We start from the raw sequence: 57,671 nt of genomic DNA on the forward strand, positions 1-57,671 counted from the left end.
ACAGTGGTTAAATCGTGTAGAGTCGTATCATTTCGACAAATATGCCTATTTTGAGGATGCACTAAAACTGAGAATAGGCGATCGCATTGAAGTTTCCAATGCCCTATGGGAGTGGGTACAGAATGATGGACCATGTAAAAGAGAATGGTTTCTTTCCATTGTGATTCAGATTGATAAAATGAATGATGATGGTGACGATTCCTCTACGAACTGCGTTGTTCGCTTCTATAACGGTACTGAGTACGAAATTCAAGGCATTTACGAGTGGAATCGATTTAATTGGCGTTGGCCGAAAAAGTAATGAGTGCTGAGTAATGAGTGGTGAGTGCTGAGTGCTGAGTGCTGAGTAATGAGTAATGAGTAATGAGTGGTGAGTGGTGAGTGGTGAGTAATGAGTGCTGAGTGCTGAGTAATGAGTGGTGAGTGGTGAGTGGTGAGTGGTGAGTGGTGAGTGCTGAGTAATGAGTAATGAGTGGTGAGTGCTGAGTAATGAGTGGTGAGTGTTAACTAATTAATGATTAGTTTTCTCCCCTGTCACCTGTCCCCTGTCACCTGTCCCCTATCCCCAGTCACCTTCTTCAATGCTAAAGTTAAGCCGTCGCCTATGGGAACAAGACTTAAACTTACTCGCTGGTCTTGTAGTAGTTTTTCATTGAAGGCGCGGATTTTTTTGGTGCGATTATCTTGGATTTGGGGGTCTGCGACTCTTCCTGACCAGAGTACATTATCAATGGCTATCAGTCCTCCTTTTCGCACTAGTTGCAGCGATCGCTCATAATAGTTGTCATAATTACTCTTGTCAGCATCAATAAAGGCAAAGTCAAAAGTTTCTGCTTCACCTGTTGCTAGCAATTGGTCTAAAGTTTCCAACGCTGGGGCGATGTGTAGGTGAATTTTATGGGCTACTCCAGCTTGTTGCCAATAACGACGCGCGATCGCTGTAAACTCTTCACTATGATCACAAGCTACTATCTGTCCTTCTGGGGGTAAAGCTAGTGCCACCACTAGGGAACTATAGCCTGTAAATACCCCCACTTCTAAGGTTTTCTTTGCGCCCAATAACTGCACCAGCAACGCCATAAATTGTCCTTGTTCTGGTGCAATTTGCATCCTACCCATTGGATGTTGGGCTGTTTCTTGCCGTAATTGGGTTAATATTTCTGCCTCTCGCAAAGAAACAGATAGTAAATAATCAGATAGATTTGGTTCGAGTCCCAGAGTCTTAATTGCCATTGAATGCTAATTTTGGTACTAGTAATATTGCTTAATTTGTAATAGTTAACGCTGAGGTAATGCGTAACTATAGGAATTTTAGATGATATATGAGAATGTCTCAATCTAGAGGGGGATAAGAGTTTAGTTTTGTTTCCACCTCCAGGGCGATAAAGCACAGCCATTTAATAGTTAACTTTAAAGCAGATGAATGGACTAAATCCTTCATCAAAAGCAAGAGAGTTGTGTACTTGTTTTCGTGGTCAGATTAATAGTGTGTGTTTGGTGTGAGGAGAAATTCAGTCGCGTACATTGACTACAATTAGTACGCTTGGCTAAATATCCGGGGTAAAATGCCTACACTTGCTAAGAGCAAGTGAGAGGACAAAAAATTAAACCTTGGGTTATATAATCCAAGGTTTAATTTTTTTTGTAAAATCAAATATAAAAAACCAATATGGTTTGATTATTCGATTTTTCATTTAAAGATGTTTTTAAGCAACGGGTTTAATTTGTATGGTAGAAAAACAAACATTACAACCACCACAGCAGCAAGAACCACCTGGTGTTGAGTCCAAAATGCAACCAAAACCCAAGGCAGAAGATGCCCACTATCGGGGTAGTGGTAAGTTACAAGATAAAGTTGCCTTAATTACAGGTGGAGATAGTGGAATTGGTCGCGCTGTAGCTATTGCATTTGCTAAAGAAGGAGCAGATGTAGCATTTATTTACCTGAAAGAACACGGTGATGCTGAAGAAACCAAAAATTTGGTAGAAGAACATGGACGCACTGCATTATCGATTGCAGGTGACATTACTGATGAAGCTTTTTGTCAGCGCGTTGTCCAACAAACAGTAGATGAGTTTGGTAAACTCGATATTATTATCAATAATGCTGCTGAACAACATCCCCAACAAAGCATTGAAGATATTAGTCAAGAACAATTAGAACGTACTTTTCGTACTAATATTTTTTCGATGTTTTACATTACTAAAGCTGCCATGAAGCATTTGAAAGAAGGCAGTTGCATTATCAATACTACATCTGTAACAGCCTATAAGGGCAATCAGCAACTGCTAGATTACTCATCTACAAAAGGTGCAATTGTTGCCTTCACTCGTTCATTATCACAAAATTTGGTGAGTAAGGGAATTAGAGTAAATGCAGTTGCACCCGGTCCGATTTGGACACCTTTAATTCCTTCAACTTTCCCCGCAGATAAGGTGGCAGATTTTGGCAAACAAGTACCAATGGGAAGACCTGGACAACCGGAAGAAGTTGCACCGAGTTACGTTTTTTTAGCTTCTGATGATTCTTCTTATATGTCTGGTCAAGTATTGCATCCCAATGGTGGGGAAATAGTCAATGGCTAGACCTAGATGAGTAATTAAATTTTGTTAAAGACGCGATTAATCGCGTCTTTATTTGGAAATTTTGAATTTTTTTGTCTGCCAACAGAGGGATGATTTCATTAACAAGCATTGCTAATCTAACTGGAGAAAAACATTGAAAAATAACAGAAAAAGTATATGGCATCTGCAAAACAACTGCATGGAACTGACCTAGTAGATTGTGCTAGGGCAAATGCCAAGCAGGGAATTGAAACTGCTGCTTATCAATGTGGTTATGGTGATGATATTAATACGTTTGCACAAGAACTCAGACAAGCTTGTAAGCAGATGAATTTACAAGTTAATGAACTGAGTGAATTGGTGACTGACCAGGACATGATACTAGAAATGGGTACTGGTGAAATCATTGCTCCAGATACATCTTCACAACTGTAGCAATGGGAGGCTAGTACTGCTACGCGGAAGTCAAAAGTCATAGACGCGAAAGCGGCTACTCTACGAGTTCTCCGCAGGAGTACCCGGAGGGTAAGCCAAAGATTATTTAAAACAAGCAAAGCAAAAGCCTAGGTGTAGCCTAGGCTGTTTTTAACCTACCTTTTATAAAGTTGCGATCGCTCGGCTATATTGGGGGTCGTTTGGAGTACCAATCAGACTGGGGTTGGACGTTAGCTGGCGTTCCTGTGCCTCTGTCAACTCTAACTTGATATCTGGCGTAATCCCTTTTTTGTTGATATCTGTGCCATTGGGGGTGTAGTAGTGGGCAATGGTCACGGCTATACCAGAACCATCTGATAATTCATGGACTGACTGCACTAAGGCTTTACCAAAAGTTTGACTACCAACGACTACTGCACGCTTATTATCCTTAAGCGCACCTGTCAGAATTTCACTAGCACTGGCTGAATTACCGTCTACTAATACTGCCAAGGGAAGCTTTGTTAAAGCGGTGCGATTGGCTTTAGTGTCTTCATTGACTCCCTTACGGTTAACTGTGCGAACAATGCCGCCATCATCTAACCACATCCGAGCAATTTCGATGCTGGACTGCAATAAACCGCCAGGATTACCGCGCAAATCTAACACAAAGGCATCCACTTTTTTACCGTTCAAATCTCGAATTGCCCGGTGCATCTGTTCGGCAGCATGGCCGCTAAACTCGCGTAAGCGAATGTAACCAATCCGGCGATTTCCTTCTTGCCTGACGCTGGAATACACTGTTGGTACTTCGATAGTTGCCCGTGTTAACTTCACATCAAAGGCATTGCGCCCACTGCGTCCTAAGCGGAGTGTAATGTTACTACCTGCTTTGCCGCGAATTAATTTGGAAGCATCATCTATTTTCATCAACTGAGTCGGCTTGCCATCAATAGCCAAAATCTCATCGCCGGCTTTAATTCCAGCTTTGAGGGCTGGGGAGTTTTCTATGGCTTCTACAATAGTCAGTCGCTTGGTTGTTTCATTCACTTCCATGCGAATACCAATCCCAGAGACTTCCCCAGAAGTCTGACTGGTTAAAGCTTCAAACTGTTTGGGATCCATGAATCTTGTATATGGATCGTTGAGCAGTTGTAAAGCTTCACGAATAGCTACATAAGCTTCTTCTTTCGATGAGTAGTCTTTGCTTAATAGACTTTGCCTTGTTGCTAGCCAGTTTTTTTGATTAAAGTTGCCGTCAACATATTCACTATTGACTATTTGCCATGCTTGGTCAACTAATGCTTTGGGGCTGTCCTGTAGAGCAGCGCGAACGCTCCGAGTCCAAGCGGGGCCAAATACGGATATAGTGGCAGTTGTGGCGATCGCTCCTCCAATCAGGGCTACTTGGAGCGGCGAGTAACGTTTCGCAGATTGGTTCATGTATATCAGCAGGAATTTACGGTGGTGTTGACAGTTTAGCAATCAGGATTTTAGGCGTTTCTTAAGTTTTTATACGCAATTTTTAGCTACGCTTCCCTCATAATTTTCCCCTTTGAATTATGTTAGGATCTTGCCTTAATTTGTGAAAAATTGTTACCCAAATTTTGAACTTTGTTTGTTAGTCTAATCTAGCACTGTGACAATAATGTGACAGTTATGCAACTGTCTTATTTACACCCTATATTAATTCTCTAAGATAGCATTTCATTGCTAAAAATGTGGGTCTTTTACAACTAAGTTAATCAGCTTTTTTGTCCTAACTCATGAGACACAACTTTACCAAAAATTCATCGATTCCTGGTAGTAAAAAATTTCGCAGATGGTTGCATTTGTTACAAAAGCTCAGTTGGGGTTTATGCTTCTTGTTTGGGAGTTGGCTAATTCTCATCACTATAAACCTATTTCTAGCCGCTTCCCAGCCAGTAGATGCCTTTTTTGTCCTTGGTGGTAGTATTCGCCGCGAAATTTATATTGCCCAAACAGCTAAAAAAAATCCACAAATTCCCATTTTAATTTCTCAGGGTTCTCAAGACCCCTGTATATGGCTAATTTTTCAACGCGAAGCCGCAGATTTGCAAAACGTTTGGCTAGAAAAGTGTGCTAAATCTACCTTTGAAAACTTCTACTACGGAATTCCAATTTTAAAACAATGGGGAGTTCATAAAGTCAAATTAATTACTTCTCTTACCCACTTACCGCGAGCTAAATTAATGTCACAGATTCTTTTCGGGGCGCATGGTATATGGGTGGAGGTTGCGGTTGTTCAGGAAACAGGTATTCCAGGTAATCAAGAGTCTGTGTTAAAAACTACACTAGATGTCACACGTAGTCTTTTGTGGGCAGTTTTGAGCCAAATCATTCAGCCGCAATGCTCAAACGTCACTAAACTCAGTGATGTGGATATGCAGGCTTGGGAAAGTCAAGGTTTTAAGTGTGAACGGCAGGGGAATGTGGGTGATAGGTGACAGGTGACAGGGGACAGGGGACAGGGGACAGGGGACAGGGGACAGGGGACAGGGGACAGGGGACAGGGGACAGGGGACAGGGGACAGGGGACAGGGGACAGGGGACAGGGGGAGCAGAGGGAGAAAATACAAAAATACAATACCAATGCCCATTTCCATTTAGCTTAAAATCTCATCCCACTCGGATAGACAAAGGGGTTGTGCTGCAATCTCGATATCAAAACAATCCCTCGCCGCATGAGTCAAGGCTGTCATAATCGTGTCTATACTCAAGGTTGGAGACAATTGCACAGGCTGAAAAGATTCTCCACCAAATACTTGAGCAAATAATTCTGCATCTGGTTGCAAACGCATAGAACCATGTTGCAAGATTGCTCCGCCTCGTCTTAATTGCGCGCTACCAATCAATTTTGCCCCATCTGGTAAAACTAAATCTGCACCTGTAGCAGTCCCAAAACAGTTGGGGTTATGAATGTAGCCGCGTCCAGCTGTACCATAGTCTAATTGAATGCCGATCGCTCTCCATCCGGTAATCAAAAATTCGCAAATTTGCTGATAGTTCTGGAGTCGATTCCCAACTAATCCAGAGGTGACAACAGTATAAGTTAAATCCCCTTGGTGTAACACTGCTCTACCACCTGTAGGACGGCGGACTAAATCTAAGGTCTGTCCCTTCCAAGTCAGATTTTGCCAGTGTTCAGGATATTGGTGTTGATGATAACCAAGGGAAATAGCGGGTGGCGACCAAGTATAAAATCGCAGAGTTGAAGGATTTTTTCCTGATAGATGTTGCTGTAATAACCATCGGTCAATTGCCATCTGCACACTACCAGAAGCTGCTAAAAAAGGAATTAGTCGCCAAACCTGCTTGTTACCCATTGCAAATTCCCAACTATCTAAGCTGCACCAAATTCAGATTGTAAGGCTTCATCATTGTCATCTGCGATCGTCGCCACAACAGTAATTAGCCGTGAAACTTCCCCTGGAGACAACTCTGCTAAGGTGCGGGTAGAGATGACTACGACTCGGTTATCAATAATACCAAAACGAGCTTCAAAGGTACTGGAGCAGTTCATTTCTAATAGTTGACGCATCAACTTAGGCTCATCTTTAGCAGGTAGGTGAAGCACCGCCGACCAAACTGTGATTGTGTCTTCATCAGTTGTTCCAGTCAGTTGGACGAATACTTCCACACTGCCATATTTAAATTTCCACAGATAACCACCACCTTCTGGGGAGTGGCTAACCATTGCGCTATCATCTTGCTCTAAGGAGTCAATGACGTTTTCAATGACTTCCACATGGTTAATGCTGTTTGTTTCCACTAGTTCCTCTAGAGCATCTTTGCTAGTTAAGGTTTCTTGGTAGCTTGTCATACAGATTTTTCTCTCAATATACTCATTGTTTTCTCTACACATACTTTATAGCCTGTAAGCCAAATTAGGTTGAATTCCTGAAGGGCGAGTCTGAACTGTACATAATTTGGCATCAGGCGATCGCCGAAGGCGGGTCTAAGACTATCGCACTTTATTTCTGTTGCTGTCACAGAGACCTAACGATCGCGCACAATAGAAAGAAAACCCAACATGAACCAGGTAGACTACCTCCGCATTAGTTTAATAGATCGCTGCAATTTTCGTTGTCAGTATTGTATGCCAGAGGGGTCGGAGCTAGACTATATCCTCAAGCAACAGCTACTTACTGATGAGGAATTGCTCACTTTAGTTCAAGAAGTTTTTATTCCTGTCGGTTTTACTCGTTTTCGATTGACAGGGGGTGAACCGTTACTGCGTCCTCGTGTGGCGGATTTGGTCAGAGCGATCGCGTCTTTACCCCAAACTCAAGACCTCGCCATGACTACCAATGGCTTTTTACTAGCTTCCTTAGCGCAAAATCTTTATGATGCTGGTTTGCGACGCATCAATATTAGCTTAGATTCCCTTGATCCCGATACTTTTGACCAAATTATCGGCTCTCGCGGCCGTTCGCGTTGGCAAGAGGTTTGGGATGGGATTCAAGCTGCTTATCGTGTCGGTTTTGACCCCTTGAAGTTAAATGTAGTGGTAATTCCAGGGGTTAACGATCGCGAAATTTTGGATTTAGCGGCTTTAACCATTGATAAACAGTGGCACGTCCGCTTTATTGAGTTTATGCCCATTGGTAACGGCGATTTATTTAGCGATCGCGGTTGGATATCTTCAGCCGAATTGCGGCAACAAATCCGCGATCGTTGGGGCTTGACAGAATCTCAAGTTCGTGGTGCAGGTCCTGCGGATGTATTTCAAATTCCCGGCGCGAAGGGAACGCTAGGATTTATCAGTCAAATGTCAGAATGTTTTTGCGATCGGTGTAACCGAATGCGTTTGAGTGCTGATGGTTGGCTCAGACCGTGTTTATTAAATGAAACTGGACAAATGGACTTAAAAACTGCTCTCCGGTCTGGTGTCAGCACCCAGAAATTACAAGAACAAGTTAGAAACTTGTTGACAATTAAACCAGAAATTAACTTTAAAGGACGCGACTCTGGTACTACAGGTAATTACAGTCGTACCATGTCACAAATTGGAGGGTAAGTCAGTCTTGAGCAATGAGTTCTGAGTTGTGAGTGATAGGACTTTCATGAGTCAGCACTCAGCACTCAGCACTCAGCACTCAGCACTATCCTAAGCTTGACGTGAGTAGTATTCCACAACTAGCAGTTCGTTAACTTGGAGTGCTACCCATTCCCGTTCAATGACGCTGTTGACCTTACCAACTAATTTGTTTTTATCAAACTCTAAGTGGTTAGGAAGGTTTGCCAAACCGGGATATTGCAAGTTAGCTTCCACCAACTTACGTGATTGCGCTCTGTCTCTGACAGCAACAACTTCTCCAGGACGAGTTTGGTAGCTGGCGATATTCACTACACGACCATTAACGGTGACGTGACCGTGATTTACCAACTGACGAGCGGCTGGGATGGTGGGGGCCATACCCAAGCGGAAAACTGTATTATCCAAGCGCATTTCTAGCAGTTGCAATAGCACTTGTCCAGTAGAACCAGTTACTCGTCTAGCTTTACGGACATAACGTAGTAGCTGCTTTTCAGTTACACCGTAGTTACAACGCAGCTTTTGCTTTTCTTCTAAACGGATGGCATATTCAGAACGCTTTTTGCGATTCTGACCATGCTGACCTGGTGGATAGGCGCGTCTTGCGCTCTTACGAGTTAATCCTGGCAATTCGCCTAAGCGACGTACAATTCTAAGGCGTGGCCCTCTGTATCGGGACATGAGTTTCCTTAATCTAATCCTGTTTAAATTTTACTCAGACATACTATTATAAATACCAGCTATTCAGAAATGCAAAATGATTTCATTGAATCGCTAAAAATTTATCTTATTGTTGGGGACTGGGGGTTGTGGATTGGGGATTAGTGGTTCTCATTTATTTCCCTGCACCTCTAAACTTTTTGTCTTTTTCAAAGATTTTTCTTCCTGTTCTTTGGTTTTGCCTGATTTGCAAAAGATTTGTTGCACATTTGAGTTAGCATAACTTTGGGTGTTTGAAGAACGGTAATGTGCATAACAAAGGTTAGTGGGGAGAAAATCAAAAATGACCTTTAAAACTCGTCTAATTCGGTTGATAGCACCAGTTGTGGCTGTAGGTAGCTGTGTGGTGGGGATGAGTGTCCCTAGTATGGCTGCTGGCAATGATTATCGTGCTTGTGCAGGTAGACTCTTACGTGTGGGAGTGAGTGAACAAGCGGCATCAGAGGCTTGTGCTACGGCGTTACGTCCAACAGATTTATCGGCCTGTGCTGTTTTTATTGACAAGCGCACGGATATTAGTGCTACTGATGCTCTGGCTGGCTGTAGACAAGCAAGACGGCCCAAAGAATTAGCTACCTGTGTAGTTTCGGTGAGCAAGAATACTCAGGAAACCATTAATCCAGACGTGTTAAATTACTGTGGTCGCAGTTTATTACCAGTGCGCTTTGCTGAGTGTGTGATAGGTTTGCGTAGTCAGATTAAGATTGAGCCTAATCAAGCATTAAATACTTGTATTGATGGTAGCGATCGCGTTAGTGGTTTTGCACCTACATCGAAGTCACCACTCCAACCACCCACAATATTTAATCCTACCTTGGAGAGTGAACCTATTCCTGAAAGTCCTACTAATCAATAAGCTCAGGACTTACACTGCTCAATGATCAAAAAAGCTTGATTTTTGATCATTGAGCATTGATTCGCGTAGCATCCCATAAAGAAGTCCACCTCCGTGGACTGATGCAAAATCAAGAGTTTTCTAAGCTGCGGAGGTAGGTTTTGTTTATGTAGCCGCGACTTCTAGTTGCCAATGCAAGTAATGAAGTTTACAAACTACTTAAACTATCTCTGACAATTGTCTTTCTTTTTTTGGTACTTCCATTACTTTAGAATAGAAAAAGCCTGCTAATACTCCTCCTAGAATTGGTGCTATCCAGAATAGCCACAACTGCTGTATTGCCCAGCCACCAACAAAGATTGCTGGACCCAAGCTACGAGCGGGATTAACAGATGTATTAGTTACCGGAATACTAATCAGGTGAATTAGTGTTAAACTCAACCCGATCGCAATTGGAGCAAAACCTTGAGGCGCACGGCTATCGGTTGCACCTAAGATAATCACCAAAAAGACAAAGGTCAATACTAACTCAGCGACAAAACAAGCTATGAGAGAATAACCACCTGGAGAGTGTACGCCAAAGCCATTGGCAGCAAAACCACTTTTAACCAGGTTAAATTCAGGTTTACCAGTAGCAATCAAAGCCAGAATCCCTGCACCTGCGATCGCCCCAAAGACCTGAGAACCAATGTAGACCAATAGTTCAGAACCAGGAAACCGCTTGGCTGCCCACAAACCGAAAGAAACAGCTGGATTAAGATGACAGCCAGAAATGTGGCCGATTGCATAAGCCATTGTCAATACGGTCAGACCAAAGGCTAGAGAAACACCTACCAACCCAATACCTAAAGGGAATGCTGTATTTTCACCAAGCTTTGCACCATCTGCTGTAAACGCTGCGGCTAATACTGCGCTACCACAACCGCCAAAAACTAGCCAAAAAGTTCCTACAAACTCAGCTATACAACGTTTAATTAGTGACATTCTTCGATTACTCCAAAAAACAAATGACCCAAAAGTTGGGATGGGATCTAAGATAAATTCCCCTGACGGTCTCATCAGCATATTTAAGCGTGGAATGCTTTAATGGCGGGTCTCAATGCCCCACCTGTTAATGAGCCTTTCGTAAAGCCTGCGGCATAGCTAGAGCCTCCGGCACGCTACCGCGAACGCTTAAGACGCAGTCTTCTCGTAGAGAAGTATACGCCGTCAGGACTGATCACTGGTTTAAGGTATGCCTTTTTACTGTGCATCGCACAGATACTAAGCAGACTCATAACGCAAATATTTATGCTCATGAAAAGATTACTGCTTTACTGTGTAAAGACCTAAGTTATAAAGGTTTTTACTCAGTTGACACAACTCGCGTAGAGGCAAAAACTAAGACTTATTTATCTCTCGGATTTGCTTCTTTTGCGCCACCTACATAAATATAATTTCGCTACAGTTAAGAATATACAGCGAAAGTATACTTTAAACAAGATTATGTACACAGCAGGAAAACAGCCCGCCAATTCGGTTTTTCTCTCAAGTCTAAAGCTACTGTGTTTCCAAAATCCTACGAGGTTTTTTATCGAAAAATTGGGTCTAAAACCCCGTCCACTTCGGCAAGCTCAGTGCGCCGCTTCCAGGACGGCTTTTGGTACAATATGAGATGTGGAAGGGTAATCAACCACTCAAAAAACCCTATTGCTACCTAACACGTAGACGCTGCACCTTCTCCCAAGAGGAGACGCTAACGCGTTGGCGTAGCCTCTCGTAGAGAAGACAACTGAATCTATAGGGTTCTACTTCGTAGTTCTAGTATTACCTGGAAGTAGGTAAAAGATTCATAGGTACTAGACGAACAGCACTAAACTGCAAACAAATTTTGCAATATGAGCAAATATGGTCGGGCAGACCAAAAGTTAACGCTTCTCTTCGAGACGCTACCGCGAAGGGGAGAGAACCACCTCTGGTTTAGATACCGCAAGGGGTCTAGACTAAGTGGACTCGTTGAACCAAGAATCCTCATGCCTTTAGCCTGAGGAGTGTCAATAAATTGCAGCCCTTCCTTCAAAGAGGATTTAGTGGATTTGGGCTAATATTTTTTTATGTCTAAACCATAAAATGCTAGTACGGCACAGCGAACATAATTCACAATTTGTATCCAGGCTGTTTATTTTGCCTTCTCGGACTAGTTTCCCTAACCACATGATACTGAAAACCCAGTATAAACACAGACGATAGCCATCTGCTAGTCAGCAAATATACCTTACTCAGATGTTGCTTTTTGGGTAAGAGCCAGTACAATCTGCTCATAGCTGCTATGCAGATGCTCGTTTGTGATTTTTGGGACTGTTGTTTGTTGTGTTACTGATTGTTGGGTTGGGAAAGAAAATCACTTGCGTTGGTTTGTGCCTAGTACAGCACGGTGTAAATAAAGCTACCATTTTACATGGCGCAAAAGCCCGAAATAAACTTCTTTTGAATTTTAACTTACCCTCCGGGAAGCCGCTTTTGCGTCTATGACTTTTGACTTCCGCGTAGCGGTACTAGTCCTCTTTTCTGCCAAACACCATCTGTAAAATCATGGGGATACCACCAGCTTGATGATATTTGTCTGCCCAAGCTCGGATGGTTTCATCTAATTCTTCCATAGCTTCATCCCATCTTTCAGGCGGCACATCTAGCTCTTCTAAAGCACGCATAGCGTTTGGTCGTCTTTCTGCCCAATCTTTCATCATGCGGAAATATCGAGCGGTATCTTCTACCATGATGTAGGTACGCTCTTGGTCATCTGCTGGAGCATAGAAGGGGCGAGTTAGAGCGTAGAAAGGCATTCCCCAAGGTGAATCAATTCGTGTCACCGTGCCTGAGTAGAGCAGACGACGCTTGATATGCTCTCCTAAGGCCTCACTCAAAGGCATCTGGTGTTCTAATGGTAAGTCCTCTTGCGATCGCTTGTGGAGAAACTCAATTAGTTCCAGAAACTCAAATGATGTGACTAACTGAGCATCGGGAAGATTGCTAGGTAGTTTTTGCTCAATTTGTTTCTTTTCTTCGCTTGTTAAACTTGTTCCAGGAATGCGCGATCTGCCTGGTTGCCAAGGAAACTGTTCCATCCAAACATAAGGAAACTGAATCAGGTAGCGAGGCTCTTGAGAACCCAACATCTTTAACAGTTTGCCTTCCATTAAGGCTTGTCTGACTTCCTCAACGATAATTTTGACTCGTTTTGGCTCTAGATGGTGCAAGTGGCCAGTCATCCGTAGATTTTGACCTTGCTCTAGATATGTCATGTAAATCGCACACTTAGCGGCGGTGGCTGCTGCATCTAAGAATGCTCCATGTCTATGCCCACTTGTCCTCATGGCACTAAAGGCCAGGTATAGCATGATCTGATCCATCGCACTGGGGCCAAGACGTTTGATCAGATCGATGTCGTTACTCATATTACAAATAGTTGAATAGCACGTATTAGTCTAAAAAAGTAATTGAAATACACCTAATGGCAGGTTTTTTCGCCACGCCAGATGTATATTATGGGTTTTGTAAGTAAGAATTTGTATTCAAATTATCTATTCCTCCATACTGTAATTGGATCTGAGTAGCAATCGTACTGCTACTAGAGTTATTTCTGTATCTTACCGAAAAATCGCTGATTAACTGCCTGAATTTACCCATGATACCTTTGTAAGCCACTAAAGAACTATATATATGGCTCTAATAAGTAACCTACAGGGACTTTCTTCAGTATCCGGATTTTCTCTGCCCTTTATCTAGTAACACTCAGCAATGCTAATCTCAAACGGTTTTGGCTATCTACCAGATTTGGGAGATAGCATGACCTGAATATATTTACTAGAGTTTTTGATTCAGAAGGTCTTTGGTATTAAGTGACTTTAGAACTCTAGAAAAACTTGCGCCTAGGCAAATTCTCAGAGAACACAGACAGCAATTTCTGTAAAAATGTCACGTTGCAACCCACTCAACGCCTATGGAATCAGTAGGGCGTTTTTAAATATCATGCTACTTGCAGCATCTCTGAATCTTTATTGCAAGATAGTTAGTTGCCGAGAGGGAGAATCACATGATGTTAAATCAGGCAGATAATTCAAATTTCGCCATATGTTTTATTTGCTCACAACATAATATTCTATATTTAGCTGTCCTTGCATTAAATTTAGATGAATTAGTTTATTCTTAATCTTTTGCTTCTTAATCTTTAAACTAGGCGATTAACAGCCCATAATTTGTAAGGAGAAATTATCAAAGTTTAATGACATTTGCATCTACAAGCAGACGAAAAATCCAAAGGGTTAGTACCTAGTCATAAATTCTTTGGTTAAACTGATACGTCAAACATTTATCTTAATTTTGCTATGTTGATATTTCTTGCTAATTTTATGTATATGTCATTAGGTTCAATTTTCACTATTGGATGATGAGTTAGGATTTCTAATTTGGCCAAAGCTGAAAGCTGCTGCGCCAAAAGTAACGAATAACACTCCCAAAATCTGGACAATGTTTAAAGTTTCTTGCAGAACTAAGCCAGCAAAAATCACCGTTAAAATAGGTACACCTGCGCCAATAATTGCCGATCGCGGCGCACCTAACTTGCTAACTCCCAAGTGATTGCATACATACCCTACAAGGGTCAAGACACCCAAAATTGCAGCACTTAAAACAATTTCTAGTACCTTAGATGGGTCAACTGTCAAACTCCAATTGTTGGGTAAAGGTAACATCAAAAAGATAAAACTTAAAGCCAACATGGTGGCGAAGTTCACGAAGGTCAAAGAGACTGGATGTATTTTAGTGGCAGAAGCTCGCGTTAAAAGTAAGTAACAGGCAAAAGATACTCCCGCGAGAATTGCAGTGATCCCACCTAATGAATTATTTCCAATCACACCAGTAGTGATGAGAGTACCACCAAAAACTAGCAATTCACCGCCAAAAATTGCGGCGAGGGCGGTGGCGCGAAATCCACTAGGGCGATCGCGCAACAAGAACCAAGATAAAATGCTAACAACAACGGGGTAAATAAAGAATAGGGCGATCGCTGTACCGGTAGCAACTTGACCAATAGCAAAGTAAATCAAGACTTGCGATAAAAACAGAAAGCAGCCACTAGCGATAATTAACTGCACACCAGTTTGTCGCTGCTTACCGCGAGTAGCACCAGATTTCTTCCCTAGGGACTCCTTCAGACTTTGTAAGTCTTGCCATACTTGGGGGTGCATCATGGGAGCTAAAAGCATCATTAGCGGTACTACCACCATCAACCGCAAAGTGAGAATTAACATAATATTTCCCACAGTCGGGGATATTAAACCTGCTATTTCCAACACAGCCGAGGTTTGAGAAGTTTTATAAAACATCCCCTTGATGGCTACGTTGTACAGCGATGACATGACAGCAGACGCAACTATCAACAAGAAGCCAATCTGGACTGGTGATAAGTTAGAGAAACTGCGGGATTTATTGGTGGGAGATGGTGATCCCCGCTTTGATGCTGACGCAGATGGTGGGGAAGGATTGTCATTTTGGATTACAGAGATTGGCTCTTTGGCTGTTCCTTTACTTGAGGAAGATTCAGGTTTGGGTGGAGAAATCGGCTCAGTCAGTTTTTCTGGTGGTGGTGATGTGATTTTAGTGTCTGGGATCACCGGACGCAAAACAGAAATTGGTTCAGGTGGTGATTTAATTTCCTTTGAGGTTGTCTCAGTCTCAGATATTTCCGGCTGTAAAACAGAAATTGGTTCAGGTGGTGATTTAATTTCCTTTGAGGTTGTCTCAGTCTCAGATATTTCCGGCTGTAAAACAGAAATCGGTTCAGGCGGTGGTGATTTAATTTCGTTAACTGGTGAGGCTGTTGATTCAGGAGTTTTTGGTGCTGCTGGCGTGGGTACAGGCGGTTTTTCTACAATGGGAGGAACTGATTGAGCCTGAGTTTGAGTGATTGGTTCTACAGATGGAGATGTTTGGAAGGAAGCGGGAGATTGTAACTCTGGCGGTTGTAATACTGTAGGGGGAGATAAATTCACCACTTTGGCAACATTAGGAGGTTGAATTTCGGGAGGCTGTATTACTGTAGGTGGTGATGATTTAGCTGCTAATTGAGAGGTTTCTTGGATGGTTTTTGTCAGATCCCCGCGCAGTTGACTGATGAAATCTTCTAAAATGGCTTCACCTTGCTGCTGTTGGCTGTACATCCGAGACAGCTGTTGGGAAAGATTAGTTTGATAGTTTTTGAGTTCTTGTTGAAGGGAATTAAAGGCGATCGTTAGGTTATCATCCAGACTACCAAGCATTTTTTCTGCTGGCTCTAGGTTTCCACTGACAATATTGCTACTTTGGGCTGACTTGAGTGCAGCAATTTGACTCTCTGTTTGGTTAGCTATCTTCGCTAGTGATGATTGCAGTTGTGAACATATGTGCTTGGCTAAAGCTTCTGACAGCTGACGGATTAATACTTGTTGTTCAGTAATCCGCCTAACTTCTTGTAAATGTTCTTTTTCTTCGACTAATTGATGAATTTCATCTGCTAAACGCTCTTTCTCGCTTTGTAGCCGTTTAACATCTTCTTGTAATGATTTAAGTACATTTTGTTGGAGGTTTTCTAAATCCTCGACAACAGCCCATAGAGCTGATTCTGCTGCTCTGGATATGTCGCCTCGGACTCCTGGGTTGTCTGGTCGCTTCTCAAGTCGCCCCATTAGTTTCTAACCTCTATACACCTTGACAATAAAGCTGCTTCCTGCAAAACTTGTGGCGTTCATACTAAGTTTCTTGCATTTTGTCAGATAAAATATAAAATCTTCACAGGACTTACGGATATCAACGCCATTGTGTCATGCTTCCACCAGTATTGGCAAAGCATATTATGTAACTCACAGATGACTATACTGTGTTTTTTTCATATCACAGACCTATCGGCACTCCATCCGTCTGATTTTCATAATTCTCTAACTCAATGAGATATTTTATAGTGAAAAAATCTCACCTAAATATAAATACTTGTTATTTTTGTAGCAATAGCAATTAATCGCTGGTTGCAAGTATATAGCTGATTTATAAAAAACTGCTAGTAGGTTTTAAAGTTAACTGTAATTTTTACAGAATGTAGCTTTTATAACAATTTATAACTTCGATTGAGGGAGAAATTTACATCAGCCCTTAAGAAGCATTTTAATTAATTAAATGCCATTCTGCCAAAATAAATTCTAGTTTTTGCGTTATTTAGTAGATCGGGAAAAATATCCATAAAATTAAAAAAAAGCAATCCGAGCAACGCTAAAGATGGTAGCACTGAGAACAGCACTGATAGGAACAGTTACTAGCCAAGCGGTGGCTATACCCTGGAGGGTTTGAAATTTCACCGACTTGATATCTTGTACCAGACCAATACCGACTACACCACCAACAAGAGCGTGAGAGGTGGAGACGGGTAAACCCAGACGAGAGGCAATTAAGATAGTGGTAGCCGTGGCAAGTTCAGCACAGAATCCGCTACTGGGTTGTAAGGCGATGATATTTTCGCCAATAGTAGCAATCACTTTTTTGCCCCAAACAGCTAGACCAGCAACAATCCCAGCACCACCAAGAATTAAGATCCACAGGGGAATATTAATCCCATCTGTTGGTACTTGACCAGTGCGATTGATATAAACGATCGCCGCTACAGGTGCGATCGCATTACCCACATCATTAGAACCATGTGCAAAGGCGACAAAGCAAGCACTTAGGACTTGGAAACGGGCAAATAGGGGTTCGATGTTGGTGTTGACTGTTGACTGTTGACTGTTGACTGGGTTGAAATTTTCCCTGCCCCCTGCCCCCTGCCCCCTGCCCCCTGCCCCCTGCCCCCTGCTCCCTGCCCCCTACCTCCTCTAGCTGTCGCCAACTAAACACAGTTAGTGTAACCGTGGCTACCGCACCTGTGATCAGGGGGATGTCGTGGGGTGGAATGTGAATACCGAATTGGGCGATTAAAAAATTGTTGAGCGGTTGGGTAAAAGAAGGTAGGACAATTACACCAAATGCCCCGATGAGAATTGCACTCAACCAGGGAATCCACTCTTGTAGTTGTTTGGTTTGATGAGGTTGATCCAAAATCCAGTGTTTGATTTGACTATAGAATAAAGCGGCGATCGCTCCACTGATAACTGGTGTTAAAATCCAACCGATAGTGATTGAGCCAATGGTTGACCAATCAATCGCCCCTACGCCTAAAGCTACCCAACTAAAACCAGCGATCGCACCGACGACTGCATGGGAAGAAGATACAGGTAAACCCTTCGCTGTGGCAATTTGCAACCATACACCAGAAGAAATTAGCACTGTGATCATCCCAGTAGCTAAAATTTGGGGTGTCGCTGCAAATAAGTTGGGGTTGACTACTTTTGTCGCTAGGGTGGCTGTCACCTGATGACCGAATAAAACCGCACCAGTAAACTCTAATACCCCAGCAATAATTAGTGCCTGCTTCAGAGTAATAGCTTTAGAACCAACGGAAGTTCCCATTGCATTAGCAACGTCGTTAGCTCCCAGATTCCAAGCTACATAGAAAGCTAGTAGGGCTACTATCAGTAATGTAATCGGTATTTCCATAGAGGGGGATAGGGGGGAAGACCCTGAATCAATTCAAAATTCAAAATGACGCTCGAAGACTCGCTAACGCTGCGCTAACAAAATTCAAAATTAAAGAGATTAGGAAGGGAACAAGGGAGAAAGTTGTTTCACCCAGTTCCCAACCCCCAATTTAGGGATAAATGAGGATTTTATAAGTGTCTGGTGTAGGTGCGATCGCTTGATCTACTGCTGCTGATAAATCTTTTAGGGGGTAGCGATCGCTGATTAAGGCTTGCACGTCGATACGACGATTAAATACAATGTCCGCCGAGAGGTTTTGTAGGCGATAGGAGGAACTATAGCTACCCATTAAGTCTATTTCTCGACGGTAGAGAAGATTAGGATTAATGGGGATTTCTACTTCGTCGGGAAATTCGGCGAAAAATAGGATTTTGCCACCTTTACGGGTGCAATCTAGGGCTTGAAAGAAAGCTTTTTCACTAGGTACAGCTAGCAACGTGGCATCAACACCTAGTCCACCAGTAAGGGCATGAATTTTGGCTGGTAAATCGGGATCACGAGCGTCAAAAGCTGCTTCTGCACCTACATTTACAGCTTTTTCAATTCTAGAGGGTAATAAATCAGTGGCGATCGCTTTCGCCCCGAAATATTTCACCAACATGATAAACATTAACCCAATTGGCCCAGCACCAGTGACCAAAACAGTCTGTCCTGGGGCAATTTGTGCTTTTTTCACTGCCTTTAAACAGCAGTTGGTAGGCTCAACAAAACTGGCTTCTTCAAAACTAATATTCTCAGGAATCGGGATTAACCCACCATTCTGCACAATATGACCTGGAACTTTGACATACTCAGCAAAGCCGCCGCCACTGGCGTTAAAGCCTGCGGTGGTGGAGATGTTTTTGTAGACATCGCACATGGAGAAATTATCATTCATGCAGTAGGCACAACGCATACAAGGTATGTGGTGCATGACTGCTACCCTTTGTCCTACCTGCCAACCTACCACCTGCGAACCCACTGCGGCGATCGTCCCGGCTGTTTCATGGCCAAAGATGCGCGGTGGTTCATAAAGTGGATAACGAATTTTTTTTATATCTGACTGGCATAAGCCAACTACTTCCACCTGTACCAAAACTTCGTCTGCTTCCAGATTCGGTACGGGGATCTCTTCGTAAGAGAGTTGATTTACGCCTCTAAATACCTGTGCTTTCACGTTGATTTTCCACTGCTCAACGTTACTAGATGTAACATTAGTCGCCTACGTTCAGCTACAAGGTTTCAGATTTATAGGACAAAACATTACGCACAAAATCTGGTACTTCTCTAGCTAGTAGGTCAAGTAGTGCGTTTAAATTCATTGGAGGCTTTTTAAGACTTTGTGATTGTCTTTGCACTACTCTAACCATTTTTTCTGCATCGATGTTGTACAGAGTAGTCAAAAATTCATCTGGTGACTGCGCTTGTATATTCCAAGGAGCTAGATCCTGATGCTGAAAATGCTTAAGGTTTGAGGTGACAATTATATTAGCCCTAGCCACTACAGCAGTAGCAAGTACATGGCGATCGCCAGGATGATTTGTCATCGCTTGAGTTAAGGCATCTGGAACAACAACTATTGCATCTGGAAAAGCTGTTTTAATTCTCGTCTCAAGTCTTGTTGCACTTTCCAGTGACATTCTCCCTGTGGACACAAGATTACGAGTTGCACCATCAAGGATTTCTTGCGACCAAAAGGGAAAATAAAATCCAGCCTCAGAAGCACATAGTAAAGTGTCCCGTAGATACATTGGGAAAAGTACGCAGGAATCTAGCACAGCACGCAGCATTTCTATTTGTTTAAATATAAAGGGATCAAATAGAATCTATCTAATTCACTTGTATGAACCAAAATCTACTCGTAAAAGCCTAGTTCTTGGCTTTCTGCTATTAATTCATCCAGTAGTTGCCTACGCTTAGTATCTCGCTCCTGTTTATACTTCATTAAATCATCAAACCGCACACGCCTATGTGTTCCTACCTTAATGTAAGGAATATCACCTTGTTCTAATAATTTAATTAAATAAGGGCGGGAAACGTTGAGAAAATCGGCAGCTTGTTGGGTTGTCAGTTCTTTTTTTTGTGGAACTATAGATATAGCTTGCTCTGATGCGATCGCATGAACAACTTCATGCAAAACTTGACAAACCGCATCTGGAATAATAATTTCTTCCCCGTTTGCGCCTATAAGTTTGAGATGAGAACCTACTTCTTGTAGTATGCAGTCGAGTTCTTTGATAGACTTTGCTTCTGATTCTTGATCTGCAAATTTCTCTATAGATAAGGTCTTTCCAGGTACGATAGCAGTCATATACAGTAAGAATTAATGGTATTACTAGATTTTAATACTACACAAACGCAATATTCGCAAAATATAAAATTTCTTAATTGTGAGAAATCCGGGATGAGTCATTAGTTCGTAGCCAATAGTTTTTTCCTGTGCTGTTCCCTGTCACCTGTCCCCTATCACCTATTGGCATATGTACTAGTAGAGTTAAAATACAGACATTCTTCAATGGTCTGTAATCGCCTTTATGTTGGGTCAGTTACTAGATGGACGCTATAAAATCACCAAAGTCTTGGGTGCTGGTGGTTTTGGTCAAACCTATATTTCCGAAGACACTAAGCTTTACAACAATCATTGTGTAGTCAAACTACTCAAACCAATGGCAACTGATCCCATGACCTTACAAGTTGCTAGGCGGTTATTTCAATCAGAAGCACAGTTATTACACAGGTTAGGTACTCATGACCAAATTCCCCAACTATTGGCGCACTTTGAAGAAAACGAGGAATTTTTTCTAGTTCAACAATTTATTGATGGTCATCCCCTCAGTGATGAACTCACCCCTGGAAAACGGCTGAGTGAAGCATATACTATTGCCTTGTTGCAAAATATCCTCCAACCATTAGCCTTTGTCCATCAAAATCAAGTCATTCACCGAGATATCAAACCGCCAAACTTGATTCGCCGCAAGAGTGACGGCAAAGTTGTGCTAATTGACTTTGGGGCGGTGAAAGAAATTAGTACGCAGGTGGTGACTGGTGAGGGTGTGACTAAAATGACTGTGGGGATTGGTACGGCTGGTTATATGCCTAGTGAACAGAGTCGGGGTAGCCCCAGATTAAGCAGCGATGTCTACGCTGTGGGGATGATTGGTATTCAAGCTTTAACGGGGTTAATGCCCCATCAATTGGAAGAAGATATCCAAACGGCGGAAATTGTCTGGCGACAATTGGTACAAATCAGCCCAGCTTTGGCGGATATATTAGATAGGATGGTACGTTATGACTTTCGCCAACGCTATCCTTCGGCGGTGGAAGCTTTAGCCGCAGTACAACAGTTAGGGAATGCTTACGCACCGACACAAACACCGACTAATCCAGGATATACACCAACAGTACCTTTTGATCCTGCAAAACATCAACCAATTAATTCTCAGCCTCCCTTATATTCGCCTCCGCCGCCAGTTCCAGCCCAGTATCGTCAAGAAATTCCCCAACAGCCTCAGTCTGCTGCACCTGCTGTATCTACCGAATCCCCCAAGATTGGACTAGGTTTTTATTTGCAATGGGTGTTAGTGAATGTTTTAGGTTTAATTGGAGGATTTATTTTTGCTGCGATCGCTTCTGTAATAGTAGAGCCGATCTTCGGTACAATCCTGAGTTATCAAGCTGTAGCTGCAACAATGGCCTTAACAATCGGCTTTATGCAATTACTAGTGCTACGAAGACACATCCCCATATCTGAAAAGTGGTGGCTATTAGGAACTACTTTAGGTGCTTGTATTTCCGTTCTCCTTGGGAATATGATGTTTAGTGATGATTTGGATAGTGTAATCGGACTGTCTTTCATGTCAGTAGGCCTCATCGTCGGGATTATCCAATGGTGGCTAATGCGGCGATTTGTTAAGCAAGCCGGCTGGTGGATTTTGGTTAATTCACTGTTTGGTTGGATAGGCGGTATTCTTTCAGGAGCAGTATTAGTATTGCTGCTGAAAAATCCCAAAAACTTGTAACAGATTATAACTAACTTGCTACTTTTTCTAATAGGTGGTCAAATACACTAGTATCCATTAAACCGTTTTCTGATAGGATTCGCCGTACAGTGAGTAAATGTATGGCATTTACATACTGTTGTTTTTCATAATTTGGTAAGGCAACCATAGCATTTAATTGGGGATACTCAAACAGTTTGTGGTAGCCAGTAGTTGGTATATTCACAAAACCTATATCTAAAAGTAACTGTTCAAGCTCACTAAACTTAATTTCCCTAATCATAATGGCGAATCACTCCTTTTAACTGGCTTAGAACATCATCTCGGTATTTTTTAAATTGTTTTATAGCTTCTTCATCTATTATATTGGTCTTCGGTAAATAAACAGTTACACTTTCGCCAAGCTGTGCTATATTAAATGCCTCTATATTTTCAAAATATGCTTGCAGATATAACCAATAAGCTTGACTTGATTGGGAATCATATATTACCAAAATACAAGGCATCGGCTCGAACAACCACAACTCTAAATCTGATATTGCTAGCTTAAAAGCAATGGTTTTTCCATCTGTGAGTGTCTTTAAATAATCAGTAGCTTTTAGCTGTATATAAACTTGACCATTTTCAATTTCACCATTGATATCATAGGTAAACATCACTAGATCGTAGCCGTAATCATGCTGTATACGTTCTACCGAGTAACCACATAAAAAAATATATCTTTCTACATAATTAATACTTAAATCAGCAATAATATGCTCTCGTGGTCGCTTTTTTTTAACCATTTCAGAAGTTGTAAATTTGACATTTCTGAATAATATCAAATTGTCAAAAATCTAGTGAGATTAACGCATGGCTCATCAAACTTACATAACTGATGTCTTAGTCGTTGGCGGTGGAACTGGAGGGACGGCTGCGGCTATCCAAGCGGCGCGGTGCGGTGCTAACACTATCCTGGTGAGTGAATTTCCTTGGTTGGGGGGAATGTTAACTGCTGCTGGAGTATCCGCGCCTGATGGGAATGAATTAATGGCATTTCAAACAGGGATATGGGGCGCGTTTTTACGAGAATTAGAGCAACGACAACCAGGGGGATTAAATAACAGTTGGGTGAGCTTTTTTAGTTATGATCCCCGTGTAGGAGCAGAAATTTTTGCTGATTGGGTGCAAGAACTAGCAAATCTGCATTGGATTTCTGGACAAGTCCCCCTAGAAGTATTAAAGCAAGATAACTGTATTACTGGTGTGCGGTTTGCAGATTTTACAGTGCAAGCCAAAGTGATTCTCGATGGTACAGAGTTAGGAGATTTATTAGCCTTAGCAGAGATACCTTACCGTTGGGGTTGGGAATTACAGTCTGAATGGGAAGAACCCAGCGCACCTGTTGAATTTAATGCTATCACGACCAAATATCCTGTACAGTCACCAACTTGGGTCGTCTTAATGCAAGATTTTGGTGCAGATGTCGCACCCGAAATTTTTCAGTCCCCAAATTATAATCCTTCGCTGTTTGTCAGTGCTTGGGAAAATTACGGTGCAGAGAAATTCTTGAATTATGGACGCTTGCCGGGTAATCTATTTATGATTAACTGGCCTATCTGTGGTAATGACTATGGTGAAGGGGTAGGACGACTACTAGAGTCAAAACCAGCTAAAAGTGAATTTTTCCAAGAATGTCGTTGGCAAAGCCAAAATTTCGCGCATTATATCCAAAATCAGCTAGGTAGGCGGTATGGTTTGGCAGAGTCAGTTTTTCCCCATACCCATCCTGCTTTTGCTCTGCATCCTTATTACCGAGAAAGTCGCCGCTTGGTAGGACTAACTACTGTCACAGAACAAGATATTTTACCAGTTGCAGGGGGTCGGGCGGCAAGTTTATTCCCTGATGCGATCGCAATTGGTAATTACGCTAACGACCATCATTATCCCGGCTTTGACTTGCCACTACAACCGAAATCCATCCGTTGGGGAGGACGCTGGACGGGAACACCCTTTACTATTCCCTACCGTTGTTTAGTTCCAGCTACAACAGATGGTCTATTAGTTTGTGAAAAGAATATTTCTGTCTCTCATATTGCCAATGGCGCAACTAGATTACAACCTGTTGTCTTGGGTATTGGTCAAGCGGCGGGGATGGCTGCTGCTATGTGTGTGGAATTAAATTGTCAGCCGCGAGAAATACCTGTAAAAGCGTTGCAACAAGCTTTATTACAAGACCAGCACGCCCCAGCACCTATCATACCTTTATTTAATCTTTTACCCAATCATCCAGAATGGCTGCAATGGCAAACGTATTATCTCAATGAGCCTCAAGTCTATCCCCATAGTGGCAATTGTCCCGCTTCATCGGTGAATAATTTCTATCACTCAGATACCCAGCAAGTATTATCACGGGGAAATGACTGCTTCACAGGCGTTCTTCATATTGCAAATCAGCAGGATTACAGTTTCACTATCACTTCTCCAACTGCTAATCTAGGGCAAACTTGGCAGCTTGTGACCTGGCGATCGCATATAGACGCGCAGCTGCAAGAATTGACCCATGAGCAACAGTTAACTGTTTGGGGTCGTCTAAATTATTCTGGTAACTGGTTATTAGTTGAAAGTTTGGTAGTATAACCGACTTTATTTTTTTTTTCGGTAAAAAGCACTACTTTTTTGATAATTTTCCGGACTCGTTAGATAAAACTTAGTAGCAATAGATAGGAAAGTTCACAAAGAGATATCTACAATGAGTATTGCTATTAAGTTTTTAATTTCAAGTCTGGTATTTGCCTCACTAACAGTTGATTCCCCACAAGTAGTCAATCAAAATTTATTTGTATCATCAACTACTTCTCAAGATTTAGTTTCATTAAAGCCTAAACATCAACGTAATGAGCCAGAAGGTGCTGCACCTGTTAGGGGTAGTGGACGAAGAAGTTTAATGGAATCGCAAAGAAATACTTATCCTACTGTGTAGTAGATTACAGATGATGCCTGTTGTGACATGAGCATTTGTCTTGTGACCAGCAAATTCAAAACTATTCAACTCTTTTAACTAGCCTTTTTAGCAAGAATACAATTTTCTTAATTCTGCCATTACAACTACCAAGTAATTAACCACCCCAATTGACAGCATCACCACTCTTCAGACCACAGATAACGCTTAATTTTATTTCCAGGGTATCACTCAGGTTAATTCACAATATTACAACAGGGTCAACAACTTCATAGTAAGCAAATTTAGCCCTAAATTTTTCAATACTTAAGGTATTGACAGATGCAAATCTGCGGTGACGCTACACATCCAGTAACAAAGCGTGGAGTTTTATGCTTCTCGTCTTGCTTGATATAGATTGAATAGGGGTGCAAAGCTTTACACACCTAAATATGCACCTCAAAACCCACTATTAATTTATCGTAAATTCAAGGGTTTAAGACTCATAAGTCTACACATCAGTAAACCACAAACTTTTAAAAGCCAACGTAAAAACAAGGGTTTCAGCCATCGTTAATCAGGAGTATTGACCATTGGTTTTAGAGGGATCTTAGAGCGATCGCTTGAAGATGACTAGGGTGATCGTCTGAAATGCTCAACAAAACGTTGTTTTGTGATATCCCTGGCTTTGGCTGAAATGTTTGCTTGGTAAAGCTTCTAAAAAACTTTTTGGTTTACTGACACATAGTATCAGTTGAGTTGGGGTTTAAATCACCGACTCCAACTATCTTTAAGTAATAAGTAATGGGATTTACTCATCACTCATTACTCATTACTCATTACTCATTTAAGGCTTGGTTGTCTTGGGCTGATTTTCTGTTTTTTGAATGCCATTTAAAAACATTGGCACAAATTTCTCAAAAAATGCCTGGGGGTCACGTTGCCAGGCTTTTTGTGCAGCCTGGATTCTGGTAAACTGCAAACTTGGTGCTAGCAAGGTTTGTGGTAAGCGTTCCATGAGATATTGAGGACGTTCCCACAATGGCATTGTGTTTGCTACTTCCACAAGGTTTGCAACCCGTCGCAGTTCTGCACCGAGGGTAATATCCATTCCTGATTCAAATGCTGCTTGTTCTATTGCGGCATATTTGCGCTTGGCTTGCTCAACTTTTTGGCGATGTTCAGGACTTTTATCTGCCATCTGTGCTAACCAACGATTACCCCAACGGACGTGTCCAGCTTCTTCTGGGAGAATTTTAGCAATGGTTTCGCTGATTTTCATATTTTCTGCTGTTTGGGGTGCTTGCTTAAGTGCATAAATGTGAGCAGAAAAATACTCACAACCCCGCTTTTCAGTGACGTTGATGGCAGCTAAGGCAGCAATTATACCTGATTCTAATTGCTCCTGAGAAGTGTATGTGTCTTTGTCTAGGAGTCTTTCAAATTCATCTATATAAGAAGAACCTGGGGGTGTACCAACATTTGCCCCCAATTCTACTAATAAATCAGTCAACCACATGGCATGACGAGCTTCATCGGCAATATGGTGTGATAAGTCTTTGATTAATTCTGGTGGCTTACCGTTGAGTCGTTCTATTAAATCAGTTAAGTCTTTACAGCTACGCTGCTCACTATAACGATAGCGGTTGAGGGTGATCAAGTGAATTTCGCGATCGCTCACGACCCGTTTGAGTACGTCCCGCGCACTCAACTTATTTTGAAATTTCCGTGGATAAACAACTGTCATGGTTTTATTTGAGACTTATTAACTATGTGGTGTTTGATCATGGCCTGGGGTTTCCCTATAGCTGTCAGCCAGGAACTAGGCGCAATAAAGTAATATTTCTTTACAATAGTGATTCTAAGGATTTTTTCCCATTTCAACAATTATTTGGAAAATAGACTGGGAACTATCTAGCATTTCCGTAGCAAATCTTAATTTGATCATGGAATCTTGATATTTTGACCTGCACAAATGTAAATAAAGGTAAAGACAAGATCATCAACCTGGAGATAAGTATTTCTCACAGGTTGTCTGAATGGTGAATTTTGTCTGCGGTAGTCTAGGTCTGATGGTTGGTCATTCCTGATGAAAACAAAGTCGCTGTAACTGGGGAAATATTAAGTTTTATGACAAAAGCTCAATTTAGTAGTGTATGTTACAGAATTTTTGCTAAATTGATTAATAGAGAACTAAAGATTAATCCAATATTTCTAAATTCATAGGGAGTGTGTGTTATGTCTATTCAAGAAAAATCTCGTGCGATTATGGTGCGTCAATATCAGCAAGTTAAGAATCGTCAACAATCGATGCTGATGCGTGCTGCACAAGAAATGGGTATTCCTACAGAAGAAGCATCCCACTATTGGAATCCCATTCAAGGCAAGATTGACCCGACTACACGAGTAATTTACGGGCGCAGTAATGCGACTATGAGCTAGATGTTGATCATTGTTAGTAGCAGGGGAAACTATTTCTACCATAATTTTTTCCCCTGATGTACTGACATACACTCCAGACAGACAAAATAACTGAGGCTAAAGTACAAATTATGCCATCTCGTTCTCAACTTAGTAAACATAACTGATGTTACTAGTTGGAGATTATGCGATAGTAGTCAATAAGTTCTGATGCCTGAGAAGAATGGTATTTTACAAGCAAATACCATTTATATTTTACTTAACTGCGGAGTGTATGTTTGAGATTGAGAATTTATGGATAACTCAATTTGTCTCGTTTGTGCTGCTGATGATAAATTCTCCATGCCTTTAGCTGCAACTACTCGTTCAGTTGTTGCCCATCTTACTAGTGAACAGCATTTAGCTTTATATATTATTGATGGTGGTATTAGTAGAGTTAATAAAAATAGAATTAGGCAAAATCTTCAATCTGAGCAAGTTAGTATTACCTGGCTGAAGGTAAAAAAATCAAAATTCAAAAACTTCCAGACATCTTCTGCGATTACTATCGCCGCTTATTATCGAATTTTAATTCCAGAACTTTTACCCCCAAAAATTGACAAAGCTATTTACATTGATAGCGACGTAATTGTCAGAACTAGTTTGCAAGAACTATGGAATATCGATATTCGTGATAACTACCTTTTGGCAATACCAGATATGGGTGCGCCCTATGTCTCATCTCCTAGAGGACTGATTAATTATCAAGAATTGGGTATTTCCCCAGAATGCCAATACTTCAATTCTGGTGTGCTTGTCATGAACCTTAAAAAATGGCGACAAGAGGCCACAAGTCAAAAAATATTTACGTATTTAGATAAATATAAAAAGTATATACGTTGGCATGACCAAGATGCTATGAATGCAATTTTAGCAGGACAATGGGAAGCCATTGATTCCAGGTGGAATCAGATGCCATACCTATTTAGATATCAATCTTGGCAAGATAGCCCATATAGTGAAGAAGAATATAATAACCTAGTTAATCATCCTTTTATTATTCATTTTTCTTCCCATGAAAAACCTTGGCATGATAACTGTAATCATCCAGAAAAACATTTATTTTTTGAATATTTAGATAGTAAAATCTGGTCAAGTTGGGGTGTTGAACAATTAGCTAAAAAACAAAGACAACAGAATTTAGCAGTGTTCAGCAAAACGTACATTTCACTAAAACAAAAAATTAAATTTTTGCTCCGAGGAGTGATCAAATCCTAGCTTTAGTACGCAAAAAAGCCACCCTATAGGGTGGCAAAATTTACACGTTTGGATATAATTGCAAACAGGTATTAATTAAGCGTCGTAATAAAGATAGAACTCATAAGGATGAGGACGCAATTGTAACTGCTTAACTTCGTTAGCTAGCTTGTAATCAATCCAGTTTTGGATAAAGTCTTCAGTGAATACGCCTGATTCTGTTAAGAAAGCGTGATCATTTTCCAGTGCTTCCAATGCCAATTCTAAAGAACCGGGTGTGGAAGGAACTTTCGCCAGTTCTTCTGGAGAGAGTTCATAGATATTTTTATCTAAAGGTTCACCGGGATGAATTTTGTTCTTGATACCATCTATACCAGCGCACAGCATGGCTGCAAATGCCAAGTAAGGGTTAGAGGTAGCGTCTGGACAACGGAACTCTAAACGCTTGGCTTTGGGGTTAGTACCAGAGAGAGGAATACGCACAGAAGCAGAACGGTTACCTTGGGAGTAAGCCAAGTTTACAGGTGCTTCATAACCAGGTACTAGACGCTTGTAGGAGTTGGTGGAAGGGTTGGTGATGGCCAACAATGCTGGTGCGTGTTTGAGAATACCACCAATGTAGTACAGTGCCATGTCACTCAAACCAGCATACTTGTCGCCAGCAAACAGAGGTTTACCATCTCTCCAGATAGACTGGTGGGTGTGCATACCAGAACCGTTATCGCCAAACACAGGTTTGGGCATGAAGGTAACGGTTCTGCCGTATTTGTTAGCTACGTTTTTGATCACGTATTTGTAGATCATCAACCAGTCAGCCGCTTCGATTAATTTACCAAAGCGGAAACCCAATTCACACTGACCGCCGGTGGCTACTTCGTGGTGATGCTTTTCAATAGGCACACCTAGTTTTGCCATCGTCAACAGCATTTCTGTCCGCATATCTTGGAAAGTATCTGTTGGCGCAACTGGGAAGTAACCTTCTTTGAAGCGGGTTTTGTAACCGAGGTTGGGGCTTTCTTTTCTACCGAAATTCCAACGGCCTTCTATTGAATCTACGTGGTAGTATCCTTCGTTGGCAGTTTGGTCATAGCGGACATCATCAAAGATGAAGAATTCAGCTTCAGGGCCAAAGAAAGCGGTATCACCAAGACCACTAGAAACTAAGTAGTCTACTGCTTTTTGAGCAATAACCCGTGGGCAACGGTTATACCATTCGCCAGTACGGGGTTCTTTAATGCTACAAATAACACTTAATGTTGGCTCTGCCATGAATGGGTCGATCCAAGCGGTGTTAGGATCTAGCACCATTGTCATGTCTGATTCTTCGATGCCTTTCCAACCCCGAATGCTGGAACCGTCGAAGGGTACACCATCAGTGAATGAAGTTTCGTCAATCTGGTCTTGGAACATGGTCAAATGCTGCCAAGTGCCGAGGGTATCGACGAATTTCAAATCAATCATCTGGATGTTTTCGTCTTGAATCATTTTCAAGACTTCTTGTGGGGTTGTCATTCGTTACTCCTTCTCTGCCAATTTCTTAACGTCAAACCAGAATCTGCCAAAGCATCCTAACCCTACTGAGCGGAACAAAGTTGTGACACACCTGAAATATCGTAGATTCTCAACATTAGAGAGTTTTGTAGTAGTTGTTACAGATCATCTGGATTACAGGTAATATTAACCTTTCTTTCGACATCTGCACAAAAGAGGGAAAGTTCATCTCAGAGGGGTCAACTTTGACATAGAATCCTTAAATAATAGATAGATGGTTTTTGTGCCAAATCTATATTTAAATAGCACAAAAATTTACTGGTGCGTAAGTGCGGCCAAATAAATATCAAACCACGATAGCAACGATTGGGAGAAGAAGGAATGCGTGACGCAGTAACAACCTTAATTAAGAATTATGACGTAACTGGTCGTTATTTTGACCGGAACGCGATCGACAGCTTGAAATCCTATTTTGAGAGTGGTACAGCTCGCGTCCAAGCTGCGGCTGCAATTAACTCGAACGCGGCGGCATTGGTGAAGCAGGCTGGTGCTAAGTTGTTTGAAGAACTACCAGAGTTAATTCGTCCTGGTGGTAATGCTTATACAACTCGTCGTTATGCAGCTTGTTTGCGCGATATGGACTACTACCTGCGCTACGCTACATACGCGCTGGTTGCTGGTAATACCAATGTTTTAGATGAGCGTGTGCTGCAAGGTCTACGGGAAACTTACAATTCTCTGAGTGTGCCTATTGCTCCTACAGTTCGTGGTGTGCAAATTCTTAAGGATTTGGTGAAAGAACAAGTAGCTGCTGCTGGTGTTACAAGCACTGCTTTTGTGGATGAGCCATTTGATCACATCACTCGTGAGTTAAGCGAACAGGACGTGTAGGGAAGGGACTGGGGACTGGAATTTTTAGTCAGGACTCAGGACTCAGGACTTTGAGTGAATTTTTGTGAAGCGATCGCCTGACAAGCTATGTTCAGACGCGATCGCTTTTTTTACATAAATTTACGATGATGGGAGATGAGGCGATCGCTAGCAGTCTTCCAGATCCCCGACTTCTTAAAGAAGTCGGGGATCTAATCCGCGCGATGTTCACATTTACTTGAAATCTATAAATACTATGTTTATTATTGATGACATTATTAGTGAATTAGTTGCTCAGGGTGTTCAGCGTGTTCAAGATAAAGTTATTCGTAACGAAACAGTATTAAGAATACTCAAACAGTTTGGTTTACAACCGGATGTACCCCAAAATGATTTTGAATGTATTTATCGTTATACCTTAATTCAATATGGGTTAGGAAAGCCCAAGGTTATTTTAGAGTTATTTAGACAACGAGAAATTCAAAATAATTTTGAACAGGCATTTAGTCAGAATAAAAATTTCAATTTTCAAAAATTAGATAATTATATTGACAGTTATGCTATTGGTGATGAAATTAAACAGCAAAACATTGACCCTCATAGGGAAGTAGCAGAATTTGCCCGTTTATTTCTGGAAGTTGCTAAACAAGCCAGAACACCTACGGAAATTTTACAAGACCATAAAATAGAGAAATTACAACGTACTTTAAATCAAGTTAGTGAACAGGTTAAATATCTCAATTTACCAGCAATTCAACAGCAAATTAACCAATTAGCACAAAGTTATCAGCAATTATTACCACCGTCGCCAGTAGCGAGAGAAACGGAATTAGCTAAAAATTTACGTGATTGGTTTAATGCACTAGGTTATAAATTTGAACCGACTGAAGTTTTAGAAACTGAATATTTTGAATGGATTATTAATATCCCTAAACGCCGGGGTTACGACCGAATTTTTATTCGGGGAGTGGAGGGAGAAGCAAGTATTCATGATGTGAATGCTGTTAAACAAGGGATAGAAAAATATAAAACTGATGAAGGTTGGGTAGTTGCACCGCGTCGAGTTAGTAAGTTAGCTAGACAGGAAGTTGCACAAGCCAATGATTCAGGAGTTTATTGTTATACGTTAGATGAATTAATCGAAGCTGACGCTGATTTTAGTAGCTATTTTGAATGGTTAGAAAACCAGGTGACAGAAAAGGGAATAGATAAATATTATGTGCCACTAGCTTGTATTAAGGAAGAAGTTGATTTAGTCACTAAGCGGCGCATTGGGATTAGTCACTATGGTAAAGAAGACGGTTGGATTGACCGCTATGTTAATAATTGGTTAGCTGATACAGTTAAGGAACATTTATCAATTTTAGGGGAATTTGGTACAGGTAAAACTTGGTTTGCTTTTCATTATGCTTGGGAGGCTTTACAAAAATATCGTCAGGCTAAACAAGATGGTTCACCTTTACCGCGTATTCCTTTAGTGATTCCTTTGCGAGATTATGCGAAAGCTGTAACAATTGAATCTCTATTTTCTGAGTTCTTTTTTCGGAAGCATCAGATTGGTTTAGCAAATTATTCTGCTTTTGAACAGCTAAACCGGATGGGGAAATTATTATTAATTTTTGATGGCTTTGACGAAATGGCTGCACGGGTAGATCGTCAAGCCATGATTAATAATTTTTGGGAGCTTGCTAGGGTGGTTGTTCCTGGCGCAAAAGCGATTTTAACTTGTCGCACGGAACACTTCCCGGAAGCTTTGGAAGGACGCAATTTATTAAATGCTAAGTTAAAAGCTTCTACTGCAAATTTAACCGGAGAACCGCCGCAATTTGAGGTTTTAGAATTAGAAAAGTTGGATGATGAGCAAATTAGACAAGTTATTAGTTTTAAAGCTAAACCGGAAACTTTTGACTATATTACTCACAATCAACAATTATTAGATTTGGCGCGTCGTCCGGTGATGATTGATTTAATTATTGAAGCTTTACCAGAGATTGAAGCTGGAAAACCTGTAGATATTTCCCGTGTTTATCTATATGCAGTGCGTCACAAAATGGAACGGGATATTAAATCTGTACGCACTTTTACTACAATGGCACAGAAGTTATATTTTCTGTGTGAATTATCTTGGGAAATGCTGTCTACTGAGAGGATGACTCTCAATTATAAGGAGTTTCCTGACCGGATTCGGCGTTGTTTTAACAAGGAAGTACAGGAACAAAAGGATTTAGACCATTGGCATTATGACATGATGGGTCAAACTATGTTAATTCGTAATGCTGATGGTGATTATTATCCTGCCCATCGGTCTTTATTAGAGTTTTTTGTTGCTTATAAGTTTGCTAGAGAATTGGGTATTTTAGCAGATGATTTCCGAGAAGTTGCTGATGGGATGCCTTATGACCAAGGTATTAGTGATGGGGATTTAACTCAAACCTTTGGTAAAAATCTGTTAGCAAAAGCAGTGTTGGATTTAATGTGGCCGATGTTGCAAAAATCAGCTAATGGACGTTTGGTAGAGGTAGTTAAAACCACTAAAGCTAAAACTGAAATAGAAGCTGGTTACTGTGGTAGTAATGCAGCGCAGTTACTTATCAAAGGTAATCGTTTTGCTTTAGAAAAACAGGATTTGAATCAGACTGTGCTTCCAGGTGTAGATTTTAGTCGAGTGAGTCTGCACAGTGTGGATTTGACTGGAGCAAATTTACATGAGTCTGTGTTTGCTAGGGTATTGACTGAGGTTTTGACAGTGGCTTTTAGTCCTGATGGGGAAGTGCTGGCGACAGGAGAGGCAGATGGTAGGGTGAGGCTGTGGAATGCTAACACTGGGAAGGAGTTGTTAACCTTAACAGGTCATAGCAGTTTGGTTAACTCAGTCGCCTGGAGTGGGGATGGTCTGACTCTGGCTAGTGGTAGTCGTGATAAAACGGTGAAACTGTGGGATGTGCAGACTGGGGAGTGTCGCCTGACTCTGGCTGGTCATAGCAGTTCGGTTAACTCAGTCGCCTGGAGTGGGGATGGTCTGACTCTGGCTAGTGGTAGTGATGATAAAACGGTGAAACTGTGGGATGTGCAGACTGGGGAGTGTCGCCTGACTCTGGCTGGTCATAGCAGTTGGGTTTACTCAGTCGCCTGGAGTGGGGATGGTGGGACTCTGGCTAGTGGTAGTCATGATGAGACGGTGAAACTGTGGGATATGCAGACTGGGGAGTGTCGCCTGACTCTGGCTGGTCATAGCAGTTGGGTTTACTCAGTCGCCTGGAGTGGGGATGGTGGGACTCTGGCTAGTGGTAGTCATGATGAGACGGTGAAACTGTGGGATATGCAGACTGGGGAGTGTCGCCTGACTCTGGCTGGTCATAGCAGTTCGGTTTACTCAGTCGCCTGGAGTGGGGATGGTGGGACTCTGGCTAGTGGTAGTCGTGATGAGACGGTGAAACTGTGGGATGTGCAGACTGGGGAGTGTCGCCTGACTCTGGCTGGTCATAGCAGTTTGGTTAACTCAGTCGCCTGGAGTGGGGATGGTGGGACTCTGGCTAGTGGTAGTCGTGATGAGACGGTGAAACTGTGGGATGTGCAGACTGGGGAGTGTCGCCTGACTCTGGCTGGTCATAGCAGTTCGGTTAACTCAGTCGCCTGGAGTGGGGATGGTGGGACTCTGGCTAGTGGTAGTGATGATAATACTGTGAAACTGTGGGATATGCAGACTGGGGAGTGTCGCCTGACTCTGGCTGGTCATAGCAGTTCGGTTTACTCAGTCGCCTGGAGTGGGGATGGGGGGACTCTGGCTAGTGGTAGTGATGATAATACTGTGAAACTGTGGGATGTGCAGACTGGGGAGTGTCGCCTGACTCTGGCTGGTCATAGCAGTTCGGTTATCTCAGTCGCCTGGAGTGGGGATGGGGGGACTCTGGCTAGTGGTAGTGATGATAATACGGTGAAACTGTGGGATGTGCAGACTGGGGAGTGTCGCCTGACTCTGGCTGGTCATAGCAGTTCGGTTATCTCAGTCGCCTGGAGTGGGGATGGGGGGACTCTGGCTAGTGGTAGTGGTGATAAAACGGTGAAACTGTGGGATGTGCAGACTGGGGAGTGTCGCCTGACTCTGGCTGGTCATAGCAATTGGGTTAGGTCAGTCGCCTGGAGTGGGGATGGTGGGACTCTGGCTAGTGGTAGTCATGATGAGACGGTGAAACTGTGGGATGTGCAGACTGGGGAGTGTAGCCTGACTCTGGCTGGTCATAGTGATTGGGTTAGGTCAGTCGCCTGGAGTGGGGATGGGGGGACTCTGGCTAGTGGTAGTGATGATAGTACGGTGAAACTGTGGGATGTGCAGACTGGGGAGTGTCGCCTGACTCTGGCTGGTCATAGCCGTTGGGTTTCCTCAGTCGCCTGGAGTGGGGATGGTGGGACTCTAGCTAGTGGTAGTCATGATAATACGGTGAAACTGTGGGATGTGCAGACTGGGGAGTGTTGCCTGACTCTGGCTGGTCATAGCAGTTGGGTTTCCTCAGTCGCCTGGAGTGGGGATGGTGGGACTCTGGCTAGTGGTGGTGATGATAATACGGTGAAACTGTGGGATGTGCAGACTGGGGAGTGTATTGCTACTTTCAGCCATCAGTTATATGCAGGGTTGAAGATTAAGGGCGTGAAGGGGTTAACCCAGGCGGAGATATTAAGTTTGAAGGCGTTGGGGGCTGGGGAGGATTAGAGGGATGAATTTATCGGGCTACGCCCCGCTACGCTAACACGCAGAGACGCAGAGGCGCAGAGAGTAGGGGAGTGATAAGGCTGATTAGCAAAAATTCTTGATGTGAGGTTGATGCTGTTGCTGAAATTAAGATTAAAGAGCGATCGCCATTTTTCTCGTTCTAGTAATTAACTTAATCAGCAATATCCGAAACATTAAAACTGTACTAAATATATCATTCTTAATACAGAAATTGTATTAGCCGATTTCTGTTGTCAATTGGTCATTAACCAAAACAGATAGCATAATTTTTTTAGCAATATAATTTAACATTAACTACTAGAAAAAATTATCTTATCCGTAATAGAGATTTTACTGACTTAATCTACATGATTTTAATTTGTCTATGTAGTCTATTGAGTAATAACCCTATAAAAATATCTACAGTATTCTTGATACCAGTAAATTTCTTAGTTATTTTTAATTACTAAAAATAACTAAGAATTACAAATTTAAAAATATAAATAAAAACCGATTTTTACGGGCTATCAAAATTTAATTTCTTGCTCAAAAAGCCATTGCTTTTCTAGGAATTTATTAGACAATAAAAAGTAGAAAAGATTCATTAAAATATCAACCAGGGATTCGCCATCTGCATTAATTCCTCTGCTCCTTCCAACCGTGGTGTTTTATCCACGGTTGTTCCTTACATAATTGCCAAAGGAGACTATATTAGATGGCTAGAAATAAACAGAAATCATCTAGGTTGAATTGTAATCATTCTACCCAAACTAGGTGTCCTATATGTTGTGTTATCCCGCCGCATATGCTGGAAAATGTGGCGGTGAATGGTACAGAACAGCAGCGCAATTGGGCTTTCAACACATTAAATCTTTCGGCACAGTTGCGTGGACGTAGAGACATCATTGGAAATATTTCTTTTGCACCTTCTCCTGGGGAAAAAAGCCGCACAGTATATGATGCTAAAAATCTTCAGCAACTACCAGGAACTATAGTACGCAGTGAAGGTGATCCCCCTAGCAATGATGAAGCAGTAGACGAAGCCTATGATGCGGCTGGTGCGACTTATGATTTGTTTTATGAACTATTTGAGCGCAATTCCATTGATAATAAGGGGCTGCGTTTAGATTCAACAGTGCATTATGGTGTGAAATACGAAAACGCCTTTTGGAATGGCGACCAAATGGTTTACGGTGATGGTGATGGAGAATTATTTGACCGTTTTACTAAGTGTATTGATGTGATTGCACATGAGTTAACGCATGGTGTAACTCAGTATGAAGCAGCGTTGATATATTATGGCGAACCAGGGGCTTTAAATGAATCCTTCTCTGATGTGTTTGGTGCTTTGGTGAAACAGAGGGTAAAAAATCAGACAGTTGAAGAAGCTGACTGGATTATTGGAGAGGGTTTACTGATGCCAACTGTCAAAGGTATGGGTATTCGCTCTATGAAAGAGCCAGGCACAGCATATGATGATCCTGTATTGGGTAAAGACCCCCAACCTGGCCATGTTAAAGACCAATATACTGGCTGGGCTGATAATGGTGGGGTGCATATCAACTCAGGTATTCCCAACCGTGCTTTCTATCTAGCTGCGATGGAAATAGGCGGTTACGCTTGGGAGAAGGCAGGTAAAATTTGGTATATTGCTTTGTGCGATCGCCTGCGTTCTAAAGCTGATTTTAAAAAAGCTGCTGATGTTACTGTGCAAATAGCTAGCGAACTCTACGGGGATGGGAGTAGAGAACATCAAGCAGTACAGAATGCTTGGCAACAGGTGGGAGTTTTAAGTTAATTCGTAATGGGCTGCGCCCCGCTACGCTAACGTAATTCGTAATTCGTAATTGAAATATGAATTATGAATTTTTTAGGAATTGGTCTTTATAAGGCGCGATGTATTGCGTTTCTAGTTTTGCTAGAGTGGGTTTGAGTATTTATCGTACATTCAAGGGTTTAAGACCCCTACGTCTACACGTAGTATCAGTTGAGTTGGGGTTTAAATCCCCGACTCCAACTGTCTTTAATTTTGAATTTTGAATTTTGAATTTTGAATTGTTAACCCTCTCAACCATGCAGGTATCTTTAGAACGGACGGGTGGCTTTACTGGGATTAGTAAAAAAATTAGCGTTGACACTAATACTCTCCCACTCCAGGTAGCTAAGGAACTGTCAGAACTGCTAGAAGCGGCAGATTTTTTTCAGCTACCTGAGCAAATTATTTCTGATAATTCTCAGTGCGATCGCTTTCAATATAGGTTAACGGTAGAAGATCATGGTCAACAGCATTCAGTGATTACCAGTGAAGCTGCACTAACTAACGCTTTAAAAACTCTAATTGAATACCTCACTCAAGTCACACAATCTAGTTAAAATACTTTCTTTCTTTTGGCTTTTCACTTTATAACCGTTCCCAAGCAGTACCTCTGTAGCCATAGTCAAAAATTTCTGGATGTAAAATTTCTGCCATAATTTCTAGAGAATCTACTAGTCTAGGCCCTGGACGGTTAAAGTAGGCATTGCCATCAGTAATGTAGACTCTACCGCTTTTAGTAGCGTGAAGTTTTTGCCAATCAGGATTTTGGGTGATTAATTGAGCTTCTTGACGGGTGCGATGTAAGTCAAAACCGCAAGGCATAAAAACTATGATATCTGGATTGGTGACTAACAGTGTTTCCCATCGCAAATGGGGAGAAGGTTGACCCGTGACACAAAATAGTGATTGTCCCCCGGCCAAGTTGACTATTTCAGGAATCCAATTGGCGGCGACCATGAGAGGGTCTGTCCACTCGATACAGGCGACAGTTGGTAATTCTGCTAAAGACAGTCCTTGGATTCTTTGTTGACAAATTGTAACGCGAGCCTCTAAGTTTTCTAACACTTGAACTGAATCTACACCAAAGATATGCGCTACTCGTTCAATGTCATTCCAAACATCCTCCAGTAGATTAGGTTGTAAGGAGATGATTTGAGGTGTACTTTGGGTAAGTTCGGAAACTGCTTTTTCTACTTCGTTTAAGCTGACTGCACAAACCTGACACTGATCTTGGGTCAAGATATGGGTAGGCTGTAATTTTTCTAGAATATCTGTCTTGACGTGATAGATACTGAGGGCAGATTGTAGTAGATCATTGATCTGATTATGGATGTTACTGCTGGGAATATTGCTATCTAAACGAGCTTGGGTACAAATAGGACGATCTGTGATTTCTGGGGGATAGTCACATTCATGCGATCGCCCTACAATCGCATCTGTTAAACCCAAGACTGCTAAAATTTCTGTACCACTAGGTATTAGCGAAATAATTCTGATACTAGAATCTTCCATTATTGCACCATCTCTGTAAAAGCTGCGTTGGCCTTAGAGATTGTTTGAAAAGCCCTCTTTTCAGTGGCAAAATCTTCTAAATCCCACTTTTAAGGGGGACTTTGATACCAATTTTCTCCCTTGAAAGGGGTGTGTCTAAAATTACAGCTAACTACTTTTCAAACAACCTCTTACTTCAATTGTTGCAAAATTTAGCTGTTGAAGTATCTTTCTAGAGGGCGACCCTTAACCGCTTACGGTGCTAATCTTCCCTTACCTAAACGAGACTTTTCATACCATTGTGCGATCGCCGGAGTCCATTCTTCAAAATGAGGCCACATAAGTTCGCATAATTTTTGAATTTCTAGTTGAGCATCTTTCTTATTTCTCAAGTCACAAAAATGCAAGAATGACCGAAGGTTAAAGCTCACTACAAAATGTTGCCGATAATCAAAGGGGACTTTCCCTCTGGCGTGTTCTTCAGACATCCCGCCTTCAAAATCAACTTTATATCGTTTAGCTGCTTCCCAACACCACTCTAAATCTCTGGCTCGTTGTTCAGGAGAATAGTAGTATTTTTTGCCTTGCCTATCTGTGTAATAACCAACAGGACGTAGGTAAAAAACGTCTTCTATGTCTTTCTTTCCTTCGACTACATCAATAAATTGTTTACCCGTATACCTAAAAGATTGCACATCAAATGATACTGAAACCCTATGAGTACGAGCTTGCTGCATGACGCTGTGGGGAAAATAGCCACAGTTGAAAACAATCTGGGGATGCTCTAGCGGCCCATAGTGTCCTCTCTCCCCGGCTAAGAGTCGCTTCACAATAGTTTCGCCACACTGCGACTCCGAGGGCCAGGAATCGCGCTCGTCAAACACGAACCCATCAGTATAGTCTTGGTGCATGGCGGCATAAATCACCTGCTGGGGGTTTGGTGTTTTGGCAATAACTTCTACTCGGAATCGATCCATTGGCTTTTGGAAAATTGATTTGTATGTGTTCTGGAAGGGTGGTTGACAACCCGATTCACGATCATATCCCTTTCGGCAGATGAAAAGGCTTTACAAATATTCATATATTTGTTACAGTTTGTTACATGAGAAGCAACAAGGGAAAATAAAATGCGTACAAACAATGCCATTATTGACGACCAAGGTCTGATGAACAACTTCGCGATTGAGCCAAAGGTTTATGTAGATGAGCAAGGCGATCGCACTGGTTTTACTCCCTATGCAGAATTACTCAACGGTCGTTTAGCCATGATTGGTTTTATCTCCCTGATTGCTTTAGAAGTATTTACAGGACATGGTATTTTTGGTCTTTTCGCTAATCTGTAAAAGCAAGATAATATTTAAAGTTTTGTAAAAATCAGCTTAACAAAATTTTTAGAGACGGGAAATTTCCCGTCTCTAAATGTATGAGGCGATTTCGTGTTATTTTGACAGTGATCAAAGGAAGAGAAAATAGAAAATTTCTCTACTGTCACCTATAACCTATAACCTGTAACCTGTAACCTATCACAGCTTATGGTTTTAACTGCTTCAACCATGTTGCCATTAGGCACAAAAGCACCAGATTTTCATCTACCAGAAGTAGTATCTGGAGAGACTATTTCTTTGGCTAGCTTTGCCGACAAAAAAGTGCTGTTGGTAATGTTTATTTGTCGGCATTGTCCATTTGTGAAGCATATTCAAAATGAATTAAGCAAGTTAGGGGAAGATTATCGCACGAGTGATTTAGCGATCGCAGCTATTAGCTCCAACGATGCCGAAAAGTATCCAGATGATGCACCTGAATCTCTCAAAGCACTAGCTCTAGAACAGGGATGGCAATTTCCGTTATGCTACGACGAAACCCAGGAAACAGCTAAGGCTTACACAGCAGCTTGTACCCCTGATTTTTTCGTTTTTGATGGCGATCGCAAACTAGTTTACCGAGGTCAGTTAGATGATAGCCGTCCCAGTAATGGTAAACCAGTCACAGGCTCAGATTTACGCGCTGCTATTGATACAGTTTTGGCTGGTAAACCCATAACCACTGAACAAAAGCCCAGTATTGGTTGCAATATTAAATGGAAGCCGGGAAATGAACCCAGTTATTTCGGGTAGGGGCTAGTACCGCTATGCGGAAGTCAAGTCGCTTTGCTCCAATTCAAAATTCAAAATTCAAAACAATTAGCGGAAGCAGGGGAAGCAGGGGAAGCAGGGGAAGCAGGGGAAGAAAAACCCAGTCCCCAGTCCCCAGTCCCCAGTCCCCAATCCCCATTAATGCTGAATTTCCAGGTTGAGAATGTATTGTCCTAATTGGACGTTTTCTGCCCACAATTCGTATTCTACGCGTAGATGTTCTGGTAGTGGCTTACCACTAAGAGTCAAATTATTGGTAAAGTTGCGTAAGCGAATGGGGTGATTGGGTTGTACAGACTCCGTGGGCAACCAATAGCGACTGACACCATAAACACCCTGTTCCCAAAAGTGACGGTAGCTCACCTGCTCGTTACCTTGCATGGTCATGATGATTCGATACGGAGAAATTTCTAGCCACAAAACCCTGGGACTAGGGGGAGTGTAAGCTTTACTCTTGCGTGGGGCAAGTATATCTTCTGTAGTCTCAGGAATTGCTAGTTCACAGGTGATCAGGGGTGGCGCAGTCAGTAGCAAATGAAATCGATCAGTGTCTTTTTGATATAGTGTTCCAGCAGTTTCCACCACAGACCAGAATGGCAGGTCAGTGGAAATAAGCGATAAGCACACGGGCTTGCGGTGATGTGTGAGCATGGGAGCGTTGAAGGCTAAAAGCTATTGAATGAGATGAAATTAATACCAGAAATTTGAGTTGATGGGGTTAAGCGAATAAAGAGAAAAGCATAGTAAAACTTGCTTAATATTAACTGAACATTAACTAAAGATGCTTGTTTAGTAAGCTATATCAACAAACATAAAAACCAATTTGATATAAATCTAAAAAACTTACCCTAAAATGACGGAATCGATAAGTAAACTATGTGAAAACTTATACTTTTGTGAATATTTGAAACTAATAGTTTCCATCAGAATATTAATTGAGTATTCCAGGGAGGAGTTAATTAGCAATAACTAAAAAGTATATCTATATTAACCTAAGTTGCTAGTTAAGAAGATGTAGTTTTGAGATTTGGTAGTTGGGAATTGGCTGGTAATTATTACCCATGACTTGTTAGCTATGACCAGCACTCATGCTTAAACTCATACAACTTAGGTTAGTAGAAGAAAAATCAGAGTAAATTTTAGATGGCAAAAAGCGATACGATACTAGGCAAGAAGTAACTAGTAGTGACGGATATAGTCGCTACTGAACTTTGAGTGTATTTAAAAGTCAGTATATTGTGATGTTAGCTTCTGCCATAACCTTAGAAACGCAAGAAGACCTTTCCCATAAGTTAATTATTCAAACACCTGCTGTTGGGGTATCTTTACAGGGTCGTATCCAAATTCCAGGGGATAAATCAATTTCCCATCGGGCGTTGATGTTGGGTGCGATCGCTCAAGGTGAAACGGAAATCCAAGGTCTTCTCTTGGGAGAAGATCCCCGTAGCACTGCTAGCTGTTTTCAAGCTATGGGTGCGGAGATTTCACCGTTAAATACAGAATTGGTGCGGGTGAAAGGCATTGGTCTAGGCAATTTGCAAGAACCTGTAGATGTGTTGAATGCTGGTAACTCTGGCACAACCTTACGCCTGATGTTAGGACTATTAGCATCCCATCCAGGGCGGTTTTTTACCGTCACTGGTGATAGTTCCTTGCGATCGCGTCCGATGTCCCGTGTAGTCAAACCACTGCAACAAATGGGGGCGCAAATCTGGGGACGTAAAGATAATTCTTTAGCACCCTTGGCGATTCAAGGACAGGTACTCAAACCCATTCACTATCATTCTCCCATCGCCTCAGCCCAAGTCAAATCCTGTATTATGCTGGCTGGGTTATTCACTGAGGGTAAAACTACTATCACAGAACCAGCCCTTTCCCGTGACCATAGCGAGCGGATGCTGAGGGCGTTTGGTGCGGATGTCAGTGTTGATCCAGAGACTAACAGCGTCACTGTAACTGGTACTGCTCAATTGTATGGGCAGAAAGTCATTGTACCGGGGGATATTAGTTCTGCGGCCTTTTGGTTAGTGGCTGGGGCGATCGTTCCCGGTTCAGAATTAGTGGTGGAAAACGTCGGTGTGAATCCCACACGTACAGGGATATTGGAAGCTTTAGAAATGATGGGGGCTGACATTCAACTGGAAAATCAGCGAGAAGTCGCAGGCGAACCAGTAGCAGATGTGCGGGTGCGTTATAGTCGTTTACACAGTTGTACCATTGCTGGGGATATAGTACCGCGCATGATTGATGAAATCCCTATTTTGGCTGTGGCGGCGGTGTTTGCGGAAGGTACTACCCTAATTCGGGATGCAGAAGAGTTGAGAGTGAAAGAAAGCGATCGCATTACGGTAATGGCGCAACAACTTAATCAACTCGGTGCAAAAGTTACCGAATTACCCGATGGGATGGAGATTACTGGCGGGACTCCCTTAGTAGGGACAGATGTGGATAGTCATACAGATCATCGCATTGCCATGAGTTTAGCGATCGCTGCTTTAAACGCCAGTGGAATCACCACCATTCACCGCGCCGAAGCAGCAGCTATTTCTTATCCCAACTTCACTAATACACTCCAACAGATTTTAGGGTGAAATTAGGTATTGGGCATTGGAGTAAAATCTCCTTTGCTCCCTTATGCCAAGTCACGTAATGCGTTCCTGTATTTCGTGCTTACTTTTCTATAAGCCGCCATTGCTTTTTCAAAGTCTGGATCGTAAGCAGTTACATGAACACCATCAGGTGTTTCTGTAATAAATAAACTATCTCCTTCCTTGACTCTCAGCTTTTGCAGAATTTCTTTAGGAAGGGTAATCCCCAAAGAGTTACCAACCTTGCAAACTTTTTGTATTTGCATAGAAAAATAGCCTCTGTGTTGGAGTAAGACTATTGTAATAACATAGCTGCCTGAAAAAATAAAAAAAGGGTGACAAATATACGTTTGTCCTCTGTTCTCTATACCTTGCTCCTCATTTTCTTAAGCATTTCTTCCAGATTGCTTCGTCTAAATCGCCTGCAAAATTCCGAATTGCCACCAATCTAGACTGTATCTCTCGTCAAAGGTGATATTTACAGACACAAAGAGACATGGCACAGATTAATGGCACAATGATGCAATACTTCCACTGGTACATCCCTAACGATGGGAACTTGTGGAGTAAAGTTGAGGCTTCAGCACCAGAACTAGCAGATGCAGGTTTTACAGCCATGTGGCTACCACCAGCCTACAAAGGCTTTGCTGGGTCGTTTGATGTGGGATATGGTGTTTATGACTTATTTGATTTAGGTGAGTTTGATCAAAAAGGCTCAGTGCGGACGAAATACGGTACACGTCAGCAGTATCTTGATGCGGTTAAATCTCTGCAAACGCATGGTTTACAAGTTTATGCAGATGCGGTACTAAATCATAAGATGGGTGGTGATGCAGTAGAAACACCAAAAGCCACTCCTTTTCCTCAAGACGATCGCCTGAATCCTAAAGGTGGTTTACAAGATATTAAGACCTACACTCATTATAATTTTCCTGGACGGCAAGGCAAATATTCTAACTTTGAGTGGCATTGGTGGCATTTTGATGCTGTTGATTATAACGAATATAACGGTGGCGATCGCAGCACAGTCTATTTATTAGAAGGTAAAAGATTTGACGACTACGTAGCCTTAGAAAAAGGCAACTTTGCCTATTTGATGGGTTGTGATCTGGATTTTCAAAATGAGTGGGTGCGCGGTGAAACTACCTACTGGGGTAAGTGGTGTCTTGACACCACAAAGGTAGATGGTTTCCGCATCGATGCTATTAAACATATTTCCTCTTGGTTCTTTCCACAATGGATAGATGAACTAGAACGCCATGCTGGTAAAGATTTATTTATGGTAGGAGAGTATTGGTATAACGATATTAATACTCTCCTTTGGTATGTTGATGCTGTGCGTGGGAAGATGTCAGTTTTTGACGTACCACTACATTACAACTTCCATCAAGCCAGCAAATCTGGAGGCAATTATGATATGCGCCGGATTTTGGATGGCACAATGATGCAACAACGTCCTACCCATGCTGTGACATTTGTCGAAAATCATGATTCTCAGCCTTTGCAAGCTTTGGAATCTGTTGTTGAACCTTGGTTTAAACCCTTAGCTTACGCCATTATTTTATTACGACAAGAAGGCTATCCTTGTGTCTTTCATGCTGACTACTATGGTGCAGAGTATGAAGACTGGGGAAAAGATGGCAATCGTTACAATATTTTTATGCCGTCTCACCGTTGGATAATTGATAAGTTACTTTATGCACGTAAACATTATGCTTACGGGCCACAATACAACTATTTAGACCATTGGAATACTATTGGTTGGACACGCTTAGGTGATGAAGATCATCCTCAAGGGATGGCTGTGATTATGAGTGATAGTTCAGAAGGTTCTAAGTGGATGGAAGTGGGTAAACCCAATACTAAGTTTATTGACTTAACTGAACATATTAAAGAACCTGTATATACCAATGAATGGGGCTGGGGTGAATTTCGTTGTCTAGGCGGTTCAGTATCTGTTTGGGTGCAAGCTTAAAACATACTCGAATTGAATTAAGTAGCAAGACTTAAAAATTAGTTTCAGATTCCATCTCTATCATTATCAAATAGTATCTTTAACACTATTTGATAATGATAGAAATTCATTATTTAGATTATCTTTATGTATCTTCTTTATGAAAAAACTTTTATTCATTTGTAGCCAGAATAGATTACGAAGTCCTACTGCTGAGGTTGTATTTGCTGATTATGAAGGAATAGAGACAGATTCAGCAGGTTTAGATCACTATGCAGAAGTCCCAGTGTCAACCGAAGCAATTGAGTGGGCTGATATTATTTTTGTCATGGAAAAGTCTCATAAGACAAAACTTGCACGAAACTTTCAACCATTCCTCAAGGATAAGAGGATAATTTGTTTAGATATACCAGATGAATTTGAATATATGGATTCAGCTTTAATAGAAATACTAAAGAAAAAAGTAGTTAAAATAATTCGTAATTCGTAATTAAATGCTAATAAAAACTTGCTTAAATAATAATTGGAAATTATTATTTATAGTCAATAACCCCGATTTTTAAAAAAAATTGGGGTTATAAAGTCTCGCATTTTCACAAATGAAATGTTTATTTGCTAGAGCAGTAGCTATTAATTTCTTTGACAATTGTACCTTCTTCAGCACTACTTTTTTGCAGTCCTGCTAAGAAGCTATTTGTATCTCGAATATTCTTTTTATCTATAGCTCCGGCTGCATCATTTAAAGCCTTGCTAATATCTTGATAGAGAGTGAGAAACCGTTGCTGAAAACCTTTTATTTTTTCATCCTTGACTTCTATACCTTTCATTTCTGTGCTGATTCCATCTATCTTACTAGCAAGTTCAGTTAAAGCTTGAGAACCTTTCGCAGATTTGGGATCTTTGCCGAATTGCTGACTTAGTGTGGCTGCTTGATTAGCTACTTTGATAACTTTGTTACATTGGGCAACTTTACTTTCTCCGCAACCTGCAAATAATAATGCGATCGCAGCTACTAAAGAAAGTGTAGCAGTTCGTTTCAGCGTAAGTGACATATTTTGTAATATCTCCGTTTATGTTTCCGTAAAAATGGGCATATAAAAAAAGTGGTTTACAAAACTACAAGTCAACGCTGTATTTGCTTCTAACTTTTTTAGCCCTGTTACTTTATACTTCATTCTTTTTCACAGGTGTATGCAATTACACTGAAATAGAAAAAAGTTAAATTAGGTATACATACTCGGATGTAGTTTTTCCGTAGACTAGAGAAAAAAGTTTACTTACTAAAATTAATTGTGGGATTTTGGTGTTAACCTCAATGTCGCCACAGCCTTAGCAGCAACCGTCTTTTCTTCCCAAAGCATCGGGTGATATTCCAGGTTGCGCCAAGGGTCAATCATATCAGCATAGTGTCTATGGAAAGCATGACCTGACTGTCCGGGTGTATGAATAGCCAGCGAATTATCTAAATTGCTTAAATCTACAATCATTCGTAGTGAAGGAATATCTGTCACTTCAAAGGATTTATTTGCTCGCCAACGGTTAGCATTAATAGTCTCCCCATTCCCAGATGTGCTAAAAGCACCGCGATTAAATAAAGCTTCAATGGCTGTAACACCAGATTTTCCCAAGGTGGCGTTACGAAAAGTAATAGTATGCAATTTACCCCAATTCCAAGATTGAGGATTTTCGCCTTGAATACGTTCTAGTTCGTCTACAGCTTCTCTAAAAGCTTGCTGTAAAATTTGGTCGCGGTTTTCGACTGTGGTGGTTTTGGTATTATCCCACCAATTACTATTAGGCTGTTGAATGATATTTTGTAAGACAGCATACCAGCGATCGCTCCCATCAGGAAAGTATTCTGAAGGTAGTTGATCATGAAATGTATCGGCTAACAAATACTTATAAAATACTTCAAATAAAGCCGCTACAGGCGATGTCATACCTAGCTGCAAATTCCAATCTTGTAGAAGTTTTTGAGCAGCCTTTAATCTGGGAGTATCAAAAGTAAGATTTTGTAAAAATGGCACAAGATTCTGAGCATTTAAATTCAGATTATCACCTTGGATTTTCTGCACATCCGCCAAAGAAATCGGCTGATTTTGTTGGGTAATCATCTCGACAATGCGCTGGGCGCGATAGCCATAAACCCAATCTGTAGTAATTAAATAAGGATATTCACTTGCAACTAAATTATTTGCAGTAGCTATATAACCTTGGGGTGGATTGAAACTATGAGGTAATTTTTCAAAGTCAATATAACCTTGCCACTCATATTCATCAGTCCAACCGGGAATAGGGTAACGTCCATTTCCCTTAGCCCGAATTGGGAATTTACCAGGCATTTGATAACCGATATTACCCTCGATATCAGCATAGACTAAGTTCTGTGCAGGCACATCAAAGTCACTAGCAGCAGTGCGGAACTCTTGCCAATTTTCAGCGCGATTAATTTGGGGAATTGAATAAACGAGTCTTGTTGGCTCTAAAGCTGTCCAACGCAAAGCTACAGCATAGTTTTGTGGTATTGGTATTGCTTGATTTTGCTTAAATTTTTGCAAGTTAGGCGAAACATCAGAAAGAATCGGCCCATGTCTGGTGTAGCGAACTGTCTGCAAAATAGGCTGACTTCCTGCAACTTGAATAGTTTCTGGAACAAGCTGCATATCTACCCATTTACCATTCACTTCATATTGATTGGGATTATTGGGGTTGATTTTCTCAATATATAAGTCCATCACATCGGATTGTACATTAGTCACACCCCAAGCAATGCGATCGCTATGTCCAACAATTACCCCCAACATTCCCGCAAAGGAAAAACCAGTCACATTGTAAGGACATTCAGCATTTTTAGTAGTGCAGTGCAAACCCACCTCATACCAAATCGAAGGCATTTGTACCGCCAAATGAGGATCATTCGCCAAAATCGGTTTACCTGTAGCAGTGCGCTTACCCGATATCACCCAGTTATTTGAACCAATACCCACTCCTGTAGCACCAATAAGTTTTTCTAACGCCAACATTGGTTTAGTAATTGATTCAACAGTAGGAGCAATTTCTGCCACTTCAGCAATCACAGGTTTATTAGTTATTTCTGGTGTTGTTTTCCCCGTTTGCAATTCCGGTAAAATCACAGGCAAATCTTGCGGGTAGGCTGGAAAAAGTTCCTCCACCTGATTAGGCGTGAGAGTTTTCAGCAAAACAGTACGTTCAATTTCGCTTTGAAAATTTCTACCCAAATCGTAAGCCATCACCTTCCCCCAAGTCAGGGAATGTAGAGGTTTCCAAGGTGCGACTTGATAGCCAGGATTGAGTAATTTTAGTACCCCATATTCGAGACTCAACGCAGTACCTTGATGTTCTTGCAGATAAGCATTCACACCATCAGCATAGGCTACCAAATTAGCCTTCATTTCTGCATCCATTTGCTGGAGTTCTTGCTGCGCCACCCTTGCCCATCCCAGGGTTCGCAGATATTTATCAGTATCTAATTGCGAAGCTCCAAACATTTCTGCTAATCTACCAGAACCAATATGTCGCCAAAAATCCATTTGCCAAAATCTGTCTTGGGTGTGGATGTAACCCTGCGCCATAAATAAGTCGTGGGAGTTCGCTGCATATATATGAGGTACACCCGATTGATCCCGTTGGACTGTCACTTCTGCTTTAATACCAGAAATAGCGATCGCTCCATTTTCTACAGGAAAAGAACGCCGTATAGTGTAGCCTAAAAATGATACTAACAATAACCCTAGCAATATCAGTACAACTACACTTATTTTCAGTCCTTTGGATAACCAACGCTTGCGGAAATTTTTCATAAGTGGGTGTTAGCAAAATCATGGGACATTATACCTTTTGCCGCCTTAGAGTTTTGCTATTTTTTAGTAAGATATATAACTTTGCTTTATTAGCAACTACTTAAAATTAAATAATTCCATACTATGAATTAGTTTTAATTTCCTGATTTATCTCAGTATACTTGTAGATTTTATTGTATCTGAAGAATATATATGACGATAGGCGATCGCTCATCCAAAAATCTTGACAAAGTTTGATTGACAAAGCTTAGAAGTGTATGCTAGTTCAAGCAAAATAGAAAATATACTGAAAAATAAAAATTAATAGTAAATAAATATACAATACAGGCTTATTACTTCAGCCGCACATTCTCACAAAATGACTCAGTGTGTTAGTTACCGATGTATTTCGGAGAACGAAGTAATAAAAATAGCATCCAACACAGATAATTTTTGCCAGAAAAAAACAGTAAAGGCGTGCTAAGTTTTAAATCCATCCTCATTCCGTTCGCGGTTGCCCCATGTATCTGCCAGACTTACACCCACAACATCTTGAAGAATTAGTCAAGCGTAGTGGTATCAATTTAGACTTGACACAACTTAACTTCAAGTCTCTCCAAGGCGCAGCAGCCTATGAATATCTATTAATTTCCGAACATCTACCCCGCACGAACACCGGAATGGTCACAAGTGGCTGGTTACAACGCTACAGTCATGCTACGGCTGGCGGTTGGTGGTGTTCCGGCCTCGATCCTCTCAATCATTGGCAACCAATGGAATGGGGTTGCTTTAAGCCCAACCAACCGCGCACCAATCAAAATGGCAAGTCAATCAAATACGAACATCCCCCCAGCACCCCAACAAGAATATTTTGTCTGCGGGTAACACTGGATATCTGGCAGCAAGTTTCCCAGCGTTACAACATTGCTGCGCCTACAAATATCAGCATCAACGAACAGGGAGAAGCCGTAGGTTTTTGGCAATGGGTAATAGAAAATCAAATACCTATCATTATCTGTGAAGGTGCAAAAAAAGCTGCCACCCTCTTGACACAAGGCTATGCAGCCATTGCCGTTCCGGGAATTACTAGTGGTTATCGGGTTGTCAAAGATAAATTTGGGAAAGTTATCAACCGCCAACTGATTCCTGATTTAGCTGTATTTGCCCAGATGCAACGAACTGTTTACATCTGTTTTGATTTTGAAACGCAACACCAAAAAGTGGCTGCTGTCAGCAATGCGATTACCCAAATTGGTTGTTTGTTTCAAGAACAGAAATGTCCTGTAAAAGTCATCGCCCTGCCAGGATTAGAGAAAGGTGTGGACGATTTGATCATAGCCAAAGGTGCGATCGCTTTTGAAAAAGTTTATCGCCATAGTGTTGATTTAGAAATTTATCTGGCTGAAATTAAGCCCCATACCGATTTAACTATTCCTGCTAACTTGAGTGTCAACCGTCCCTACTTAGGTGAAATCGCTTTCCCTACCTCTGGATTAGTAGGAGTCAAATCAGCCAAAGGTACTGGTAAAACCACAGGGCTACAAACTGTTGTCAAACAAGCGCAAATTAAGAATCAGCCTGTATTATTAATCACACACCGCATTCAATTAGGAAGATTTTTATGTGAAAAAATTGGGATTCAATGGGGTTTAAATAATTCTGAAAAACTCACAAACAATAGTGATTACTTGACTCCAACTCACACACAATTAAATCATATTCAATCCGTGGGTTTGTGTATTGATTCAATTTGGAAACTAAACCCAGATGATTGGCGGGGAGGAATTATCATTTTAGATGAGGTAGAGCAATCTTTATGGCATCTCCTCAATAGTAGTACCTGTAAAAATAAGCGCGTCAAAATTTTAAAATTATTCCAGCAATTAATTTCTATAGTTTTATCAACTGGGGGCTTAATAATTGCCCAAGATGCGGATTTATCAGATGTATCTTTAGAGTATTTGCAAAGTTTGTCAGGATGTAAAATTGCGCCTTGGGTATTAGTAAATAAATGGAAGCCCCAACGGGGTTGGGATGTAAAATTTTATGATTCGCCTAATCCCATACCTCTAATTCAACAGTTAGAGTTAGATTTACTAGCAGGACGAAAATGTTATGTAACTACTGATAGTCGTTCTGGACGTTATAGTTGTGAAACAATCGAACGTTACCTAAAAGAACGTTTAGAAAAACTACGATACGAATTTCCCAAAACTTTAGTAGTTAATAGTCAGACAACAAACACCCCAGGCCATGCGGCCGTTGATTTTGTCCCAGCAATTAATCAAAAAATTACCGAATACGAAACTGTATTTGTGACTCCTAGTTTGGGTACAGGTATTAGTATTGATGTCCAACATTTTGATAAAGTATATGGCATTTTTCAAGGAGTAATTCCTGATTCAGAAGCACGACAAGCATTAGCCAGAGTCCGTGATGATATCCCTAGAATTGTTTGGTGTGCTAAACGCGGAATTGGCTTGATTGGTAGTGGTAGTACCAATTATCGTTTATTGTCTAACTGGTATCAGGAAAATCAAAAAGAAAATCTCGCCTTGCTTAGTCCCTTGCATAAAATAGATGTAGATTTACCCTTAGTTTATGACCCTGTACATTTGCGGACTTGGGCTAAATTATCAGCCAGAGTAAATGCTTCTATCCGTCTGTATCGTCAATCAATGCAAGAGGGATTAATTAATGATGGGCATCAAATCAGAGTCAGGAGTAATGCTATTCACAATAACATTGTGCGAGATTTACGGTTAGCATTTTTAGCAACTGACTCGCAAGATTTAGCAACTCGGAGAAGATTAGTTTTAGAAATTGTCAAAGTCCAAAAAGAGTGGACAGATAAGCGTCAAAAAGGTAAGGAAATTAAACGTCAAATTAGGCAGATTAAACAAAAGAATCAATTAGCAGCCGCACTGAATGTTGCCAATGCTAAAGATATTGATTATGTCGAACATGATCAACTATCTGCCCAACATTCCCTTACAGATGTAGAACGCCATCAAATTCAAAAATATCATCTCAAGCTAAGATATGGAATACCAGTCACGCCAATGCTGAAATTGCGAGATGATCAAGGGTATTATTCTCAATTATTAATTCACTATTATCTCACCCATGAAAGTGAGTATTTTCACATTAGAGACCAACAAGAATGGCATCAACAATTATTTTTAGGTGGAGGTAAAGTTTTCCTACCAGATTTAAAAACCTACACCATAAAAATTGAGGTAATGAGAGCCTTGGGGATGTTACAGTTTCTTGAGCCAGAACAAAAATTTATAGAAGATGACCCTAATCTAATCTGGTTGAAAGATATTGTATTTCAACATAGTAAGCATATTAAAAGAGTGCTGGGTATTGACTTTAACAGAAGTAGAAATAACTCTACAGGGATAAAAATCCTCAGTCGCTTGTTGAATTTGTTAGGCTTGAAATTAAAACGCAGCGATGATTTTTATCAAATTGACCTAAATACTTTTAATGATGGCAGAGAGCAAATATTTGCAGTTTGGCATCAACGAGATGAGTTGATATTATCTCATATGAAAAATCATAGCGATCAGCCTACAGATAGCTTTGTCACTACGACACAAAAACAAACAGTAACTTCTGTAGTTACTGTGAAGTAATCAAGCCTAAAATGTTGCAATTCAACTGTAGGTTGGGTTGACGCAAGGAAACCCAACACCAACATCTAGATTAAGTTTCCGAGATCAATGTTGGGTTGCGCTGCGCTTAACCCAACCTACATTTAACGCACTACTTACACCTAAGCGATCGCTCCACCCAATTGATTTTGACAAGTTGTGTGTGTTCAGATCCCCGACTTTTTAAAAAAGTCGGGGATCTATGACCTATCATTATTTGCGTGGTGAGCCAATCACTTTTCAAACAACCTCTAAAATTGGCAGATACCACTTGATTAAATCGTAGGTTTTCCGTATTATAGGCAAATCACTCATCCTAAAAACGCAAAAAAATTTGATCGCGCCTAGCGCGAAGCGCGAGAGGGTAAGAAGAAAAAAGCGCAGAGTGCTAAAGGGACAAAGTGTAAAGAATTAAGTCCTCGCGGCGGAAACCACAACCCGGAAACCGATGAGGTAGTTCCTGTGGTCCGGCTCGATCCTGCCACGATGAGCAGAGCGGCAATACCACGGATCGTAGTACCAAGAACCACCGCGCAGCAGCCGATATTCTTTATTATTACGCGACCAAACACTTCCATTGGTCGGTGCATCATTATAATTTTTGTGCCACTCATCCTGACACCATTCCGATATATTACCACACATATCAAATAAACCAAAGGGATTGGCAGGAAATTTTCCTACTTCTGTCGTTTGTTCACGATATTGACCCTTGGGAGCAGAACCATAAGTGTAATTACCGTTGTAATTTGCTAAATCTGTGGTAATTGTTTCACCAAAGTAAAACGGTGTAGTCGTTCCGGCGCGACAAGCATATTCCCATTCGGCTTCACTGGGTAAGCGATAGATTTTTCCAGTCTTTTTCGATAGTCTGGCACAAAATTCAACCACATCATCCCAAGAAACACACTCTACAGGTCGATTAGCACATTTAAAATAAGATGGGTCGGGATTTAAATCAATATTCACTTTATCAAAAGCGGCAACGGCTGCCCATTGCCCTTGGGTGACAGGAAATTTCCCCATGAAAAAGGGTTGAATGTTAACGGTGTGCTGTGGACTTTCATCGTCCGTTCGTTCTAACTCACCCTCTGGCGAACCCATGAGAAATTGACCGCCAGGAATGGACACCATCTCTAAAAATACCCTATTACCCAAGTCTTCTGCAAAAAACTCCGCACGTCCCCGACTGCGTTGAATTTCACAGCTTTTCCCCATTCCCAAAAACCCGGACTTTATACCGATGATACTAGCTGTTTCAAATTCAAAAGTCCGAGTTTGAATACCTGGGGGAGAATTTGGTTGACGCGATGCTTCAGCTTTTTCCTGGCGGAGTCTTTCAGCTTGTTGTCGTTGATATTCGGCTTGCTGTTTTTCTTGTTCCTGGCGGAGTCTTTCAGCTTGCTGTTTTTCTTGTTCCTGGCGGAGTCTTTCAGCTTGTTGTCGTTGATATTCGGCTTCTTTTGGGGTAAATACTCGTTGTTCTATTGGTTCGACATCTTCCTCCCGAAGATTTAAGATATTTTGTAAGTATTTTAAATCCTTGCGGTCTTTTTCTCTGAGTGGATATTGTCTGATCTCAGATAAGGCTTGTTCATAAGTTTGCAATTTTTCCTGGCGTTTTCGATAAGGTTCGAGAACCTCAAACTCAATTAAATTAGCCTCATCAACAGATAATCCCCAGTTATTCAGCAACACATTCAACGATATTCGTTTAACTCTAGAAATTTCTCCTTCCTCTTCAAGAGCGATTTTCTCTACTTCCTTGCGATATTTCAGATGAGGATCATCCTTGGCTGATTTTGCCAACATAAGCCGATAACCATCTTTGAAAGGATAAAACTCAGGTGTCATGGCGGGGGCTGCTTCTTGGACTTTGCTCTTCACATAATCATGCAATTCATCCACCGCAATCAAACCATCACCATCTTTGTCGGCTGCACCTTTCTCAATTCCTTCTACTAGATAATGGGTGTAAATCGACAACTCTAAATTATCGGAGTTAAACGCATATTGTGTAGAAGTAGAAGCCGTGAGAATTACTCTACCCTCACCGCCTAAGTGTTGTTCTAGGTTAATTGTCCCACTATCCTTAGCTGTCAAACCCTTAGCAAAAGCACCACTAAAGCAGCAATCTAAAATTACTACTTGTCGCTTAGATTTGCTCTGGTTCATCCATTCATGTACATTTTTCCCGGCTACGGCGGTAAATGGGAGCAATTTATTATTTTGTTTTTCAGTTTCGCGAGTCGAAAAGTAAAATTCCCCATTTTCTACTGTCACACCATGACCAGAAAAGTAGAAAATCACCAAATCATCTTTCTGACGATTACCATACAAATTATAAATTGCCCTTTCCATTTCCTTCCGTGGAGGATTTTTCAGCACAGTGACAGATTCCTGTGCAAAACAGCCCATGTCGGGATTTAGCAAAACTCGCTGCATCGCCTCCACATCGTTGACTGCGTTGGGTAGCGGTGCTAATCCCGGCTCATATTCACTAATGCCGATTAGTAGTGCTATCCTCGCCATTTTAGCTGTTTGTTGTGCTGTTTAATGAGTTGTTGAGAAATTCCTGGGCTTTTTGATAAGCAAACTCAAATTCTTCCCGGCTGGCGGCTTCTAGGTTGAGTTCTCTACCATCAGGAGCTTTGACTACCAGCTTAATGGGTTTGTTGCCAAACCTGTCTCCCAAAAATGTAAACAGATTTTTGATATTAGCGGGGTTAACTTCTGCATTCAACAACCCCAACAAAAAGCCACCTAACGCTTTGGTGTTCGGGGGTGCATTTTCGACAGGGACTAAATCTGCATCTTCTACCCCGTCCACTTCTTTTAACTGGGGTAGCAAGTTTTGTACTTCTGCTTGCAAATCCTCATCATCTAAGTCTAGTTCAGTGAGTGCGATCGCCACTTGCAAGTTAGTTGTCACCATATAAATCGCTTAAATATAAATATAGTCTTTCTAAACGATTGTATCGGTTATGGGGCAAGTTTAGTTAATATCCGAGGGGTGTAGCGGTGCGTCAGTACGAATAATTGCTTGGTGTAGTTAGGTTTGAGCGCACTGACGCACCCTACAGAGGGACAATTTTAGTTTTTTGTGGCGATCGCAATGCAAACATAATCATATCTCAATTTTTTGTGTGATTAATTACATAAATGTTTTTCTGGAATTGGTTGTTTTGATAGTGTGGTCATACATAGACTCTTAATTCAAGTTATATTGCAATTATCAACTATTAGGAAAAACACCTGTGTTTCCCCTCTACGATGACAACCCGACGCGAATTACCCCGTATTTTACTTACGGTTTAATTGGGATGAACGTTTTAATTTTCATTCATCAATTGAGTTTGTCTAATGCTCAAGTAAATTTCTTTTTTAATCAGTACGCAGTAGTACCTCAACAGTTAACTACTAATTTTGCTGTGGAGTGGACAACTTTATTTACTTCCCAATTTTTACACGGAAGTTGGTGGCACTTAATTTCAAACATGGTTTTTCTTTGGGTATTTGGTAACAATATCGAAGACCGTCTGGGTCATTTCAAATACCTAATTTTTTATTTGACCTGTGGTGCTTTAGCTGCTGCGTGTCAGTGGTTTATTGGTATGTACTCCACTATCCCTTCTTTGGGGGCTAGTGGTGCAATTTCGGGGGTATTAGGTGCATACTTGATCCGCTTTCCCCAGGCGAGGATAACGACTTTAATTTTCTTAGGTTTTTTCGTAACTACAATTAGTATTCCAGCAATGATATTGATTGGAGTTTTCTTTATTCAAAATTTGATCTCTGGATTGGCTAGTCTAGGGGCTGCTGCAAATATGAGTGTTGAAACAGGGGGAGTAGCTTATTGGGCGCATATTGGTGGTTTTGTATTTGGCATGATCCTTTCGCCTTTATTTGGAGTATTCAAACGCGATTAAGCAATTGAGTAAAGATTATGCAAACTAAATAGGAATTACGCACAAATTACGGAATAACGTAGACGCGGAGCGGCTTGCCGAAGGCTACCACAGAGACGCAGAGAACACAGAGAAATAAGGGTTTGAGAGAGTTTTTGCGTAAGTCCTGCTAAAATGTCACCACACTGCGAATTGATTCGCCTTTGTGCATTAAATCAAAGGCATCATTAATCTGCTCAATGGGCATGATGTGAGTAATTAAATCGTCAATATTTATTTTGCCATCCATATACCAATCAACGATTTTCGGTACATCTGTCCGCCCTCTTGCACCACCGAAGGCTGAACCTTTCCAAACGCGCCCAGTCACTAGTTGAAAGGGACGGGTACTAATTTCTTCACCCGCACCAGCTACACCAATAACTACACTCACGCCCCAACCTTTATGACAGCATTCTAAGGCTTGACGC

At 41.4% G+C, this 57,671-nt stretch carries 46 protein-coding genes and 1 pseudogene (2 of these 47 running past the window's edge); 22 read left to right on the forward strand and 25 right to left on the reverse strand.

The annotated features are described in order from the left end of the window. Nucleotides 1-301: the 3' end of a hypothetical protein gene (locus tag L6494_RS26535; protein ID WP_237990749.1), read on the forward strand. Its footprint begins 314 nt before the window's first position; 301 of the gene's 615 nt are visible here — the last part of the coding sequence; the start codon falls outside the window, past its left edge; the stop codon is at nt 299-301. Nucleotides 302-534: 233 nt separating this feature from the next. On the opposite strand, the gene L6494_RS26540 is transcribed toward L6494_RS26535, so the two are convergent. Beyond that, complete coding sequence (locus L6494_RS26540; protein WP_237990750.1) at nt 535-1,233, reverse strand: class I SAM-dependent methyltransferase; 699 nt, start codon at nt 1,231-1,233, stop codon at nt 535-537. A 495-nt stretch (nt 1,234-1,728) separates the two neighbouring features. Here L6494_RS26540 and L6494_RS26545 point away from each other — a divergent pair, with 495 nt between their 5' ends. Both L6494_RS26545 and L6494_RS26550 read left to right on the forward strand, forming a co-directional pair. Beyond that, complete coding sequence (locus tag L6494_RS26545) at nt 1,729-2,586, forward strand: SDR family oxidoreductase (RefSeq protein ID WP_237990751.1); 858 nt, start codon at nt 1,729-1,731, stop codon at nt 2,584-2,586. 156 nt (nt 2,587-2,742) lie between these two features. Further along, nucleotides 2,743-3,000: a hypothetical protein gene (locus tag L6494_RS26550; protein WP_237990752.1), complete on the forward strand. Its 258-nt coding sequence runs from the start codon at nt 2,743-2,745 to the stop codon at nt 2,998-3,000. Nucleotides 3,001-3,162: 162 nt separating this feature from the next. Here L6494_RS26550 and ctpB read toward each other — a convergent pair whose 3' ends face one another. Then, nucleotides 3,163-4,422, reverse strand: a complete 1,260-nt coding sequence (gene ctpB / locus L6494_RS26555) for a carboxyl-terminal processing protease CtpB (RefSeq protein ID WP_237990753.1) — start codon at nt 4,420-4,422, stop codon at nt 3,163-3,165. Nucleotides 4,423-4,745: 323 nt separating this feature from the next. Between ctpB and L6494_RS26560 the strand changes: the two genes are divergently transcribed. Then, nucleotides 4,746-5,447, forward strand: coding sequence for a YdcF family protein (locus L6494_RS26560; protein ID WP_237990754.1), 702 nt, complete (start codon nt 4,746-4,748; stop codon nt 5,445-5,447). A gap of 159 nt (nt 5,448-5,606) precedes the next feature. Here the strand turns inward: L6494_RS26560 and L6494_RS26565 are convergent, their stop codons facing one another. Together L6494_RS26565 and L6494_RS26570 are read right to left on the reverse strand one after the other, a co-directional pair. Continuing rightward, nucleotides 5,607-6,326 (reverse strand): lipoate--protein ligase family protein, encoded by a 720-nt coding sequence (locus L6494_RS26565; protein ID WP_237990755.1) that lies wholly within the window; start codon nt 6,324-6,326, stop codon nt 5,607-5,609. Nucleotides 6,327-6,343: 17 nt separating this feature from the next. Next, entirely contained in the window at nt 6,344-6,823 is a 480-nt protein-coding gene (locus tag L6494_RS26570; protein ID WP_237990756.1) for a YbjN domain-containing protein, read from the reverse strand. Nucleotides 6,824-7,033: 210 nt separating this feature from the next. Here L6494_RS26570 and moaA point away from each other — a divergent pair, with 210 nt between their 5' ends. Continuing rightward, nucleotides 7,034-8,020 carry a GTP 3',8-cyclase MoaA gene (gene moaA, locus L6494_RS26575; protein ID WP_237990757.1) on the forward strand — a complete coding sequence of 329 codons (987 nt, stop codon included), beginning with the start codon at nt 7,034-7,036 and terminating at the stop codon, nt 8,018-8,020. Nucleotides 8,021-8,110: 90 nt separating this feature from the next. On the opposite strand, the gene rpsD is transcribed toward moaA, so the two are convergent. Then, complete coding sequence (rpsD, locus tag L6494_RS26580; protein ID WP_237990758.1) at nt 8,111-8,719, reverse strand: 30S ribosomal protein S4; 609 nt, start codon at nt 8,717-8,719, stop codon at nt 8,111-8,113. Between the two features lie 322 nt (nt 8,720-9,041). Between rpsD and L6494_RS26585 the strand changes: the two genes are divergently transcribed. Next, the gene (locus L6494_RS26585; RefSeq protein WP_237990759.1) at nt 9,042-9,614 is read left to right on the forward strand and encodes a hypothetical protein; all 573 of its coding nucleotides are present in this window, start codon (nt 9,042-9,044) and stop codon (nt 9,612-9,614) included. A 198-nt stretch (nt 9,615-9,812) separates the two neighbouring features. On the opposite strand, the gene aqpZ is transcribed toward L6494_RS26585, so the two are convergent. The 7 genes and pseudogenes from aqpZ to L6494_RS26620 all read right to left on the reverse strand — a co-directional run bounded on the left by aqpZ (nt 9,813) and on the right by L6494_RS26620 (nt 20,520). Then, nucleotides 9,813-10,577, reverse strand: coding sequence for an aquaporin Z (gene aqpZ / locus L6494_RS26590; RefSeq protein ID WP_237990760.1), 765 nt, complete (start codon nt 10,575-10,577; stop codon nt 9,813-9,815). Nucleotides 10,578-12,127: 1,550 nt separating this feature from the next. Beyond that, a complete protein-coding gene (gene hetR / locus L6494_RS26595; protein ID WP_237990761.1) occupies nt 12,128-13,027 on the reverse strand; it encodes a heterocyst differentiation master regulator HetR in 900 nt (299 codons plus the stop codon). 972 nt (nt 13,028-13,999) lie between these two features. Next, entirely contained in the window at nt 14,000-16,294 is a 2,295-nt protein-coding gene (locus L6494_RS26600) for a DMT family transporter (RefSeq protein ID WP_237990762.1), read from the reverse strand. Nucleotides 16,295-16,846: 552 nt separating this feature from the next. Further along, nucleotides 16,847-18,188 (reverse strand): annotated as a pseudogene (locus L6494_RS26605) (inorganic phosphate transporter). A 151-nt stretch (nt 18,189-18,339) separates the two neighbouring features. Then, nucleotides 18,340-19,386: a zinc-dependent dehydrogenase gene (locus L6494_RS26610; protein WP_237990763.1), complete on the reverse strand. Its 1,047-nt coding sequence runs from the start codon at nt 19,384-19,386 to the stop codon at nt 18,340-18,342. A 55-nt stretch (nt 19,387-19,441) separates the two neighbouring features. Further along, nucleotides 19,442-19,960 carry a PIN domain-containing protein gene (locus L6494_RS26615; protein WP_237990764.1) on the reverse strand — a complete coding sequence of 173 codons (519 nt, stop codon included), beginning with the start codon at nt 19,958-19,960 and terminating at the stop codon, nt 19,442-19,444. A gap of 104 nt (nt 19,961-20,064) precedes the next feature. Continuing rightward, complete coding sequence (locus tag L6494_RS26620; RefSeq protein WP_237990765.1) at nt 20,065-20,520, reverse strand: helix-turn-helix domain-containing protein; 456 nt, start codon at nt 20,518-20,520, stop codon at nt 20,065-20,067. A 223-nt stretch (nt 20,521-20,743) separates the two neighbouring features. Between L6494_RS26620 and L6494_RS26625 the strand changes: the two genes are divergently transcribed. After that, nucleotides 20,744-22,228, forward strand: a complete 1,485-nt coding sequence (locus L6494_RS26625) for a protein kinase domain-containing protein (protein ID WP_237990766.1) — start codon at nt 20,744-20,746, stop codon at nt 22,226-22,228. Nucleotides 22,229-22,238: 10 nt separating this feature from the next. On the opposite strand, the gene L6494_RS26630 is transcribed toward L6494_RS26625, so the two are convergent. Beyond that, entirely contained in the window at nt 22,239-22,490 is a 252-nt protein-coding gene (locus L6494_RS26630; protein ID WP_237990767.1) for a type II toxin-antitoxin system HicA family toxin, read from the reverse strand. Next, entirely contained in the window at nt 22,483-22,992 is a 510-nt protein-coding gene (locus tag L6494_RS26635) for a DUF4365 domain-containing protein (RefSeq protein WP_237990768.1), read from the reverse strand. The genes L6494_RS26630 and L6494_RS26635 overlap by 8 nt, the downstream gene beginning before the upstream one ends. A gap of 67 nt (nt 22,993-23,059) precedes the next feature. Between L6494_RS26635 and L6494_RS26640 the strand changes: the two genes are divergently transcribed. Together L6494_RS26640 and patX are read left to right on the forward strand one after the other, a co-directional pair. Next, complete coding sequence (locus tag L6494_RS26640; protein WP_237990769.1) at nt 23,060-24,826, forward strand: FAD-dependent oxidoreductase; 1,767 nt, start codon at nt 23,060-23,062, stop codon at nt 24,824-24,826. 112 nt (nt 24,827-24,938) lie between these two features. Beyond that, a complete protein-coding gene (gene patX / locus L6494_RS26645) occupies nt 24,939-25,169 on the forward strand; it encodes a heterocyst-inhibiting protein PatX (RefSeq protein ID WP_237990770.1) in 231 nt (76 codons plus the stop codon). Nucleotides 25,170-25,974: 805 nt separating this feature from the next. Here the strand turns inward: patX and L6494_RS26650 are convergent. Then, on the reverse strand, nt 25,975-26,874 hold the full coding sequence (locus tag L6494_RS26650) for a ferritin-like domain-containing protein (RefSeq protein WP_237990771.1): 900 nt from the start codon (nt 26,872-26,874) through the stop codon (nt 25,975-25,977). A gap of 491 nt (nt 26,875-27,365) precedes the next feature. On the opposite strand from L6494_RS26650, the gene L6494_RS26655 reads away from it, so the two are divergent. After that, nucleotides 27,366-27,569 (forward strand): hypothetical protein, encoded by a 204-nt coding sequence (locus tag L6494_RS26655; RefSeq protein WP_190703077.1) that lies wholly within the window; start codon nt 27,366-27,368, stop codon nt 27,567-27,569. Between the two features lie 273 nt (nt 27,570-27,842). Beyond that, nucleotides 27,843-28,805: a glycosyltransferase family 8 protein gene (locus L6494_RS26660; RefSeq protein ID WP_237990772.1), complete on the forward strand. Its 963-nt coding sequence runs from the start codon at nt 27,843-27,845 to the stop codon at nt 28,803-28,805. 75 nt (nt 28,806-28,880) lie between these two features. Here L6494_RS26660 and glnA read toward each other — a convergent pair whose 3' ends face one another. After that, nucleotides 28,881-30,296: a type I glutamate--ammonia ligase gene (glnA, locus tag L6494_RS26665; protein ID WP_237990773.1), complete on the reverse strand. Its 1,416-nt coding sequence runs from the start codon at nt 30,294-30,296 to the stop codon at nt 28,881-28,883. 360 nt (nt 30,297-30,656) lie between these two features. Between glnA and apcB the strand changes: the two genes are divergently transcribed. From apcB to L6494_RS26685, 4 genes are all read left to right on the forward strand, one after another. Then, nucleotides 30,657-31,166, forward strand: a complete 510-nt coding sequence (gene apcB, locus L6494_RS26670) for an allophycocyanin subunit beta (RefSeq protein WP_237990774.1) — start codon at nt 30,657-30,659, stop codon at nt 31,164-31,166. Between the two features lie 235 nt (nt 31,167-31,401). Further along, complete coding sequence (locus tag L6494_RS26675) at nt 31,402-35,853, forward strand: pentapeptide repeat-containing protein (RefSeq protein WP_237990775.1); 4,452 nt, start codon at nt 31,402-31,404, stop codon at nt 35,851-35,853. A 715-nt stretch (nt 35,854-36,568) separates the two neighbouring features. After that, nucleotides 36,569-37,651: a M4 family metallopeptidase gene (locus L6494_RS26680; protein ID WP_237990776.1), complete on the forward strand. Its 1,083-nt coding sequence runs from the start codon at nt 36,569-36,571 to the stop codon at nt 37,649-37,651. A gap of 245 nt (nt 37,652-37,896) precedes the next feature. After that, entirely contained in the window at nt 37,897-38,226 is a 330-nt protein-coding gene (locus tag L6494_RS26685; protein ID WP_330911057.1) for a protealysin inhibitor emfourin, read from the forward strand. A gap of 28 nt (nt 38,227-38,254) precedes the next feature. On the opposite strand, the gene L6494_RS26690 is transcribed toward L6494_RS26685, so the two are convergent. Both L6494_RS26690 and thyX read right to left on the reverse strand, forming a co-directional pair. After that, nucleotides 38,255-39,181: a cobalamin-binding protein gene (locus tag L6494_RS26690; protein WP_237990777.1), complete on the reverse strand. Its 927-nt coding sequence runs from the start codon at nt 39,179-39,181 to the stop codon at nt 38,255-38,257. Between the two features lie 233 nt (nt 39,182-39,414). Continuing rightward, on the reverse strand, nt 39,415-40,137 hold the full coding sequence (thyX, locus tag L6494_RS26695; RefSeq protein WP_237990778.1) for an FAD-dependent thymidylate synthase: 723 nt from the start codon (nt 40,135-40,137) through the stop codon (nt 39,415-39,417). Nucleotides 40,138-40,287: 150 nt separating this feature from the next. On the opposite strand from thyX, the gene L6494_RS26700 reads away from it, so the two are divergent. Then, nucleotides 40,288-40,503, forward strand: a complete 216-nt coding sequence (locus L6494_RS26700; RefSeq protein WP_237990779.1) for a chlorophyll a/b-binding protein — start codon at nt 40,288-40,290, stop codon at nt 40,501-40,503. 189 nt (nt 40,504-40,692) lie between these two features. Next, nucleotides 40,693-41,274, forward strand: coding sequence for a thioredoxin family protein (locus tag L6494_RS26705; RefSeq protein WP_237990780.1), 582 nt, complete (start codon nt 40,693-40,695; stop codon nt 41,272-41,274). Between the two features lie 156 nt (nt 41,275-41,430). On the opposite strand, the gene L6494_RS26710 is transcribed toward L6494_RS26705, so the two are convergent. Further along, the gene (locus L6494_RS26710) at nt 41,431-41,943 is read right to left on the reverse strand and encodes a hypothetical protein (RefSeq protein ID WP_237990781.1); all 513 of its coding nucleotides are present in this window, start codon (nt 41,941-41,943) and stop codon (nt 41,431-41,433) included. 590 nt (nt 41,944-42,533) lie between these two features. Here L6494_RS26710 and aroA point away from each other — a divergent pair. Continuing rightward, complete coding sequence (gene aroA, locus L6494_RS26715) at nt 42,534-43,883, forward strand: 3-phosphoshikimate 1-carboxyvinyltransferase (RefSeq protein ID WP_237990782.1); 1,350 nt, start codon at nt 42,534-42,536, stop codon at nt 43,881-43,883. 41 nt (nt 43,884-43,924) lie between these two features. On the opposite strand, the gene L6494_RS26720 is transcribed toward aroA, so the two are convergent. Further along, nucleotides 43,925-44,146 (reverse strand): AbrB/MazE/SpoVT family DNA-binding domain-containing protein, encoded by a 222-nt coding sequence (locus L6494_RS26720; RefSeq protein WP_237990783.1) that lies wholly within the window; start codon nt 44,144-44,146, stop codon nt 43,925-43,927. 230 nt (nt 44,147-44,376) lie between these two features. On the opposite strand from L6494_RS26720, the gene L6494_RS26725 reads away from it, so the two are divergent. Then, nucleotides 44,377-45,855 (forward strand): alpha-amylase, encoded by a 1,479-nt coding sequence (locus L6494_RS26725; RefSeq protein WP_237990784.1) that lies wholly within the window; start codon nt 44,377-44,379, stop codon nt 45,853-45,855. Between the two features lie 139 nt (nt 45,856-45,994). Beyond that, nucleotides 45,995-46,324: a low molecular weight protein tyrosine phosphatase family protein gene (locus L6494_RS26730; RefSeq protein ID WP_237990785.1), complete on the forward strand. Its 330-nt coding sequence runs from the start codon at nt 45,995-45,997 to the stop codon at nt 46,322-46,324. A 118-nt stretch (nt 46,325-46,442) separates the two neighbouring features. Here L6494_RS26730 and L6494_RS26735 read toward each other — a convergent pair whose 3' ends face one another. Both L6494_RS26735 and L6494_RS26740 read right to left on the reverse strand, forming a co-directional pair. Next, entirely contained in the window at nt 46,443-46,886 is a 444-nt protein-coding gene (locus L6494_RS26735) for a hypothetical protein (RefSeq protein WP_237990786.1), read from the reverse strand. Between the two features lie 234 nt (nt 46,887-47,120). Beyond that, nucleotides 47,121-49,655, reverse strand: coding sequence for a penicillin acylase family protein (locus L6494_RS26740; protein WP_237990787.1), 2,535 nt, complete (start codon nt 49,653-49,655; stop codon nt 47,121-47,123). Nucleotides 49,656-50,155: 500 nt separating this feature from the next. Between L6494_RS26740 and L6494_RS26745 the strand changes: the two genes are divergently transcribed. Beyond that, nucleotides 50,156-53,275 carry a plasmid replication protein, CyRepA1 family gene (locus tag L6494_RS26745; protein WP_237990788.1) on the forward strand — a complete coding sequence of 1,040 codons (3,120 nt, stop codon included), beginning with the start codon at nt 50,156-50,158 and terminating at the stop codon, nt 53,273-53,275. 429 nt (nt 53,276-53,704) lie between these two features. On the opposite strand, the gene L6494_RS26750 is transcribed toward L6494_RS26745, so the two are convergent. Together L6494_RS26750 and L6494_RS26755 are read right to left on the reverse strand one after the other, a co-directional pair. Then, a complete protein-coding gene (locus L6494_RS26750) occupies nt 53,705-55,825 on the reverse strand; it encodes a caspase, EACC1-associated type (protein ID WP_237990789.1) in 2,121 nt (706 codons plus the stop codon). A gap of 1 nt (nt 55,826) precedes the next feature. Continuing rightward, entirely contained in the window at nt 55,827-56,228 is a 402-nt protein-coding gene (locus L6494_RS26755) for a sugar ABC transporter permease (protein ID WP_237990790.1), read from the reverse strand. 322 nt (nt 56,229-56,550) lie between these two features. Here L6494_RS26755 and L6494_RS26760 point away from each other — a divergent pair, with 322 nt between their 5' ends. Further along, nucleotides 56,551-57,222, forward strand: a complete 672-nt coding sequence (locus L6494_RS26760; RefSeq protein WP_237990791.1) for a rhomboid family intramembrane serine protease — start codon at nt 56,551-56,553, stop codon at nt 57,220-57,222. A gap of 148 nt (nt 57,223-57,370) precedes the next feature. On the opposite strand, the gene L6494_RS26765 is transcribed toward L6494_RS26760, so the two are convergent. Further along, nucleotides 57,371-57,671, reverse strand: the final stretch of a protein-coding gene (locus L6494_RS26765) for an S-(hydroxymethyl)glutathione dehydrogenase/class III alcohol dehydrogenase (protein ID WP_237990792.1). It continues 809 nt past the right edge of the window; 301 of the gene's 1,110 nt are visible here — the last part of the coding sequence; its start codon lies off the right edge, out of view; it ends in the stop codon at nt 57,371-57,373.

The sequence above is a fragment of the Nostoc sp. UHCC 0870 genome (genome assembly GCF_022063185.1).
In the GTDB taxonomy this organism is placed as follows: domain Bacteria; phylum Cyanobacteriota; class Cyanobacteriia; order Cyanobacteriales; family Nostocaceae; genus Trichormus.

Bases quoted from the DNA above. Each gene is read 5' to 3' on its own strand.
- L6494_RS26540 (WP_237990750.1), bottom strand. From the start codon at position 1,233: ATGGCAATTAAGACTCTGGGACTCGAACCAAATCTATCTGATTATTTA.
- L6494_RS26545 (WP_237990751.1), top strand. From the start codon at position 1,729: ATGGTAGAAAAACAAACATTACAACCACCACAGCAGCAAGAACCACCT.
- L6494_RS26550 (WP_237990752.1), top strand. From the start codon at position 2,743: ATGGCATCTGCAAAACAACTGCATGGAACTGACCTAGTAGATTGTGCT.
- ctpB (WP_237990753.1), bottom strand. From the start codon at position 4,422: ATGAACCAATCTGCGAAACGTTACTCGCCGCTCCAAGTAGCCCTGATT.
- L6494_RS26560 (WP_237990754.1), top strand. From the start codon at position 4,746: ATGAGACACAACTTTACCAAAAATTCATCGATTCCTGGTAGTAAAAAA.
- L6494_RS26565 (WP_237990755.1), bottom strand. From the start codon at position 6,326: ATGGGTAACAAGCAGGTTTGGCGACTAATTCCTTTTTTAGCAGCTTCT.
- L6494_RS26570 (WP_237990756.1), bottom strand. From the start codon at position 6,823: ATGACAAGCTACCAAGAAACCTTAACTAGCAAAGATGCTCTAGAGGAA.
- moaA (WP_237990757.1), top strand. From the start codon at position 7,034: ATGAACCAGGTAGACTACCTCCGCATTAGTTTAATAGATCGCTGCAAT.
- rpsD (WP_237990758.1), bottom strand. From the start codon at position 8,719: ATGTCCCGATACAGAGGGCCACGCCTTAGAATTGTACGTCGCTTAGGC.
- L6494_RS26585 (WP_237990759.1), top strand. From the start codon at position 9,042: ATGACCTTTAAAACTCGTCTAATTCGGTTGATAGCACCAGTTGTGGCT.
- aqpZ (WP_237990760.1), bottom strand. From the start codon at position 10,577: ATGTCACTAATTAAACGTTGTATAGCTGAGTTTGTAGGAACTTTTTGG.
- hetR (WP_237990761.1), bottom strand. From the start codon at position 13,027: ATGAGTAACGACATCGATCTGATCAAACGTCTTGGCCCCAGTGCGATG.
- L6494_RS26600 (WP_237990762.1), bottom strand. From the start codon at position 16,294: ATGGGGCGACTTGAGAAGCGACCAGACAACCCAGGAGTCCGAGGCGAC.
- L6494_RS26615 (WP_237990764.1), bottom strand. From the start codon at position 19,960: ATGTATCTACGGGACACTTTACTATGTGCTTCTGAGGCTGGATTTTAT.
- L6494_RS26620 (WP_237990765.1), bottom strand. From the start codon at position 20,520: ATGACTGCTATCGTACCTGGAAAGACCTTATCTATAGAGAAATTTGCA.
- L6494_RS26625 (WP_237990766.1), top strand. From the start codon at position 20,744: ATGTTGGGTCAGTTACTAGATGGACGCTATAAAATCACCAAAGTCTTG.
- L6494_RS26630 (WP_237990767.1), bottom strand. From the start codon at position 22,490: ATGATTAGGGAAATTAAGTTTAGTGAGCTTGAACAGTTACTTTTAGAT.
- L6494_RS26635 (WP_237990768.1), bottom strand. From the start codon at position 22,992: ATGGTTAAAAAAAAGCGACCACGAGAGCATATTATTGCTGATTTAAGT.
- L6494_RS26640 (WP_237990769.1), top strand. From the start codon at position 23,060: ATGGCTCATCAAACTTACATAACTGATGTCTTAGTCGTTGGCGGTGGA.
- patX (WP_237990770.1), top strand. From the start codon at position 24,939: ATGAGTATTGCTATTAAGTTTTTAATTTCAAGTCTGGTATTTGCCTCA.
- L6494_RS26650 (WP_237990771.1), bottom strand. From the start codon at position 26,874: ATGACAGTTGTTTATCCACGGAAATTTCAAAATAAGTTGAGTGCGCGG.
- L6494_RS26655 (WP_190703077.1), top strand. From the start codon at position 27,366: ATGTCTATTCAAGAAAAATCTCGTGCGATTATGGTGCGTCAATATCAG.
- L6494_RS26660 (WP_237990772.1), top strand. From the start codon at position 27,843: ATGGATAACTCAATTTGTCTCGTTTGTGCTGCTGATGATAAATTCTCC.
- glnA (WP_237990773.1), bottom strand. From the start codon at position 30,296: ATGACAACCCCACAAGAAGTCTTGAAAATGATTCAAGACGAAAACATC.
- apcB (WP_237990774.1), top strand. From the start codon at position 30,657: ATGCGTGACGCAGTAACAACCTTAATTAAGAATTATGACGTAACTGGT.
- L6494_RS26675 (WP_237990775.1), top strand. From the start codon at position 31,402: ATGTTTATTATTGATGACATTATTAGTGAATTAGTTGCTCAGGGTGTT.
- L6494_RS26680 (WP_237990776.1), top strand. From the start codon at position 36,569: ATGGCTAGAAATAAACAGAAATCATCTAGGTTGAATTGTAATCATTCT.
- L6494_RS26690 (WP_237990777.1), bottom strand. From the start codon at position 39,181: ATGGAAGATTCTAGTATCAGAATTATTTCGCTAATACCTAGTGGTACA.
- thyX (WP_237990778.1), bottom strand. From the start codon at position 40,137: ATGGATCGATTCCGAGTAGAAGTTATTGCCAAAACACCAAACCCCCAG.
- L6494_RS26700 (WP_237990779.1), top strand. From the start codon at position 40,288: ATGCGTACAAACAATGCCATTATTGACGACCAAGGTCTGATGAACAAC.
- L6494_RS26705 (WP_237990780.1), top strand. From the start codon at position 40,693: ATGGTTTTAACTGCTTCAACCATGTTGCCATTAGGCACAAAAGCACCA.
- L6494_RS26710 (WP_237990781.1), bottom strand. From the start codon at position 41,943: ATGCTCACACATCACCGCAAGCCCGTGTGCTTATCGCTTATTTCCACT.
- aroA (WP_237990782.1), top strand. From the start codon at position 42,534: ATGTTAGCTTCTGCCATAACCTTAGAAACGCAAGAAGACCTTTCCCAT.
- L6494_RS26720 (WP_237990783.1), bottom strand. From the start codon at position 44,146: ATGCAAATACAAAAAGTTTGCAAGGTTGGTAACTCTTTGGGGATTACC.
- L6494_RS26725 (WP_237990784.1), top strand. From the start codon at position 44,377: ATGGCACAGATTAATGGCACAATGATGCAATACTTCCACTGGTACATC.
- L6494_RS26730 (WP_237990785.1), top strand. From the start codon at position 45,995: ATGAAAAAACTTTTATTCATTTGTAGCCAGAATAGATTACGAAGTCCT.
- L6494_RS26735 (WP_237990786.1), bottom strand. From the start codon at position 46,886: ATGTCACTTACGCTGAAACGAACTGCTACACTTTCTTTAGTAGCTGCG.
- L6494_RS26740 (WP_237990787.1), bottom strand. From the start codon at position 49,655: ATGAAAAATTTCCGCAAGCGTTGGTTATCCAAAGGACTGAAAATAAGT.
- L6494_RS26745 (WP_237990788.1), top strand. From the start codon at position 50,156: ATGTATCTGCCAGACTTACACCCACAACATCTTGAAGAATTAGTCAAG.
- L6494_RS26750 (WP_237990789.1), bottom strand. From the start codon at position 55,825: ATGGCGAGGATAGCACTACTAATCGGCATTAGTGAATATGAGCCGGGA.
- L6494_RS26755 (WP_237990790.1), bottom strand. From the start codon at position 56,228: ATGGTGACAACTAACTTGCAAGTGGCGATCGCACTCACTGAACTAGAC.